The organism is Cnuibacter physcomitrellae (assembly GCF_014640535.1).
Taxonomy (GTDB): Bacteria; Actinomycetota; Actinomycetes; order Actinomycetales; family Microbacteriaceae; genus Cnuibacter; species Cnuibacter physcomitrellae.
Genome location: NZ_BMHD01000003.1, coordinates 55,124 through 111,469 on the forward strand (window position 1 = coordinate 55,124; position 56,346 = coordinate 111,469).

The following is a 56,346-nucleotide window of genomic DNA, read 5'->3' on the forward strand; positions in this document are numbered from 1 at the left end:
GTCCACCGTCGCACGGTGCGGCAGGCCTTGGCGTCGCCAATTCCGCCGCCGCGGAAGATACCGTCACGGATGTCTCCACGGCTGGGGCCGTACAAGGCGGTGATCGACGCGATGCTCACTCAGGATCTGGACGCGCCTCGTAAGCAGCGGCACACGGCGACAAGGGTTCTCGCGCGGCTGGTCGACGGCACGAAGCGGCGGGACTGTCGTACTCGACGGTCCGCGACTACGTGCGCGTACGTCGTGCCCAGATCGATGCCGCAGCCGGGCGCCGCGTCGAGGTGTTCGTCCCACAGGAACACGCACCTGGTGAGGAAGCCGAAGTCGATTTCGGCGAGGTCTGGGTGATCCTTGGCGGGGTGAAAACGAAGTGCCACATGTTCACGTTCCGGCTCTCGCACTCGGGGAAGGCGGTGCACCGGGTGTACTCGACGCAATCGCAGGAAGCGTTCCTGGAAGGACATATCGACGCGTTCGACGAGATAGGTGGGATCCCGACCCGGCACATCCGGTACGACAATCTCACTGCCGCGGTACAGACGGTGCTGTATGGGAAGGGCCGTAGCCGAGTAGAGAACGACCGATGGGTACTGTTCCGCTCGCACTACGGGTTCGACTCGTTCTATTGCCAGCCCGGAATCGACGGCGCCCACGAGAAGGGTGGCGTCGAAGGCGAAGTTGGTCGGTTTCGCCGCACCTGGCTGTCGCCGATGCCGGTCATCGACTCGCTCGCCGAGTTGAACGAGCAGATCCGCCGGTGGGACGCCCGCGACAACGAGCGACGCATCAACACCCGGATCCGCACTGTCGGGCAAGACTTCATCGACGAACAAGCCCGCCTTACGCCATTGCCAGGCGAGCGGTTCGATCCTGGCCTGGTGCTCTACCCGCGGGTAGACCGCTCGAGCCTGATCACCGTGCGGATGGCGAGGTACTCCGTGCCCGCCCGTCTGATCGGGCGGAAGGTGCGGGTCTCGTTGCGGGCGTCTGAACTCGTGGTGTTCGACGGCCACGCCGAGGTCGCTCGGCACGAGCGGGTCGTGGCCCGCGGCGGGGAGTCGATCAACCTTGACCACTACCTCGAGGTCCTCAGGCGCAAGCCCGGCGCGTTGCCCGGGTCCACCGCGCTGGCCCGTGCACGCGAAGCCGGCGTGTTCACGACAGCGCATGACGCGTTCTGGCAGCAAGCGCGGAAGGTCGATGGCGACAGCGCCGGCACAAGGGCTCTGATCGATGTGCTCCTGCTCCACAGGACCATGCGAACCGTCGACGTGATCGCGGGGATCCGTGCCGCCCTCACGGTCGGGGCGGTGTCCGCCGACGTCGTCGCGGTCGAAGCCCGACTGTACGCCGCCGGGCCCGAGTCAGACCGTCATCGCGTTGAACAACCACGACGTGACGTGCAGCGAGTTGTCAGCCTGACCCAGCGTCGCCTCATGGATCCGGCCGCGGTGATCGCCGGACTCCCAGCCGACCGGCGGCCACTGCCATCCGTCGCGCACTACGACGAACTCCTTAACCGACGTTCCGAACCAGAACCGCCGGTCACCGATGAGAGAGAAGGAATCGCCGGATCATGAGCAACCCCACGAATGTCACCACGACCCTGCGTCGGCAGCGCGGGCTGACCGAAGAAGCCGCCGCGGCCGCAGTTGACCAAGCCTGCCGCAGGCTCCGTTTACCCACCATGCGGGCGGTGATGCACGAAGCGATCACGGCCGCGGAACGTGAGCAGCTGACCTACCAAGGGTTCCTTGCCGAGCTCCTCCTCGCCGAGTGCGACGACCGGGACCGCCGGTCCGTTGTCCGCCGCGTGTCGGCAGCCGGGTTCCCGAGGAACAAGTGGCTCGGGGACTTCGATTTCGACGCGAATCCGAACGTCAACCCTGCAACGACCCATACGCTCGCGAACGGGGACTGGATCCGCCGCGGCGATCCGCTGTGTCTGATCGGGGACTCCGGCACCGGGAAGTCGCATCTCCTCATCGGCCTCGGCACCGCCGCTGCAGAGAAGGGCTTCCGCGTCCGGTACACCCTGGCGACGAAGCTCGTGAACGAGCTCGTTGAAGCCGCCGACGAGAAACAACTCACCCGCACCATCAACCGGTACGGACGCGTTGACCTGCTCCTGATCGACGAGCTCGGCTACATGGAACTCGACCGACGCGGCGCCGAACTCCTGTTCCAGGTCCTCACAGAGCGGGAAGAGAAGAACTCCGTCGCGATCGCATCCAACGAGTCGTTCAGCGGGTGGACGAAGACCTTCACTGACCCGCGCCTGTGTGCGGCAATCGTCGACCGGCTCACGTTCAACGGCACCATCATCGAAACCGGCACCACCTCGTACCGCCTCAACCACACCCGTCAGCGGCAGTAGCGATCCGAAAGTCATCAGAGGTAGCGGCAGATGGACTCCGGCGTGCAGGCTTCGGACGCCGTTGCCGTCGCGTGCGCCCGAAGCTCGACGATGCTCCCTCGTAGGGCGCGCAGCTGCTCGAGCTGCTCATCAATCTCCACGAGCCGGCGGTCAAGGAGATCCAGCACGTGAGCGCACGGCGAACCACCCGTGTCGCGAACATCGAGGATCTCCGCGGTCTGCGCAAGGGTGAGCCCCGCCGCGCGAGCCCGATCGATGAACTCGAGCCGCTGCACCGTCTCGTCACCATAGCTGCGGTACCCGGCCGGGGTGCGCTCCGGCGGTTGCAGCAGCCCGCGCTCCTCGTAGTACCGCAGCGTCGACGGTCTCGTCCTCGCCTTCTCCGCGAGTTCTCCGATCCGCATCGTGACACCTCCACCGTCAGTTTGACCTTCAAGCATGCTTGAAGGTCCATTCTGTCGCATAGGGCCGCACGTGCGGCCCGGTCCACCCGAGGAGGCATCATGACTCAGCACAACGAGTTCGATCTTGCGGTGGTCGGGACGGGCGGCGCGGCGATGTCCGCGGCGATCCACGCCCGACTCGAGGGGGCGAGCGTGGTCGCCATCGAATCGGGCACGCTCGGTGGCACCTGCGTGAACGTGGGTTGCGTGCCCTCCAAGACACTCCTCGCGGCCGCGCACACCCGCCACGCCGCGCTCACGAACCCGTTCCCCGGCGCCGCCACCTCCGCTGGGGCCGTCGACCTCGGCGCGCTCGTGCAGCAGAAGGATGAGCTGGTCGGCATGCTCCGCCAGACCAAGTACGCCGACATCGCCGCCGCCTACGGGTTCGACATCCTCCCCGGCACCGCAACATTCACCGATCCCTCAACACTGCTCGTCGATGGACGACCGGTTCGCGCCAAGTCGTATCTCATCGCCACCGGCGCCGAACCGACCATCCCAACGATCCCCGGCCTCGAGCAGATCGATTACCTCACGTCGACCACGGCGATGGAACTCACCGAGCTGCCCGCTTCGCTCGTGGTGATCGGCGGCGGATTCGTCGGCCTCGAACAGGCCCAGCTGTTCGCCCGGCTCGGGGTCGAGGTCACCATCATCGGCCGGCTCGCCCCGCACGCCGAACCAGAACTCTCCTCCGAGCTCCGCAAAGCCTTCCTGACCGACGGAATCACCGTCATAGGCGACCGCGCCGCAACGATCACCCCACACGACGACCTGGTCCGAGTCCTCACCCGCACCGGGAAAGTAGCTACCGGTGAACGCGTCCTCGTCGCCACCGGCCGCACCCCCCGCACCGACGGGCTCGGCCTCGCCACTGCGGGCATCGCGACCGACACCCGCGGCTTCATCATTGTCGACGAACAACAGCGGACCACGAACCCGGCGGTGTTCGCCGCCGGCGACGTCACCGACGTGCCCCAGTACGTGTACGTCGCCGCGAGGACCGGGAAGATCGCCGCACACAACGCCCTCGGTCACTCTGAGCAGGTCGACTACACCGGGTTGCCCTCCGTCCTGTTCACCTCACCCCAACTCGCCTCGGCCGGGATCACCGAAGCCGAAGCCATCGCCGCCGGATACAGATGCGCCTGCCGATACCTGCGACTGGCCGACGTGCCCAGAGCCATCGCCAACCACAACACCCGCGGCGGCATCAAGATCGTCGCCGACGCCGACACCGGCAAAGTCCTCGGAGTCCACGCCCTCGCCGACACCGCCGGCGAGATGATGCTCGCCGCGACCTACGCCATCAAAGCCGGATTCACCGTCACCCAACTCGCCGACACCTGGGCCCCGTACCTCACCATGGCCGAAGGCATCCGCCTCACTGCGAACCTCTTCCGCAACGAACTCCCCACTTCCTGCTGCGCCTGACAACAGACAGCCACCCACATCGACCCGCCGCCACGACGGGGCCACTTCAAACCGTCACCCCGGGGCCAAATCAGGTTGACAAAGTCAGACGACGTCGACGGCATTGCCAGGATCGCGGTCCCGCTCGCCGAGATCTACGCGCGGGGCCTGTTCATCGGCGAGGACACCGGCGCCGCGGCTCGCTCGGGGAGTGACGGTCGGGCGTGAGACTGCTGCTCGTCACCGCGGGAACCAGGGGCGACGTCGAGCCCTTCCTCGCACTGGCTCGCGCGGCCGCCGCCTCGGGTCTCGACGTCCGGGTAGCGGTCCCCGTGAACTCCGGTGCCTCGGTCGAGGGGCTCAACGTCGTGAGTCTCGCTGCCGACTTCTCCTCCATGGTGCGACAGCAGGGCGCATCGGTGCTCGCCGCGGCTCGCAGCTTTCGGGCGATCGTGAGACCGGCGATGCGCAACGTGATCGTCGGCGCCGCGAGGACGGCGCTCGCCTATCGACCTGATGTGATCGTCGCTCACCCCAAGGTCCTGTCCGCTCCCCTGATCGCCGCAGCCCTCGACATTCCGCATGTGCTCGTCGAGTTGGCCCCGACGGTCACCCCGACGCGCGCATTCCCCGCCGCAGGCACGGTGACAGCAGACCTGGGATCGCTGAATCGGTCGACCTATCGCGCCGCGTCCCTGGCGTCCGCGCTCTTCGTCGACGCCCTCGATGAGGCCGCCGGTCTGCTCGGAGTGACTCGCAGCGCCACACCATCGCCGACGTCGACGCTGATGCCCATCAGCCCCGCTCTGCTCCCAAGACCGGACGATTGGCCCTCCGAGGTGCACATGACAGGACCCTGGCTTCACGACGAAGCGGCCGCAGCCGTGGATCCGGATGTCGCCGCGTTCCTCGCAGGCGGCCCCTTCATATACGCCGGCTTCGGGTCCATGGCCTCGGGCGACCCTGCAGCTCGCGGCCGGAGCCTGGTCCTCGCCGCTCGCGACCGCGGGCTGCGGCTGCTCGTCGCGACCGGGCTCGGCGGCATCGAGGTACCGGCTCGTCTGCGGGGCGACGATGTCCTCACCGTCGGATCGGTTTCGCACGCACAGGTGCTCCCTCATGCGGTCAGCGCCGTTCATCATGGCGGCATCGGCACGATCCAGGCGGCCATGCGAGCGAGCACCCCCTCCGTTGTCGTCCCGTTCATGGCCGATCAGCCTTTCTGGGGTGCGCTGCTGCACCGGCAGGGCCTCGCACCCGCAGCCATCCGACCAGGCCAATTGACGAGCACGCGAGTCGGACGCGCACTTGACGCCGCGACCCTGCATCGCCCGGCGGTGGAGGGTCTCAGTCGACAACTCGGTGCCGAGGACGGCACCGCCGCCGCCCTAGCGACGATCATCAGCTACGGCTGAAGGATTCCCGGGAGCGAGGGAAGAGGTGGTTAGCGGGTGCGGATTGCAGAGACGATTTCGACGGTGACGGGGGCGTTTCCGGGTAGGGATGCGACGCCGTGGATGCAATGTCGGGCTGGTTGTCGGTGTCGAGGATGTGGCCGTGGTCGGTGAAGGTCGGTTCGACGGCGACGGTGCCGGTGATGGTGATGATCTGGTCGATGTCGTCGACGCTGCCAAGTGTGGCGGCGGTGTCGGCGATCGCGTTCGGGGTGGCGGAGAGCGCCAGATCGTTGGGCGGTGGCGATGTCCACGGGCTGGGGGCCCATGCTTCCTCGCTGAACGACGCGGCCGGTGGCCAGGAGTGCTCCGTTGCGGAGGGGTGCCACGGCGCAGGTGCGGGCACGTCCGTCGTGCAGTGCGACGGGTTGCCCTCGGGGTGGTGGGGAGTGTGAGGCCGAGGACGTCCAGTCGGGTAGAGGGGAGGATGCGGGTGTCGCTGGCAGTCATGAGGGTGGTCCGTTCTGTGGTGGCGGCGTACGCCACAGCGGCAACGATCGGCGGTTACCGACCGCGCGAGGTGTGGATCGCGCGGGGGTGCGCGGAGCCGCTCAGAAGAAGGGTGAGAGCGACTCCAAGCAGCACGCAGAGACCTCCCACGGGCAGCAGCGTCGAGAGGCTGTCCCCCGTGTCCGCCAGATGGGGAGTGTCGTAAGCGGGAGGATTACCCGCCGATGAAGCCGATGTCTGCACGGTGATGAGGACAGGCAGGGAGGGTTCTGAGATGACTTGGACGAAGCGGCCTGCCTGGTCCAGTTCTGCCACGCCGACCACGATCCGGTAGGACCCGGGGGTGAGCTGCACGTCGGATGTCCATCGGCCGGATCCATCGACAGTGACGGGGTCCTGGGGTCCCTGCGTGTCGTCGATGACGTCGGACGGGACCCGGGGGCTGGCGAAGACGACGACGACGGTGCCCGGCTGCCCGGTGCCCGTGATGGTGAACGTCTCCCCCGCGAGGGTGGCGCCGGTGGGCGGGGAGGTGATGACGGGTGCGGGCAGCAGCACGATGGGCAGCTGGAACGTCACGACCGCCTGGCTGTGTACTCCTTCGGCTGTGGCCTGGTCGACGGTGGCCGTCTGGGCACGGGCAGCATCCTCGGGATACGTGGCTATGACTGTCCACGTGCCGTCCGTGACCGTGGTCGGGTTGCTGCCGGGCACGGGTGCGCCGTCGGGGCCGAGAACGGTGATGGTCGATCCGGTCTCCCCCGTCCCGGAGAAGGTGACCGTGCGGGCCAGAAGCTCCTCCCCCGGCGACGGTGTCGCCACCGTGAGCTGCGCCGGGTCCGGGTCCGGGAGCATGAAGGAGACGGTCTCCTCACCGGCGCCGGATCCGCCGGTGACCTGCCTGACGGTGACGGTCTGCCGAGTCGCTGCCGCTGCGGGGAACGTCACGGTGATGGACCATCTGTCGTCGGCGACCACGACCGCGGTCGTTCCTTCCAGCCTCGTCCCGTCAGGGTCGAGCACGTTGACGACGGCCCCGTCGGTACCCGCGCCGGCGAAGGTCACGGTGCGCGAGGCCAGCACCTCACCTTCGGTGGGGCTGTCCACGGTGAGGGTGTCTTCGGCCGCTTCGGCAATGGATGAGGGTCCCGCCAGGAGAGCTGCTCCGACCAGAGCCGAGGCGGCGAGGATGAGCGGGCGAACCAGCGAGCGCATGAGGCACCTCCCACGGCCAGCCGCTCGTGACGGTCACCAACGGCCGCGAATCCATGTCCACACCAAACTAATGCTGTACAGCATGTTTTCGGGGGAATCCGCGACCCCGGGGCCGTCATTCGACGCGGTCGCGCTGCGGCGCCTACCCTATTGGTGTAGGACGGCAAGTATTGTGCGTGGGCACGGCTGCGGTGGTGCCGGGATGGAGACGGCGATGGTGGAGATGACTGAGGCAGCGGCACGAGCGGCCTCGAAAATGCTGCGGCATCACCCCGACGATTCGAGAGTGCGGATCACCCTGGATCCGGGAGACGAGTCGAAGGCGCTGGTGAAGATCGTTGACAGCGTCCGCCCCGGCGATGTCCCCGCCGCCCCGGAGGCGCAGAGCGAGGTCGTGCTCTCCCCCGCGGCCGCGGCTGCTCTGACCGACCTGACCCTGGACGTGAGGGATCACCGGTTCGTGCTCGAGCCAGCCGACGGCGACGCAGCGGCAGGCGGCGTCGAGCAGGCTGGAGGGTGAGGGATGTGCGCGGCTGAGGCTCCTGCGGAGGGGACGGAGAGCGTCATCGCGGGTTCTCGCGCCCTTCTGGGGGTGATCGCCCGGTCGCTTGCTCCGATCGTGGAGCAGGTGCCGTTGCCGGACTACCGGCTGCTGGTGCTGCTGTGCAGCCGTGGGCTGCTGTCCCGGGTGGAGATCGTGCCGCTTCTGGATGTGACGGGTCTGGGGTTGGATGAGATGCTTCGTCGGCTCGCCGCGGGTCATCTGATCGACTATCAGGATGGTGGTGTCGCCGCGACGTCCAAAGGGAGGGCGCTGGTGGATGAGGTCACGGAACGGCGCCGCGCGGAGGTGGCGCGGCTGCTGGGCGGGATGAGCATGGCGGAGCGGCGGACGGTCACGGAGGGGCTGGCGTTGATCGCGGCGGCGGCGGGTGAGCCGCGGCCCGAGGAGCTGCTCATCCTCGGTCTCTGATGCCCCCACCCCAGGACGCTTCGCGTAGCGGCCGACGACCGGGGTGGCCGTGGCAGCTGGGCGGGTCGGCGTGGCGTTATCTGTTGCGTCGGACCGGGCATGAGTTCCTGCGCTCGCGCGGCGTCGATCAGGCGGCAGCGTTGACGTTCTTCGCGGTGCTGTCCGTGTTCCCGGCGGCGTTGGCGGTGGTGTCGGTGATCGGTGTCGTCGGGGATGGACCGGCGACGGCGTCTCGGGTGCTGGACCTTGTGGAGCAGGTCGCGCCCGGGCAGGTCGCGGAGACGCTGCGTGGTCCGGTGACGCAGCTCGCGTCGACGCCGTCTGCGCCGGCGGCATTCATCGGCGGGGTGGTGGTGGCGTTGTGGTCGGCGTCGACGTACGTCAGCGCGTTCGGGCGGGCGATGAACGTCGTCTACCAGGTGGAGGAGGGGCGCCCGTTCTGGCGCCGGAAGCTCGCCCAGTTGGCGGTGACCGTGCTTCTGGTGCTGCTGGTGACCGTCGTGGCCGCGATCGTGGCCGTGTCCGGCCCGGTTCTTCGATGGGTCGGTGAGATCGCCGGTGTCGAGGAGGGAACGGTGCAGGTGTGGCAGGTGGTGCGCTGGCCCGTTCTGGCGGCAGCGGTCATCGGCATCGTCGCGGTCCTGTATGCCACGACGGGGAACGTGACGAAGCCGCGGGTGCGGTGGCTGGGTCTCGGGGCTGTGCTGGCGATCGCCGTGATCGGGGTGTCTTCGGCCGGGTTCGGGATCTACGTGTCTCTGTTCGCCGGTTACGACGACACGTTCGGGGCGCTGGCGGGGGTGATCGTGTTCATCATCTGGCTGTTCCTCATCGATCTCGCCCTGGTCCTGGGCGCGCATCTGAACGCCGAGATCGAGCGTGCCCGGGAACTGCTGTCCGGCGAGCACGCGGAACGCCGCCTGCAACTGCCCGTCCGGGACGACACCACCTCCGCCCGCACCGCCCGGACGGAGCGGCTTGACCATGAGCGCGGTGAGCTGCTGCGAGAAGGAGAACCTCTCCCTCCGCGGCCGGATACGCTGCCGCGACGCATCCGGCGTCGTGTCGAGACGGTATGGGGATGGCTGCGAGGACACAGGTCACCCCGGCCCCCTCCTACCTGACCCGTCGTGTCAGAGGTGGGTGTCGTGGGCGTGGTGAACAGCGGCGGCGTCCTCTGCGGTGAGGGCGGCGTCGACGCGGGTCAGGGCTCTCTCCGCGGCGGCGCGGAACAGGTGGGCCTGCCCGGGTGCGACCCGGGCGAGGGAGCCGAGGCACTTCTGCAGCCGGATCTGGACCTCGACCATCCCGGCGCCGTCGCGGGCGATGGGCCGGAACGCGTCGGTGATCAGGTCCTGGAGCGCGACCGGTTCGACCAGCACCCGCAGATACCGGACGTCGTCGTCCGGGGTGGTGGTGAGGGTGCGGACGAACACGCGCTGCAGCGACGCGATCACCTCGATCGCGGTGCCGGGATCGTTGGTCGACGGGGACAGGGCCCTGCTGGCGATCTCGGCCAGCGCGATCACACCCAGACGCGGGTCCTGGTCGTAGTCGCGATGCCGGGCGACGGTGAACGCCCGCCGGACCGCAGTCCGGGCGCCCTCGTCGAGGTGCCCGCGCGTGTGGACGAGGGGCGTGGTGGGGTCGACGACCGTTCCGGGCATGGTCAGGACGCGCAGGTCGGCGTCGGTGTCCTCCCCGATTCGGTTCAGCGCGGCGATGTCGATGTGGGTGACGTATCCCGTCTCCTCGCCTCGCACCCGCGCCCCGTGCGTGTCCGCGACCGCAGCTGAATGCCCGGCTAGGTCTTCGGCCCGGGCGCGTCGGGCGCCGAGGGTGGGTGAGGTGGCGTAGGCGTGGAGGGTGTCGCCGGCGGCGGTCTCGACGCGGTCGATGACGTCGGACATCCGGCCGAACGTGGTCAGGTGCCCGATCCAGCGCAGCAGCGTGACCACGATCACGGCGATCACGACGAGGGTGCCGAAGAACAGGATCGTGCGGCCCTGATCGCTGTAGTAGGCGGTGGAGAGGGCGATGATCCCGACCAGGGAGAAGGTGAACGCACCCACGAACGTCGACAGGGCGTTCTGCGAGGTGCGGTCCTGCACCAGCAGCTGCGTGGCTCGGGGTGTCGCCGTGGTGGTGGCCGAGGAGTAGGCGGTGACCATGGTGGTCAGCGAGAAGGTGGTGACGGCCAGCATGCTGCTGGCGATGATCTGCAGGATCGATCCGACCGAGTCCTGGCCGAGGTCGATGACGAGCCGGAACGGGATCACGGCTCCGATCACGCCCGCGGCGAGGGCGAACCCGACCGCGGATGAGCGTGAACAGTGCTGCGCGAGCCCACACCCGGCGCAGCAGATTCAGCAGGAACACCCCGGTCCGGCTTCGCATCACAGGTCCTCCTCGGGGATCGTCCGGCGTGCTGTCATCCCAGGATGGGCCGTTCTGTCGGATAGCTGTAGAGCAGGTTCCGGCGCCGGATCGCCAGCGCCGACGCCAGACCGATGGGGCCGATGCGGCCCATCAGCATCACGACGGCGAGGATGATCTTTCCCGCCGGAGGGAGCTGCTCGCTGAGGCCGATGCTGAGTCCGCAGGTCGCGAACGCGGAGATCACCTCGAACACGACGTCGTTCAGTGGAGCGTCGCTGACCAGCAGGAGGAGGATCGAGGCTGCCAGCACCAGCGTGGCGCCCAGGAAGGTGACGCTGATCGCGACACGGATCGCGCCGTCCGGGAGGGAGCGGCCGAAGATCAGGATCTTCTTGTCTCCGCGGGCCTCGGCCAGGATCGCGAGGAACATCACCGCGAGGGTGGTGACCTTGATGCCGCCCGCGGTGGAGGCCGATCCGCCGCCGACGAACATGAGCGCGTCGGTGATCAGTTGTGTCGCCGAGGTGGTGTCGGCCGTGTCGACCAGGCTGAAGCCACCCGACCGGGTCATGATCGACGCGAACGCCGAGTTCAGGATCCTCTCCCCCACCGGCATGTCACCGATGGTGGCGGTGTTACTCCATTCGAGGGCGCCCCACGCGACAGCGCCGGCGAGGAACAGGATGGTGGTGGTCAGCAGGGTGAGCTTGGTGTGCAGGTTCCAGTGCTTGGGGTGCCACTTCGCTACCAGGAGCACCGTGAACACGGGGAACCCGAAGCTGCCGACGAACACTCCCACCATGACCGGGAGGACGATGAACAGGTTCCCGTCGAACCCGGCCATCCCGTCCGCGTGGGTGGTGAACCCGGCATTGTTGAATGACGACACCGCGTAGAACACCCCATGCCAGATGCCGTCGGGGACCGAGCGTTCGGTGGCGATGAAGGCCGGGACCAGGATGACGGCCAGGGCGGCCTCCAGCAGCAGCGACGTCGAGACCACGACGGCGAGGAGCTTGCGGACGTCGCCGAGGTTGTCGGTTCCGACGCCGCCCTGTCTGGCGAACAGCTTGCCGCGCACCCCCAGGGAGCGGGTGACGGCGCGGGTGAGGAGGATCGCGATGGTGATGATGCCCAGTCCGCCGATCTGGATGGCGGCGAGGATGAACACCTGGCCCAGGAACGACCAGTGCTCCGCTGTGTTCACGCTCGCCAGGCCCGTCACCGTCAACGCCGACACGGCCGTGAACGCCGCATCCGACACGTGGGTGCTCACGCCAGTTCGCGCGGCCACCGGGAGCGAGAGCAGCCCGGTGAACAGGACCGCGACGGCGAGGAACACCAGGATCGACAGCTGTGCAGGATAGCTGCGCACAAGGACACCGACCACGGTCTCACCGGGGCGCAGACGGGCGCTCGTCCTCGGTCTCGTCGCGTACACCCCACAATTATTGCTGTCCTGCACACGAATCTGCGTAGGGTGGTGCACACCCGAACGACTGGACCCGCTGTGACCACCTCCACCACCCCGCACCCACGACGAGGAGCACGGGCGCGCCTGCTGGCTGCAGTCGTCGCAGCCGCCGTGGCTGGGGCGATGATGACGGGCTGCACCGCTGAGCAGTCCGCTGCCGCGCCGGGCCTGGTGGAGACCTCTGCCCCCGCCCAGATGACGACCGTCGTCGCGGCGGACACCGCCGCGACGCGGTCCATCCAGATGAGTCAGCAGTTGTTCGAGCACTCCGACGCCGTCGTCGTCGCCCCCAGCGAGAACGTCGCGGCCGTGCAGAAGGCGGCCCGGACCGCCATCCTCGCCGGTATCCCCCTGCTGCTCTCCGACCAGGCGTCGACCAGCGGTTCGCCCGCGCCGACATCGACCGCGGATCCGGCGATCGTATCGGAGCTGACCCGACTCGGCGCCAGCCAGGTCATCGCCGTCGGCCTGCCCGCCGCGGACGCTGGCGTGGCCACCTGGTACCGTGCCGACTCGGTCGAGGACATCGCCTCGCTCACCGGGATCCCGCAGGTCGCGCTGATCGGGGACGTGAGCATCTCCTCCCTGAACACGCTGACCCCCGTGACCGACATCGCCGCCGGCAGGGACGTGACCCTGCCGCATCCGGCCGTGGCACTGACCTCGGTGTCCGTCATCCTCGACAGCCCCGCCGCCGATCTCGCCGCGGCGGCCACCGCGCGAGCCGCCGGCGCCACCCTCACCCTCCAGCCCACGCCCGGTGACCTCCTCGCCTCGCCCGAGATGATCACGACACTGCAGGAGCAGCCCGACGCATCCGTGATCCTCCTCGGCAGCAGCTACGCCGACCAGCCCGACCCTGCCTGGTCGATCACGGCCGCGCGGACCGGCTATCAGCTCCCCGGCGGCGGTCAGCGGCTCCTCGGCGAGCACCGCTTCGTCGCGATCTACGGCGCCCCCGACACCCCCGTGCTCGGCATCCTCGGCGAGCAGGACGTCGCCGGCACCATCGCCCGCGCCTCCGACCTCGCCGCCCAATACGCGCCGCTTTCCGACCGGCCTGTCGTGCCGGTGCTGGAGATCATCACCACCGTCGCCGCCGGATCCGCGGGCGGCGACGGGAACTACTCCAACGAGCTCGACCCGGACACCATCGCCCCCTACATCGACGCCGCCGCGGCGGCGGGGATGATGGTGCTCCTGGACCTGCAGCCGGGCCGCAGCGACTTCCTCAGCCAAGCCACCGCGTACGCCGACCTGCTCTCCCGCCCCAACGTGGGGCTGGCTCTGGATCCCGAGTGGCGGCTCGGCCCGGACGAGATCCCCCTGGAGCAGATCGGCTCCGTGGACGCCGCCGAGGTCAACGCCGTCTCCGACTGGCTGGCCCGCCTCGTCCACGACCAGGGGCTGCCGCCGAAGATGCTGGTGCTGCACGAGTTCCGGATCTCCATGATCACCGACCGCGCCGCGATCGACACCAGCCATCCCGAGATCGAGACCGTCGTCCACGTCGACGGTCAGGGCAGCCAGCCCGACAAGATGGCCACCTGGGATGCGCTCCTCGCCGAACCACCCGCCGGTGTCGGCGTGGGGTGGAAGAACTTCATCGACGAGGACTCCCCCATGCTCACCCCCGAGCAGACCATGCAGGTCACCCCCACCCCCGACCTCATCAGCTACCAATAGCACCCAGCCAGGGACACGCCCTTGTATGCGATCGAGACCCACCACAGTGTCTGGGGCATCGTCTACGCCCGCCCCCGCGCACTCCTCGCCCTCCACGGCCGCCGCATCATCACCCTCTTCCCACCCGGCACCACACCCGCCGCCGCCCGGGTAGCGAGCCTGTACTACCTGTGGAGCTACGAACTAGGCCCCGCCCTGACCTTGCCCGCACTCCCCTTCGCCGCGATCCTCGTCTCCGAGCTCTCTCCCCTCGGCCCCGCGACCGGAACGTTCGCGGGACTGGCCGCAACCCTCGTCGCCTACCTCGTCATCCGGTGGGTGCTCGCCCTCCGCGCCGCCCGCATCCTCGCCGAATCCCGCAGCGCGATCATCACGATCAACGCCTACGACCCCGGCCTGTCCCGCGCCGGCGACCTCTCCCCCGTCGTCCACTCCGCCCTCGCCGCCGCCACACGAAAAGGATGCGCCGCGATCGAGGACGAACTGCTCTGGCAGGACGCCTGGAACGCCCTCCCCGAACCCGAACCCACCCCGCAGCCCTGACGGCGGGGTTCCGCTCCACCAGGATCTGTGATGTGCTAGCAGGCAAGAGTTGCAGTGCAGCACATTTCTGCGGCTTGTTCACGACGGATCGTCCGGCACGTACCTGCCGGTGAAGGAGCATCGATGTCCTCTGTGACCTATGACCACGCCTCCCGGACCTACCCGGGATCGACTCGCGCCTCGGTCGACAAGCTCGACCTGGAGATCGCCGACGGCGAGTTCCTCGTCCTCGTCGGCCCCTCGGGCTGCGGGAAGTCGACCTCGCTGCGCATGCTCGCCGGCCTCGAAGAGGTCAACGAGGGCCGCATCCTGATCGGCGACCGCGACGTCACCGACATCCCCCCGAAGGATCGCGACATCGCGATGGTCTTCCAGAACTACGCCCTGTACCCCCACATGACCGTGGCCGAGAACATGGGCTTCGCGCTCAAGATCGCCGGCGTCGGCAAGGACGAGCGAGCCACCCGCGTCCTCGAGGCGGCCAAGCTGCTCGACCTCGAGCCCTACCTCAGCCGCAAGCCGAAGGCGCTCTCCGGTGGTCAGCGTCAGCGCGTGGCCATGGGTCGCGCGATCGTGCGTCAGCCGCAGGTGTTCCTCATGGACGAGCCGCTGTCGAACCTCGACGCCAAGCTCCGTGTGCAGACCCGCACCCAGATCGCGTCGCTCCAGCGCCGCCTGGGCGTCACCACGGTCTACGTCACCCACGACCAGACCGAGGCGCTCACCATGGGCGACCGCATCGCCGTACTGAAGGACGGCCTGCTCCAGCAGGTCGGCACCCCGCGCGACCTGTACGAGAAGCCGAACAACGTCTTCGTCGCCGGCTTCATCGGCTCCCCCGCCATGAACCTGCTGCCCGCAATCCTCGCCGGCACCGGAGTGGAGTTCGGGACCGCGATCATCCCGGTATCGCGGGAGGCGTTTTCCACCTCGACCAGCAACGCGGTCACGGTCGGCATCCGGCCCGAGGATCTCGTCATCGGCGCCCCCGCCGGTGAGGGCATGCCGATCATCGTCGACCTGGTCGAGGAGCTCGGCGCAGACGGGTACCTGTACGGGCACAGCGACGCCAGCGGCAGCCGGGTCGACATCGTCGCCCGAGTGGACGGGCGAGATCACCCCGCCGCTGGCGACACCGTCACGGTGCGGCCCGACCCTGCGCACCTGCACCTGTTCGACACGACCGCCGGGAACCGGCTACCGTCCTGACGGCTGCTGCTCGCAGACGTTCTACCGCGACCACGACTCCGGCGATCAGCAGTGCCAGGCCCGCGGAGTAGGCGGCGATCGCGGCCGGGCCGCCCGCGGCTTCGGGACTGACGAAGAAGTAGGGGTACCAGTCCGTCGCGTTCCCTCGGATCAAAGTGACTACTTCCCAGCCGAGTGGGAACACCCAGGAGATCAGCGGGAGAGCGCGCGGCAGGCGAGTACTGGTCTCTGCGGTGAGCAGGTCCAGGAGCACGAATCCGGGCAGGATGAAGTGCAAGACCCGGGAAGACATCGGGACCAGGAACTCGGCGCCGGTGTAGCCGGCCGCGCTCATCAGCATCGCGAACACACCTCCCGACAGGATGACGTAGCTGCCAACGATCACTCGAGCACCCAGCAGCCACACCGGCTCCCTCGCACCCACCAGCACCCAGATCAACGATGCGGCGGTGACCAAGCAGAACAGGATGGCGCTGTCGATCGTGAAGTAGCCGAGCAGGTTCCTGATCGAGCAGGTCCCGTACACGAACGCGCAGTCCGCACGCGACACCAACGAGATCGCAGCCACAGTCACCGCCGTCGCGCGCAGAAGCACCAGCCAGACGACCTCACGACAGGGACGGCGGAAACTCGCGGCGCCGGTCACGACGTGAGCCTAGCGCCGACGGTCAACGACTGGGCGGGTCACCCGTCGCTGCTGGGGATGCTCGGGCTCGGGGTGAGGGTGAGGGCACTCCATGCTGTGTCCAGTCGCTGCTGCACGATCCCCCACGCCAACGACCCGAGCAGCACCGCGGCAACGGTCAGCACCGTCAGCACGGTGGCGGCCAGAACAGGCCGCCGGATCGGCCCCTTCCCGACGGCCTGCGGCGGAGGTACCGGACGCTCGTTGGCTGTCACATGCGCTCCTTGATGCCTGCCCGGATGAGCCACCAGTTGACCGGGTAGCTGGTCGCGAATCCCGCGAGCATCGCGATCTGCATGACGAACCAGAATTCCGGCGACAGCACCGCGGCGCGCGTGCCAAACAGGGCGGGCAGGATCGCGAGCTGCGCTAGCGCCATCACCCCATACATGCCCACCTGCCAGGCGGTGATCGAGAGGGCGTCCGCTTTCAACGCCTCCCACAAGCCCCGCCGGACGGGGAGATTCCGCATCGGAGCGATCGCGAAGTACTGGAACACGATTCCCAGACCGAACGCGAAGATGAAGTCGGCGATCCACGCCGCATACATCTCATCCTGGAACAACGTCCCCGCTCCGAACACGGCCGCAAGGCCCGGAACGAGAGCGAGGGAGAACTCCGCGATGACATCCCCGATCGCGCATCCCGCCCCGCAGTGACTCGCGCCCACGGCGACCGCTCCGGCCATACTGCCATCGCCGTCCGGTTGCGACGCGCCTGTGCGCGGGGTGCGGCCGCGGAGGAGGTACAGGCCCAGCCAGAGCAGTCCCCCGAACAGCATCGTCACAGGCCAGACGACGTTCATCACCGACATCCTCTGCGGCCGCAGCGTCACATCTACCGTCACGAACACGGCACACAGCGCGGCGACCGTCAACGACACGATCGCCGCGACTGTGAACCATGCCGGGAACACCGCCACGGCAGGTGGGGGTGTCATCAGACGAAGGCGGCTGCGTCGAACTCGGCCGGGACAACTCCTGGAGTGTCGGAGGTGAACTCGAACCACACCCCGTCGGCGAAAGGCCCGGGACGGGCGCTCCAGTCCACCGGCACCGAGGCGGCGGCCGCCTTGGCACGCAGCTCATGCAGCAGCACCGTCACTGCCGCGACTTGACGGGTCTTCGCGGTCGCTCGCGGGTTCGCTACCGGGAAGCTCAGCCAGCGGGCGATCGCGTCGCCACCACGGCCCGACCCCGCGCACGCGACGAACTCAGAGGTGAAGGCCGCCTCCGAGGCGTCACCGGTCACTGCGGTGACCGGGCCGAGCACCGCGATGTGCCGGGCCAGGGTGTATCCGAACAGGAACGCGTTACATCTCTCCCACGCTTCCTCAGAGGCGTAGACCAGCTCGGCTAATTCGTTCTCCCACCGCGCCTCGTCCGCTCGAGCGTCGATGTTCCCGGCCACCAGCGCCGTCATCGCCCGCTGCACCTCCAGCTGCGACTGCACCAGAATCTCCTCGACCATCCCCGCAACCACCTCTCCCAAACCTTGCCGTAAGACAAGTGTTGTGTGATCGCATCGATTCCGCCAGTCGACCCGGCCGAGAAGACGGCGGAACGGTTGCTGGTGTCAGCCGATGCCGAGGATGAGGAGGTCCTTGCTGTTGGGCTCGCCCGCCGCGGAGGCGAATATGTCGAAGGCGTCAGCGAGCTTGTCCTGCGCCTCCGGGGACAGTTCAGCCAGGATCTCCCGCAGCTGCGCCCGGCGCTGCTCGGAAACGTCATCGACCAGCTGGCGGCCTTTCGGGCTCAGCAGGATCAGCGTCTCCCGCCGGCTGTCCTCGTTGATGACGCGTTCGACCCAGCCGCCGTGCACGAGCCGGTCCACGGTGCGTGACAGCGTCGAGGGGTGAGTGCCCATCCGTTCCGCGATCGCGCCCATCCGCAGCGGGCCAGCAGAGGAGAGGATGACCAGGGCCCGGAACTGGGGAAGCGTGACTTCCTGCAGGGCGGAGACCATGCTGCGTGCCACGATCCCCAGCAGGGCCCGTGAAGCGATCAGCGTGGACTCGGTCGTGTGCTCGTTGACCTCATGACGTGCCATCGCGAACCTCCAACAACTTGCTGTCCGACAACAATTCGTAGAGTACATCGGACGGCTTCATCGTTCACGAGAACATTGACCATCACCCGAAGCTGGTCATGGTGGCGTCCCGTCCTTCTGGGCAACGTCGGGAGGCGGCTCGCCAGGCACCTCCTCCATTGACCGGCCGCTACTTTCGTGGCGTGCGAAGTAGGCGGCGATCGGGACGTCAGTGGAGGAGTGCGCGATGATCGACAGCGAGATCGCGACGACGATCAGATGGAACAGATGCTCGGCATCCGGATGTCCGCTGGCCAGGACCAGCAGCCCGTACAGCACCGACGCGAACCCCTTAGGCCCGAACCATGCCGCGGTAGCGCGTTCCTGCCAGCTCAACCCGCTCCCTATCAGCGCCGCCTCCACCGCGACAGGACGGGCCAGGACGAGCAGCAGGATCGCGAACACGTAGCCGAGGATCGGCACGTCGGTCAGCACGGAGGGTGAGATGAGGGCGCCGAACACGAAGATGGCCAGCAGCTTCACCAGCTCGGCGATGAACTCGCCGTACTCGGCGAACGCATCCCGGATCTCCGGAGCGACCGACGCGATCGTGATGCCCGCCGCGAACGCCGCCAGGAACAAGTTGGCGCCAGTCGCGTTGCACACGCCGTAGATGATCAGCGCAGCAGCCACGGGACTGAGCGAGGAATACAACGGGGTAGCCGACAGGAACCGCAGCCGCAGCAGCAGAGCGATGACCAGCGGCACCACGACCCCTATCGCCACTCCCCCGAGCAGCTCCAGCGCGAGGGTGCCGTACTCGATCTCCGGCCCCCCGATCGCAGCGACGAGGATCAAGACGATCGGGAGCGCGAGCCCGTCATTCAGACCCGACTCCACATTCAGCAGCCCCCGCACCCGATCGGGGATCTCCTTACGTCCCACGATCGCGGACGCGAACACCGGATCCGTCGGCGCCAGCACCGCGGCGACGAGGAACGCCTCCACCCACGGCAGCCCCAGGAGCAGCACCCCGAGGACGGCACTGATCAGGAACGTCAGCGGCATCCCGAGAAGAAGCGCCCGCCCGGGGAGCCGCCAGGCTCGCGCCAGGTCCCGGACACCGATGCGCTGCCCATCGGTGAACAGGACGACGAACAGCGCCACCTCGGCGATCGCACTCACCTGCTCGTCCCCCGCCTGGAGAGAGACGACTCCGAGCATCCCCTCCCCGAGAACGAACCCGGCGACCAGGAACAGGACAGCGGTGGACAGCACCGTCCGATGCGCGAAACCCGAGATCAAGATCGCCACCAGCAACACGACACCGAACGCGACCACCATCACTCCACCGAACACCACGCCCCCAGCCCTCGCCAGGCCGGAGACGCGACCAGACCCCCGAGGCTGTACGCGTTCGCTACAACGGCGTGACGCTACCCGCGGTGAGGGCGGAGGGGTCTACTGGGCAGATGGACTCGCTGCCGCTGTGGCTACTCGTGGTGATCTTCATCGCGGCCGCGGCGGTGGTGTGGGTCGCCGGGATCCAGCTGTCGAAGACCACGGATGTCCTCGATGACCGGTTCCATCTCGGCAGCGCGCTCGGTGGACTGATCGTCCTGGCCGTGGCGACCAACCTGCCGGAGATCGCGATCACCGTCAGCGCCGCGATCTCCGGCAACCTCGAGGTCGCGGTCGGCAACATCCTGGGCGGCATCGCCCTCCAGACGGTCGTCATCGTCATCCTCGACGCGTTCGGCAAGCGCGGCAAGGACGTCAGCCCGCTGACCTACCGAGCCGCATCCCTCGTGCTCGTCCTCGAAGCCCTCACCGTCGTCGCGGTACTCACCGTCGTCATAGCCGGCAGCCAACTCCCGAGCAGCCTGGTCTTCCTCCGCCTCACACCCGACGTAGTCCTCATCGCGGCTCTCTGGGTGATCGGGCTGATCCTGGTGCGCCGTGCCGGCAAGCACCTGCCCTGGAAGGATCAGGGCCACGCCCCCGACGCCTCCCCCCACGCATCCGGGCACCGATCACGTCGACCGCAATCGCCCCACAAGGAGCGCGCGACCTGGAAGGTGGTGCTCGTCTTCGCCATCTCGGCTGTCGCGACCCTCGGCGCGGGCGTCGTCCTTGAACGCGCCGGCGACGCCGCCGCGGGGCAGATCGGGCTGTCCGGGGTGCTGTTCGGAGCCACCGTGCTGGCGCTGGCGACATCCATCCCCGAGATCTCCACCGGCCTGCAGGCCATCCGACAGGGCGACGACAACCTCGCCATCAGCGACATCTTCGGCGGCAACGCCTTCCTACCCGTACTGTTCCTCATCGCCACCGTCATCTCCGGCCAAGCAGTCCTCCCCTCAGCCAACAGCGCCGACATCTACCTCACCGCCCTCGCCGCACTCCTCACCCTCATCTACGCGGTAGGCCTCATCTTCCGCTCCCGGCGACGCGTGGCCGGCATGGGCATCGACTCCCTCACCGTCGCCGCGGTGTACCTCATCGGCATCGCAGGACTCTTCGCCATCGCGTCATAGCGACGCCGGAATCCGATCCGGCGGCACGATCATCTGTCGCCACGGTCAGCCGCCGTGGGATCCACGGCTGGGGCGCCTGCAGCGAAGGTGAAGTGCTTTGCGGCGGAGTCGCCGGCGATGAAAAAGTGATCCTCCTCAGGGAACAGGCGCGGCTTCTCGATGTCGTAACCGGCCCACAGCTCCACGTCCGCGAGCGAGGCCCAGTACGAGAGGATCATCACCTGCGTGTAACCGGCATCCACATCGCGCAACATCACCCACACGCCAAAATTGCCCACCGCGGCCCGAGTCCGAGGAACCCGCACACTGTCCGCGCACTCCCGATACGCGGCCGCGTCCTCTGTAAGGATCTCCCCGAACCACACACGAGTGATCATCGCAACCCTCCCGCCGCGACCACATGCCGCGCCCCATCAGGAAGACGAACCTACGCCAGTTCCGCAGCTACAGATCCTCCCAGTCAACGAAAGCAACGTCGGGCTCACCCGGTGTCGGATACATCGCCGCCTGAGACGGGATATAGGCAAGTTCAACCCGCCGGGACGACGTAATCATCACATCAGCACTCCCCCGCGAATGGAGAACATGCACGAGGTCACCCCCCGCACGGACCGCAGCGACGAGCTCAGTCCGCAACCGATCAAGATCAACGTCTCCATCCACGAGATAACGTTCTCCATCCACCCGCAGTAACACCGGCATACATCTCCTCCAGACTTGCTCTCAACCAACGTGCGATCCCACCACCAACCAGGGCCAAGCCACACACACCAGCAGATTGACAAGACAGCAGCAGCGTGCAGGCAGCTGGGCATGGCGCGGGACACCCGACGAGAACGAGCCCGTCTGCTGCCCGGTGGCGTGGCCCCATAGATGTGGTCAGCTGGTGCGGGACGAATGAAGGAAACCATGCCGCCAGCCCTGTCCGCTCGCGCCAGCTTTATCAGCGGTCTCACCCTGACCGTTCTCGGGATCGTGGCCGCTTTCGTCGCCGCGCCGATCGCGTTCGCGATCACGTCAAACGACGGCAACAGCTACGCCACAGCAGCAACGATCGCCGGCCTCGTCTCGCAATTCACCCTGACCCTCGGTCTCATCTCATGCTCCTCGGGACATCGCCTCTCGCACGGATGATCGAGAACCCACCCAAGAAGCCAGACACGCACACCGTTCTGCTCCGGGGCACGCTCTCCCGCCGAGCACACCGGAGACGCTCAAATAGCTGTCGCCGAGATTAGTCTCATCGGGGCGCCTCGCTGACATGGGGATTGTGCGACATCGCCGGTAACCGCAATTATGTCAAGAGCGATCGCAGACGACCCCGCTTCAGCGGCACATTGGAACGCGGCAGATCCCATCGCCGCACTCTTCATCGTCGTGTTCGCCATCTGAGAAGGCATCGAAGCCTGAAAAGGTGACGCCTGCGCCACTTCAGTCGGCATGCTCCTTGACGACGGTCACGAAGACGACAGCCACGACCACCGCTGACAGGTTCTGGGTCACCATGCCATCGACGGCTCTCACAATCAGCTCCTAAACACAGGGAATTCGCCGGTCACGGATCCGCCGGGGCAACACATGGGAGCTACCCGTACGTTCACTCGGTGGAGAAGTTGCCCTCAAGGATGTCCCTCACGTGAGCCGTGAAGGTTGTGAGTGATGCTTCAGCGTTCAAGCACCACGGCCAGTCCCTGACCCACGCCGATGCAAATGGCGGCCACGCCGACGCCACCGCCGCGGCGCCTCAGCTCGTGCGCGACATGTCCGATGATGCGCCCGCCGGATGCGCCAAGGGGATGGCCGAGCGCGATGGCACCGCCGTGGACGTTCACGATCTCGGGGTCGAGCTCTGGCCAGAGCTTGAGGCAGGCGAGCGACTGCGAGGCGAAGGCCTCGTTCAGCTCCACGAAGTCCACGTCAGCCCACGTGCGTCCGGCCCTGGCGAGCGCCCGGTTAGCCGCCTCTACGGGACCTATGCCGAAGACGTCCGGGTCCACACCGGATGCGGCTCTTCCTGCGATTCGCGCCAATGGTTCCGTCTCTCCTAGCGCTCCCTCGGCCCCGACCAGGACCATCGACGAGCCGTCGGTGAGTGGTGACGCGTTCCCCGCCGTGACGGTTCCGTCGGGGCGGAACGCGGGTGCCAGGGTGGCGAGCGTCTCGAGCGAGGCGTCGGGCCGGATGCCCTCGTCTCTCGTGAGTCCGATGCCCGGCATCTGCGTGGTCTCCTCGTCGTAGATGCCCGCATCCCAGGCCGCGGCCGCCCGTCGGTGGCTGAGCACCGCGAAGGCGTCCTGCTGCTCCCGACTGATTTCGTAACGTTCAGCGAGGATCTCCGCCGACTCGCCGTTCGAGATCGTCCACTGTTTGGACATCCGGGGGTTCGTGAAGCGCCAGCCGAGCGTGGTCGACTGCATCGTGGTGTTCCCGGCAGGGAAGCCGCGATCCGGTTTGGCGACCACCCAAGGCGCCCGGGTCATCGACTCGACCCCGCCTGCGACGATGATCGAGGCGTCCTGCGTCTCGATCGCCCTGCTGGCCTGGATCACCGCTTCGACGCTCGAACCGCAAAGCCGGTTCACCGTCACGCCGGCGACCGAAGTCGGCAACCCCGCAAGTAGCGAGGCCATGCGAGCGACGTCCCGGTTGTCCTCGCCCGACTGGTTCGCGGCGCCGAGTATGACGTCGTCGACACGCTCCGGGTCGAGCTCGGGATTGTGTCGGAGGAGCTCTCCGATCGTGTGTGCGGCCAGGTCATCGGGCCTGGTGCCGGCATAGGCCTTGCCGAACCGACCGAACGGCGTGCGCACTGCGTCGTAGACGTAACTGGCGGTCATGTCATCTCTCCTGTGTACGGGTGTGGAACAGCTCAGTCGCCGGTGAACGTCGGCGAACGGCCATCCGCGAACGCGGCCATCCCCTCAGCGGCGTCCCGGGAAGCGAACACGTCGCGCGCGATTTGATCCGTGCGCCGCTTGACTTCCGAGTCGGTGATGTCTCCGCCCTCCCAAGCGAGGCGCTTCGAGGCGCGCACGGCCAGAGAAGCGTTCGCGGCGATCTCGGACGCGATGCCGACGGCCTCGGCGAGAACATCATCCCGAGGCGCGACCCGATTGACCAGACCGAGATGCATGGCCTCGGATGCTGGGATCAGCCTCCCGGTAAGCATCAGCTCCAGGGCCGTGCTGAGCGGAACCCGGCGCGCCAGCCGCTGCACTCCGCCACCGGCGGCGAAGACACCGTGGCGCACCTCGGGCAATCCGAGCAGGGCATCGTCTGCAGCGACGATCACATCGCAGCACAGGGCGATCTCCAGTCCGCCACCGATCGCCGCACCGTTCACAGCAGCGACGAGCGGCTTGTCCAGCCGACGTGTCGCCATGCCCGCAAAGCCCCATTCCGGATGCCTCAGCGCGTCGAAGGGCGAGCCACTTGCGACGGCCTTCATGTCGGCACCGACGCAGAACGCTCTTCCGGTCCCGGTCAGCACTCCGACCAGCAGATCGTCAGACCTCTCCAACAGGTCGATTGCGGCTCCGAGCTCATCCGTCATCCGGGAATCGACCGCGTTGAGCGCGGCGGGGCGGTCGAGAGAGATCACGAGGATCCTCTCCATCCTCTCGACGGAGACGCAGCTCATCCGACCTCCTCATGCGTTGCGGCCAGCCGCAGGAGACCCTCCTGCATGATCGAGGCGAGCAGGCGCCCGTCCCGGCTGTAGATCCGGCCGGAGACGAGTCCTCGTTCGCCGCCCGACCACGGACTCTCCTGCACGTAGAGCAACCAGTCGTCGAGGTCTCCCTCGGCGTGCCACCAGAGGGAGTGATCGAGGCTGGCGATCGACAGCCCGGGTGTGCGGAAGCTCAACCCATGCGACTTCAGCACGGTCTCCAGCACGGTGTAGTCGGTCGCCATCGCCATGGCGGCCCTGCCGACGGCCGCGCTGCGGTCCCCGCCGCGACGAGCCGCCCGCATCCAGACCGCCTGAGCGGTCGTCGAGGCCCCCGGATCGAGGGTTCTCGGTATGCGGCGGAGCTCCACGAAGCGACGGTGCTCGGGCCGCGTCCCGTCCGAAGCGAGCGCCTCGTCGACATCCTCGCCCGCGACCTCGTCGGGATCGGGGTAACCGACCGGATGCTCGGACTGGTGCTCGAGGCCCTCCCGCGGCCGCTGGAAGGAGAGCGCGGCACGCAGCAGCACCCGGTCACCCTGGCGGGCCGTGACCGACCGAACCGAGAAGAACCCGCCGTCGCGAACGCGTTCGACCTCGTACTCGACGGGTAGGTCGGATCGACCGGCCCGCGGGAAGTACGCATGCAGCGAATGCGCGACCCGATCATGGTTCACGGTCCCCGAAGCTGCCGAGGTGGCCTGTCCGATCAGCTGGCCCCCGAAGATGCGGCCGTACGGGCCGCCGACGGGCTGGCCGGAGAAGGTCTCGCTCTCCCTGGAGGTCTCACGGGTGACCGAGACCAGGTCGTAGAGGGCGACCGGCCCTGCACTCGTCGTCATCAGATGTTCCGCCCTCCGGCGATCTCGATGGTCACGCCGGTGAGATAGCTGGACATGTCGCTGGCGAGGAAGAGCGCGACCTGCGCCACCTCAGCGGGCTCGCCGAAGCGGCCCAGCGGAACGTCGGCGAGCCGGGAGGCGCGGACCTCCTCGCTGAGCTTCTGAGTCATCGCGGTTTCGATGATGCCGGGCTGCAGCGCGTTCACCCGGATTCCGGCGAAACCGACCTCCTTCGCCGCCGCCTTCGTCAGACCTACGATGCCGGCCTTGGCGGCGCTGTAGTTCGTTTGGCCAGGGTTACCGACCTTCCCCGAGATTGAGGACATGTTGATGATCGACCCCCCGGTCCCCTGCTCGCGCATCATCGATGCTGCAGCCCGCGTGCCCAGCCAGGTTCCGCGCAGATGGACGTCGATGACGAAGCCGAAGTCGTCGAGCGACATCTTCCGCATGGTCATGTCACGGGTCACACCCGCGTTGTTCACCATGACGTCGACCTGCCCGTAGGCGGAGCGGGCGGCGGCGAGCAGCCGATCGACGTCGTCCTCCACCGTCACGTCACAGGCGACCCCGCGCGCATGGTCGTCTTGGCCGAGCCGAGCTGCGGCCTCCTCGGCGCGGCCGCCGTCCAGGTCCCCGAGCACGACACGAGCACCGGCGTCGACGAACGCCTGCGCGATCGCGAACCCGAGTCCCTGAGCCGCCCCTGTGATCACTGCGACCCTGTCGTCGAGCAGTCCCATCCTCGTCACCGCTTCCCTGTCACGCCACCAGGAGCGTCACGGTGTCCGCGACGCATCCGGGTGTCTCGTTCGATCGGATCTCCACGGTCGTCCTGATGACGATCCGTGCCCCACGCGCGTTCGTCTCGAAGGAGGCGAGCGTCGCCCGTGCCCGCACGCTCGTCCCGACCCGCACGGGCGAGGGGAACCGCACCCGATCCAGTCCGTAGTTGACCTTCATCGCGAAGCCCTGGAGGTCGTATGCATCGGCGAGGAGCGCGGGGAGCAGAGAGAGCGTGTAGTAGCCATGGGCGATCGTGCCGCCGAACGGTCCGCCGGCCGCTCGGGCGATGTCGACGTGGATCCACTGATGATCTCCGGTCACCTCGGCGAACGCGTCCACGGCCTCCTGCTCGATCGTGTGCCAGGATCCGACACCGAGCTCACAGCCGACGGCTCGTTCCACCGCGTCGAGCCCGTTCAGGACCACCACTCAGGACACCACCCTCGACGCGAGCATCTCCTTGAGGTCGAGCTTCCGGATCTTCCCCGTGGGAGTCTTCGGCATGCTCTCCAGCACGTGCACCGCCACAGGCAGCTTGAACGCCGCGGCACGCGGACGCAGCCACTCGAGGAGCTCGCCGCCGTCCGTCGAGACCCCGTTGCGAAGCACGACGAAGGCGACGGGTACCTCGCCGAGATCACCGTCGGCGGCGCCGACGACGGCGGCCTCGAGCACCGCCTCGTGCGCGGAGATCAGCCGCTCGACCTCACCGGGGTAGATGTTCTGCCCGCCGCGGATGATGAGCTCGCGCTTGCGATCGACGATGCTCAGTCGATCTCCGGTGAACACGCCGACGTCGCCCGTATGCAACCAGCCGTCGACGACCGGGCGCGGCTCGTCCGTGCCTACGTAGGAGGAGAACACCGCCTCACCCGAGATGAGGATCTCACCCCTTCCGTCCGGCTCGTCGGATGGGGCGAGTGCGACCTTCACGCCCGGCACGACGCAGCCGGCCGAGGAGAAGTCTCCGTTGTTGGAGTCCTTCCATCCGACGCGGTTCTGCGAGGCGATGGCGGTGCCCTCGGTGAGTCCGTAGCCGAAGAACAGGAAGGCGTTCGGGAAGACGTTCCAGGCATCGCTGGCGATCTGCGCAGGGCTCGCGGCCGCGCCGATGCCGAGGGTGATCCGCTCGTCGTATCGCACGCCCTCCTTGTAGAGGCGGGTCAGCATGGTCGGGACGAGGGGCAGGAAGGTGGGCTTGGAGTCGTCGAGCGCCCGTCTGACGTTCTCCGGCGAGAAGCGGCGCAGCAGACGCATCGTCGCACCCGTCATCGCCATCATGTTGATGCCCTGGTTGAGGGCGTAGGTGTTGAAGATGGGCAGGGTGAGGAGGATGACGTCCTGTCGCCCGACGCCGATCCACCTGTAGGTCGCGTCGTAGTTGACCGCGAGGTTGCGCATGGAGAGCTGCACCCCCTTCGGCCGCCCGGTGGACCCGGAGGTCTGGAGGATGAGCGCGGGATCGTCGATGTCCAGGGAGGCCATCTCCGGCGCGGCCGTCGTCGAAGTCGCGACGGAGAACTCTCCACTGACGACGTACCCCGAAGCGGCCGATGAGCCCAGATCGAGAGGGGTGTCGCTGACGAGCACCCGGATGCCGAGGTAGTCGACGACATCGAGCACCTCGCTCTCGCGCATGGCGCGGTTCAGCGGCACCACGACCCCGCCGAGATAGAAGACGGCGTACTGATGGATCACGAAGTTGGGCGTGCTGTCGATGAACAGCCCCACCCGGGTGCCCACCGCCACGCGGTCGGCGAGGGCAGCGGCGGCCGCCACGATGGCGTCGCGCAGCTGCCCGAACGAGTAGGACCCGTCGTCGGTGACGATCGCCGGCTTGTCCGCCTGCGAGAAGGCCCAGTCGAAGAGCGGCAGCGCGCGGTTCACCTGCCTGCCCCCTCGTTGAACCAGGCGATGGCGCCCTTCAGCCCGAGCTGCTCCACCTTGTCCGTCATCGCATGGGTCGCCGGCGAGGTGTGCGCGATCGCATCCCACTCGGCGCCCATCAGCACCGACTCGCGGAAGCCCTGCTGGTCGAGGAACCGATTCAGCGCCAGCTTCTTGATCCGCAGGAGATCGAGCGGCATCCTGGCGATGCTCGCGGCGAGCTCGTCGGCCCTGGCGAGGACGGAGCCCGCGGGCACAGCGTGATTGGCCCACCCGAGCGCAGCGGCCTCGGCCCCACTGAGCCTGCTCCCGGCGATGAAGGAGAGCTCCTTGGCCTTCTTCGGACCGATCAGCCAGGCGGATGTCGGGCTGAGCAGTCCGCCACCGAGCGGGATGGCGGGCCATCCCAGGACAGCGGTCTCACTCACCACGGTGATGTCGGTGCAGACGGCGAGCATCGTGGCGCCGCCCATGCAGTAGCCCTCGACCGCGGTGATGACGGGCTTAGGGGTGTCCCAGACGGCGAGCCAGCGCTCGATGTTGCGCCGTAGCGAGGCCCAGTCGGCGTACGGACCGAGACCCGCGGCAGCGTCGGAGTACCCGTTGCCCGGGTCGACGTCGAAGCCTACACTGAAGTTCCCACCTTCTCCCGAGATGACGATCACCGACACCGAGTCGTCGGCGCCGAGCGCAGCGATAGCGGCGGAGAACTCGTCAAGCAGAGGGTTGTTCAGGGCGTTGAGCTTCTCAGGCCGGTTGAGCACCACATGGGCGATGCGGCCCTCGATGCTCGTGGTCACGAGATCGGTCACGTCATTCTCCTTTGAACTGCACGGCGTCGAGGTCGCCCTTGCTGAGGAACGTCTCGACGGCCGCCTTGTGATCAGCGGTGGCCGCGAGCACGCCCTGGGCGAGCGACTCGCGGTCGAGGGCATCGCTCAGCGAGCCCTCCACGGCACGATTGGCGAGCAGCTTCGTCAGCCCCAGCGCCAGAGGGGCCTTCCGTGCCAGGGCCTGGCAGTAACGGACCGCCTCGGCGTCGAAGTCACCCTGGAGGATCTCCGCCACGAATCCGAGGTCACGCCCCTCCTCGGCCGTGAACCGATGGCCGGTGAGCAGCGCCGCCTTCGCCCGGTGGAGTCCGATCGCACGCCCTAGCAGATAGGTGCCGCCCATGTCCGGCATGAGGCCCATCCTTACGAACGACTGCTGGAACCATGCGGAGGGAGCGGCGAGGACGATGTCGGAGGCGAGGGCGAGGTTGAAGCCCGCGCCCGAGGCGATGCCGTTCACGGCCGCCACGACAGGCTTCTGCAGCTCCGCGATGCCCTCCGTGATCTGGCGTCCGAACGTCAGGACGTCATTGGTCTCGGAGGGGGTCCTGGTCCCCATCCCCCGCACGTCGCCGCCGGCGCAGAACGAGCGGCCGGTGCCGGTGAGGAGGAGGACTCGGGCGTCTCTGTCGAGACTCGCCACTCGGAGCGCATCGACCAGTGCCGCCTTGACGGCGTCGTCGAGCGCATTCAGGGTGTCGATCCCGTCGAGCCTCAGACGGAGCACGCCCGCCGCGGGGCGGTCGACGATCAGCTCGGTCACCGGCGCTCACCCAGGATCGAGTCGAGCTGCACGACCTCGTCGAGGAAATGCTGCAGTCCGACCTCCCACGTGAATCCGACACCGCCGTGCACCTGGATGCCCAGCTCGATGGCCTCCCGCGCGAGCGAGAAGCCCTGACGGGCCCACCGTCCCGACCGCTCGGGATCGTGGGCGGCGGCGATCGCCGCGGTCCATGCCTGCTCACGCGCGATGTGCGCGTTCGCGAGGTGGTGCCGCACGGCTTGGAAGCCCTTGATGGTCTGACCGAACTGCTCCCTGGTCTGAGACCAGTCGATCGCCCGCGCGATGACGGCGTCGGCGCATCCGACGGCGACGGCGACGAACGCCGCTCTCGCCTCGGCCAGATGGTCTCCGCCGAGAGCGCTCGTCGAGGCGGGGAGGACCGCCACCGGGGCGACCAACGAGAAGCTCTCCATGGCGCTCGGCTCCACCGCCACGGGTGATCCGGAGCCGTCGAGAACGACGAGGCCCTCCGTCCAGAACGGTGCGACGACCTGGTCGCCTCGGGCGAACGCCACGGCGACCCCGTCCTCGAGGGTGTCATCGTCGACCTCGAACCAACGCCCGGCGAGCAGCGTCGTGATCAACGGAGTGGAGCAGGGATGGCGGCCGCTGATCCGGGCGACCTCGAGCACGTCGCGCAGCTCCATGCCGTTCTCGGGATCGGCTGAGATGGTTCCCCAGCCTCCCTCTGCGAGGATCTGCCAGGTGGACCGGTCGACTCCTGGCTCGGACCCGGCCGTGCTCTCGAGCACCTCGCTCACGTTCTCCGCGACGAGCGCGCCGACCTCTCCGACGAGTGTGGACATGTTCTACCTCGCTACCCTCAGCACCCGGTCGGTGATGATGTTCCGTTGGATCTCGTTCGTACCGGAGTAGATGGACATGGCCTTCGAAGCCAGATAGTGGTGGCGCCAATAGCCGCGATGCTCGGCGCACCCGCTGTCCAGACCCAGGCGTGTGGCGTCCTGGATGAGCTCGCTCCACTGCACCTTGAGGATCGAGCCGGCCACGAACCAGTCGAGCTCCGCTGCCTTCTCCTCCGTCGAGCGCAGGATGTGCCACCGCAGCAGCTCGCGCCTGTCGTCGAGCCGCGCCGCATCGTCCGACCCGGCAGCACAGCAGCGGCCGAGGAGGTCGATCTGCGCGGTCGCCTCGACGAGGCGGGTCGCCGCCTCGGTCGTGCCGCGCTCGTTGCTGAGGACCGTCATGGCGACCCGCCAGCCCTCGTGCTCCTCGCCGACCAGATCGTCGTCGGCGACGAACACGTCGGTGAAGAAGACCTCGCTGAACTCCTCCTCGCCGTTGATCTGGCGGATGGGCCGGACGTCCACCCCGTCCTGCTCCATGTCGAGCAGCAGGAAGCTGAGGTTGTGGTGCCGAGGCAGCTCCGATGAGCTCTTCACGAGCATGAGACAGCGCTTCGAGTACTGGGCGAAGCTCGTCCAGATCTTCTGGCCGTTCACGAGGTACCCGCCGTCGACCTTCTTCGCGGTCGTGCTCACCGATGCCAGGTCCGACCCAGCTCCCGGCTCCGAGAAGCCCTGGCACCAGATCTCGCTGCCGTCCAGGATCCGGGGAAGGTACTTCGCCTTCTGCGCGTCGGTGCCGGCGGCGATGATGGTCGGCCCGGCGAGTACCCGGCCGATCCGGCCGAAGCCGTCGGGTGCGTTGGCCCGCGACGACTCCTCGTAGTAGATGAGCTCCTCGATCGGGCCGAAGCCCCGGCCTCCGTACTCCGCCGGCCATGCGAGACCGGCGTAGCCGCCCTCGTACAGCGCTGTGTCCCACTCCCGCTGTGCGCTCTGCACCTCCTCCGGGGTCATGACGGCACGTGAGGTGCGCCACATGTCGGGAAGCGCGTCGCGCACCCAGGCGCTGACGTCCTCCCTGAACTCGGCCGCCGCCGGCTCGTCGAATCGGGTGATGCTCATACGGGATCAGTGCTCCTTCAGCTCTGCGTCGAGGGGGGTTGCGTTGGCTGTGCGTCGGCGTGGACCCGGGCGACCATCTGAACGGCCAGGCCTGCGAACAGATCGCCTACCTCCGCCGCGTCGAGCCGCCCGGCGGGGCGCCACCAGTTGACGACCGAGTCGCCCATCCCGAGGATCGCGTAGGTCGTGGGAGTGACGTCGACCTCCCGGAACACGCCGGTTTCGATGCCCGAACGGATGATGTCCTTGTAGACCTGCTCGTAGCCCTTGAGCATGACGAGCAGTGATGAGCGGGTGCCCTCGTCGAAGTGCACGAGGCTGTCGCGGAAGAACACGACGACGTTGGCCGAGCTCAGGAAGTGGATGACATGGGCCTTGACGGCGGCCGCCAGTCGATCGCTCGGGTCGGGGCCGGCTGCGTCGAGCGCCGCGAGCACCGAGGCGTGGAGCTCCCCTGTGCCCGCGCGCACGAGCCTCTCGACGAGCGCCTGCTTCGAAGAGGTGTAGTTGTAGATGCTCTGCGCCTCGATGCCGACGTCCTTGGCGATCTGACGCAGGGTCATCCCGGTGTAACCCCACCTGTTGAACAGTTGGCGCGCCGACTCGAGGATGCGGCCTTCGGTGTCGTTCTTCTCGATGAGCATCTACTTCTCCCCTACTGACAGGTGTCTGTTGATCAGGTCGGGGCGGGCGACGAGCTCGTCGGGGGTTCCGGTCCAGACCGCCGAACCAGTCTCCAAGATGTGGACACGGTCGGCGAGGGCGGTGACGAAGCGGAAGTTCTGCTCCGTGACGAGGATTCCGAGATCGAAGAGGGCGGGGAGGCGGGCGATCGACTCCTGGAGCTGCTCCACGATGAGAGGAGACAGGCCTTCTGTAGGCTCGTCCAGCAGCAGGAAGTCCGGCGCGCTCATCAGAGCGCGGGCGATGGTGACCGCCTGCTGTTCGCCGCCGCTGAGCTCGAATCCACGGCGCTTGAGCAGCTTCTCCACCAGGGGAACGCTTGCGAGCACTCGCTCGAGCTGGTCGGGTGCCGCTCTCCTCGAGCGGGCGATGTGGAGGTTCTCCTCCACGCTCAAGGCTGTGAAGATGCGCCTGTTGTCGGGCACCCAGGCGACACCACGGCGAGCCACGCGATAGGTGGGCACCTTGCGCAGGGAGGTGCCGTCGACCGTCACCTCGCCGGACGCACTCAGCTCCGGATTATTGATGATCGACTTCAGCAGCGTGGTCTTGCCTGCTCCGTTGCGGCCGAGCAGACCTACCGTCTCCCCCGTGCGCACAGCCAGGGAGACGTCGGTGAGCGCGACCGCGAGGCCGTACTTGGCGGACAGGCCCGTGACGATGAGCTCTCTCATGACGCATCCGCCTCGAACGAGTTGCCAAGATAGATCTCGCGGGTCATCGGGTCGTCGCGCACGGCAGCGGGCTCGCCCTGGAGGGCGATGCGACCGTTCGCCATCAGCACGACACGATCGGCGAGGGCGAACACGACCTCCATGTCGTGCGCGGTGATCACGATGGTCAGGTCCCCCCTCGACTCCTTGAGCCCCTGCAGCAGTCGGATCGTGCGCGGGATGTCCTCCGCACCCATGCCTGCCGTCGGCTCGTCGAGGAGCAGCACAGCCGGCTCCTGCGTGAGCGCCATAGCGATCTCGAGGCTCTTACGGTCTCCGTGCGACAGAGTGCTCGACGATTGGTGGCGCCGCTCCTCGAGTCCCACTGCCTCGAGCGCGTCGGTGATGCTCTGCTCGGGACGCGGGGTGGGCGACACGGGGTTCCGGTAGCGCGATCGATGGGCGTCGCGCGCGATCACGAGGTTCTGCTCGACGGTCTTCTCGAGGAAGTAGCGTGCGACCTGGAAGGTCCGCGCCACTCCCCTGTGGGCCAGCCGCTTCGCGCCGGCTCTGGTCGCGTCCCTCCCGAAGAAGGAGAGCGTGCCCTTGGTGGCGCGGTGCTCACCGGCCATCACGCCGAACAGCGTGGTCTTGCCCGCACCGTTGGGCCCGATGATGGCGACGGTCTCGCCCTCCTCGATGCTGAGGCTGACGTCCTGCACCACGGGTGGTCCGCCGTAGTTCTTGTAGACGTTGACGAGCTCGAGCGCGGTCATCGTGCCCTCCTCGCTCGGGAGATCAGGCCCGCGAGCCGTGACAGGACGCCGAGCACGCCACTGGGGAAGATGAGAACCACGGCGAGGAGGATCACGCCGAGGACGAGGGTCGCGTTCGAGGAGCTGCCGAAGACCAGTGCGTTGATGAACTGGAACAGGATCGCTCCGACCGCGGGACCCCAGAACCGCATCATCCCTCCGAGCAGAGCCATGATGATGATCTGGCCGCTGAACGTGAAGGCGAGGGTGCTGGGTGTGACGATCGAGCCCTGCTGGGCGAACAAGCCGCCCGCGAGCCCGGCGACGGCTCCCGCGAGCGTGAAGGCTGCGAGGCGCATCGACCGGACCGGGATGCCGATGGCGGCTGCCTTCACCGGGTCGTCCCTGATCGCGTTCAGGCTCTCCCCGAACGACGACAGGTTGATCCGCCTGAGGACGCCCATGACCACCGCGATCACGACGATCGAGTACCACCAGAACGAGGTCGGCGGGGTGATCGAAATGCCGAAGACCTCCCCGCGCGGAATGCCGTAGATGCCGTTGTCGCCCTCGAGCGCCGGGACGCGGAAGGTGAGCAGATAGGCGATCTGGCCCACGATCATCGTGAGCATGGCGAACTCGACCTTGGCGAGCCTCTGGCCGATCAATGCGATGACGACCGCCCCGAGAGCGGCGACCACCGCCGAGACGCCCAGGAACGCCAGCGCCCCCCACTCCTGGTCCTTCAGCAGGGCCGTGGTGTACGCGCCCAGTCCGAAGAACGCGGCGTGCCCGAAGGAGTAGATGCCCGTCCAGCCGAAGAGGACGCCGAGGCTGGTGGCCAAGAGGGCGTAGATGACCGCGATGCTCAGGATGTACTGCATGTTCGCGGGCATCACGAAGTACGCGATCGAGGTGAGCGCGAGGAAGATCAGGGGCTCGTAGACCGGCCTGAGATCGAATCGAGCACTCGCGATCCCCGGCAGGATGGAGGGGCCGGGTGATACGCGCGGAGGCGCCGTCCGGATCGGAGCGCTCATCATGCCCTCCCCAGCTTCGCGCTGCCCAGGAGCCCACGGGGTCTGATCAGCAGCACGACGGCCACCAGGATGTAGAACGTGAAGCCGGTCAGGTAGGGGGCGTAGGCCACGGCGAACGCCTCGGCCACACCGACCACCAGCGCGGCGACGAGCGATCCCGTCACCGATCCGAGACCACCGATGATGACGATCGCGAAGCTCTGCAGGATGAAGGAGTGGCCCAGACTGGGCGACACCGACACGTTCGGGGCGATCAGCGCGCCGGCCAGGCCGGCCAGGGCGGAGCCGAGGCCGAACACCAGCAGCATGACCCGCTTGGTATTCAGGCCCACGGCCTCGCCCATGACGGCGTCCTGAGCGACCGCTCGCACGGAGCGGCCGAAGCGGCTCCGGTTGATGAGCAGGTACAGGCCCGCGGCGACGAGTGCACCCACGACCACGAGCATGAGGTCGTAGACCGGGATCGTGGCACCGAGGATGGGGACACTGCCCGAGAGTACCTCCGGCTTGCTGACCGAGCGGGGGGAGTTGCCCCAGATCGCCTCCGCGGCACCCTCGACGATCAGGAGGATCGCGAAGGTCGCCAGGAGCATCGTGATGTGATCTCGACGATAGAGCCTGCGGACCACTGTGCTCTCCGTCACGAGTCCGAGGAGGGCCACCGCGGCGGCTCCCGCGAGGACCGCGACGATGAACGTCGGGATCGTCGGCAACGTCGTACCGAGAATCGAGGTGGCCAGCAGCGCACCGACGACGAAGAACGAGCCGTGCGCGAAGTTGAGCACGCCGATCACGCCGTAGATGAGCGTCAGTCCGCTCGCGACCAGGAAGAGCGGCACGCCGTACGCCACTCCGCTGATCAGCGTCGAGATCACAGTCACGAGTCAGTCCTCGTCTCGCTGCACCACGACGGTCTCGAGCACCTTGACGCTCTCCTCGGCCGAGGCGTCGCCCACGGTGTTCGTAATGACCACCGGCGGGTTCCCCTGATGCGTCGTCGCGTCGATCGTGATCTCACCACCGGGTGTGTCGAACGAGAGACCCTTCAGCGCCTCAACGACGGCGGCGGTGTCGGTCGAGTTCGCCTTCTCGATCGCCGCCTTCATCGCGAGCACGCCGACATAAGCGTCGTAACTCCAGTCGACCGGCAGCTTGCCCGTCTTGGCCCTGAAGTCCTCGACGAACCGGGCGTTCTCATCGTTGTCGAAGGCCGCGTAGTTGTAGTCGTAGGAGTTCCACACGTTGGGTGCGAGCCCATTCAGGGAGCGCGCGATCGGGTAGTACCCACCCGGGTTGACGATCACAGCGAACTTCGACGAGAGGTCGTAGGACGCGGCCTGCTGCAGGAAGGAGCCGGTACCGGAGCTGAACGTACCGAGGTACAGTGCACTCTTGGACGGGTCGCTGACGCCGTTGACAAGTTGCTGGGCCTGCAGCCCGAAGTTCTGCTCGCCGATCGGCACGAACGTCTCGCTCGTGACCTTCAGGTCGACGCCGTCCTCCTTGATGTCGTCCTGGTACAGGCCCCACTGCGTGTTGCCTGTCACGTAGTCGTACCCGAACGCGGAGTAGTCCGTCGCCTCCGGGAACTTCTCCGCGATCGTCTGAGCCAGCGGACCAATGAGAGCCGAGTCGTTGTTCGAGGTGCGGAAGAAGTTCTCGAACGGAGCGGCCTCGCCGTTCTGTCCGGTGAGTCCGTCGTTGGTGCATCCGGTGTCGACGAGAGCGACGTTCATACTCGCCAACTGAGGCGCGAGAGCGAGACAGCCTGCGCTCGACAGCATGCCGACGACGAGGTTGACGCCCGAGTTGGCCATGTTGCGTACAGCGGCGGTGGACGTCTCGGGGGTGGTCTGCTCGTCGCCGTTGGAGAGCTCCACCTGCCGGCCGAGGATGCCGCCGGCGGCGTTGATCTGCTCGACGGCGACCTCGGCGCCGGCGACCTGGTTCTCCCCGATCTCCGCGAGAGGACCGGTCTGCGGACCGACGACGCCGATCTTGATGGGGTCGTCACTGCCGCCGCCGGAACTGCCGGAGCATGCGGACAGGGCTCCGACCGTGGCGAGGACGGCCGCGACCGCGACCGCCTGTCGTGCGAAATTCCTCATTGAATTTTCCTTCGCTTGGTGTGGGTGGTGTTGCTGGTCAGAGGATCGCCAGAGCGTTCCCCGGGGAACCGGCAGCCCCCTGCAGGGGGAGCGGGGCGGCCGTGAAGAGGAAGTCGAATCGCCCCGCGCGAGCGCAGGCCGCGGACAGTGCCTCCAGGTCGAACAGCTCTGCGAGCGGGATCCCCAGCATCGGCAGGAGCCGCCGGTGGAGGGACCCGATCGCCGGGTCGCCGGGGACGGGTTCGACCGCGGGGAGGTCGGTGACGACCGCCGCGACGTGCCAGTCCCACAGCAGTCGTGCTGTGTCCTCGCCGGCGTGCAGGCCTGGGATCGCGGTCACTGAGTCGGCGTCGTGTGGGCGGTCCGCGTAGGCTGCCGGCCACCCGGTCCGGATGATCAGGATGTCGCCCTGCTCGACCCGGAGATCCTGAGATTCGGCCACCTCGCGGAGCAGGTCGGCCGAGATGGTGAACTCCTCGTCGCAGGGGATGCCTGGATGACCGTTGGCCACCAGGTATGCCTGCACGTCCAGCAGCACGCCGCGACCGACGATGCCGCGACGAGCCCAGGTCTGGATGCCGAGGTCGGCGTCCGTCGGATCGACGGCGGCCTCCACGCCTCCGAAGAACCCGAACTCGCGGGCCCGCACGTGGTAGAAGCCGTCCCACTGGCTCGACCCCTGCGGGAAGTAGTTGTCGAGCCTGTCGTCCTTGGTGTTGCGGTCGACGTCGAACTGCACGTGACGCACGGGCTCACGCCCGAACAGCGGCGGGTCGGGCTGGTTCACAGCGAGGCTCAGCGCGATGACCTCACCCGTCGTCACGGCGTGTGCCGCAGCCGCCACCTTCTCCGTGGTCAGAAGGTTGAGGGTGCCCAGGGTGTCACCTCGGCCGAAGTGGTCCCAGGAGTGCGGAAGTCCCAGCTTCTCGATGCGGGGCAAAGCCTCATAGGACGGAACGTCGTCGTTCATGTTCACGGGGTCAGTATTGACTTACGAACGCTCGTCAGTCAATACTTTCGGAAGAAATCCTCGCAAGGACCCGATCTCCTCCCCTCTGGTCCTCCGCCCTGGTCGAAGGAGCCCACGGTCGTGATCAAGACGCGTTTCACCTCTCTGTTCGGCGTCGCCGCGCCCGTCATGCAGGGCGGCATGCAGTGGATCGGCGACGCCGGGCTGGCGGCCGCCGTGTCCAATGCCGGCGGCCTCGGCACGATCACGGCGCTGACCTTTCCCACTCCCGAGGCGCTCGCCGAACAGGTCGCGCGATGCCGTGAGCTCACCGACCGGCCCTTCGCCGTCAACCTGACGACACTGCCGTCGATCGACCCGCCGCCCTACGGGGACTATCAAGACGTGATCATCGACATGGGCGTTCCCGTCGTGGAGACCTCGGGCTCGAATCCCGCGACGTTCGTGGAGACGTACCACCGAGCGGGGATCAAGGTGGTGCACAAGGCGACGAGCGTGAAGCACGCGCTGAAGGCCGAACAGGCCGGCGCGGATGCCGTGGCGGTGATCGGGTTCGAGGCCGCGGGCCACCCTGGGGAGCTGGACGTCCCGCTCTTCGTCCTGCTCGCCGCAGCTGCGCAGAAGCTGACCATCCCGGTGCTCGCCGCCGGAGGCATCGCCGACGGCCGTGGTCTGACCGCCGCCCTGGCACTCGGGGCGGAGGGCGTTCTGATGGCGACACGGTTCATGGCGACCACCGAGGCCTCGATCCACGACCGGGTCAAGCAGGAGCTGGTCGCCCGCGACGAGCTGCAGACCAATCTGATCTTCCGGCAGTTGCGCAACACGGCTCGGGTGTCCAAGAACTCGGTGTCCGACGAGGTCGTCTCGATCCTGGCCGCTGGCGGAGAGTTCGGCGACGTGCGCGCGTTGGTCGCCGGTCGTCGGGGACGAACGGTCTACGAGACCGGCGACCTCGAAGCGGGCATCTGGTGGGCAGGGCTCTCGCAGGCCCTCATCCACGACGTGCCGACCTGTGCCGACCTGATCTCGCGGATGGTCGACGAGGCCGAGGACACGATCGCACACACACTCGCCGCGGACATCGCCTGAGGGCCGCGGCGTCCAGCGACAGGAGGAGAACATGAAGATCGTCGTCTTGATCAAGCAGGTGCCGGACACCTACGGCGAGCGTCGGCTGGACACGACCAGCGGGCGGATCGACCGCAGCATCGATCCCGTGATCGACGAGATCACGGAGCGCGCCATCGAGGTGGCGCTCACGGAGAAGGACAGGAGCGACGCTGAGGTCGTGCTGCTCACGATGGGTCCAGCGTCGGCGGTCGAAATGCTCCGCAGGGGACTCGCGATCGGAGCGGATCGAGCGGTTCACGTGCTCGACGATGCGCTAGCCGGATCGGACATGCTGCGCACCTCCGCCGTGCTCGCGGCCGCTCTGCGCAGGGAGGGATTCGACCTGGTCATCACGGGCAACGAGTCGACCGACGGGCGCGGAGGGTCGATGGCGGCCATGCTCTCCGAGCAGCTGAGCGTGCCTCATGCCACCTACCTCAACGCCGTGGAGATCACGCCGCAGTCCGTCGGCGGCGAGCGAGCAGGAGAGCGCGGAACCCGCGTGATCCGGGCGACGCTTCCCGCGGTGATCTCGATCACTGAACGAAACCCCGAGGCCCGGTTCCCCTCATTCAAGGGATCGATGCGCGCCAAGAAGAAGCCCCTCGAGACGCTGTCGGCATCCGACCTCGCCTCAGGTCTGCCCGCTTCCCGTTCACGGATCCTGACCGCGACCGCCCGCCCCGCCCGCACCGCTGGGCGCAAGGTGATCGACGACGGCTCAGCTGCCGGCGAGCTCGTCGACTACCTGACGTCCTCCCACCTGATCTGACCTTCCTGAGATAGGAGCCTCGCCATGACGAACGCCCTCGCCCTCATCGGCCTCACCCCCGACGGCACCGTCCCCCCGGCCGCAGCAGCCCTCCTCGCGGGAGCAGCCCGACTCGGCACTCCCGTAGCCGTCGTCGTGACTGGCGGCGCGCTCGACGAGCCGACCATATCCGCGCTGGGCGCCTCCGGTGCACGACAGGTGCTGCACTACACGGCCGATGACCTCGCCGAGTCGCTGCTGACACCCGTCGTGGATGCGCTGGCCGCTGCCGTCGAGTCCGCCCAACCCTCGGCGGTGCTGCTCGAGAACGTGATCGACGGCCGGGAGGTCGCCGGTCGTCTGGCCGTCCGGCTCGGCAGCGGGATGGTCGTCGACATCGTCGACATCCGCGACCAGGACGGCCTCCCCGTCGCCACCACGTCCGTGCTCGGCGGGGCCTACACCGTCGAGTCTGTGACGGACGGCGGTCCGCTCATCGCGACCGTGCGGCAGGGTGCGATCGAGGGAACGGCAGCCGCCGTGACCGCCGAGGTGATCAGTGCAGCGCTTCCGCCCTCGGCGATGCCCTCGGCCGTCGTCGAGTCGTCGAACGACGCGCAGGTGACATCGGGCCGACCCGAGCTGCGCGCAGCGACGCGAGTGGTCTCCGGCGGACGCGGACTGCAGTCCAAGGAGAACTTCGTCCTCGTCGAGCAGCTCGCCGATGCCCTGGGGGCAGCGGTCGGCGCTTCGCGAGCGGCCGTGGACGCGGGGTACGTCCCGCAGTCCGCGCAGGTCGGACAGACCGGGGTGACCGTGTCGCCACAGCTCTACGTCGCACTGGGGATCTCTGGCGCCATCCAGCATCGCGCCGGCATGCAGACCGCGAAGACGATAGTCGCCATCAACAGGGATCCGGATGCACCCATCTTCGACATCGCCGACTTCGGCATCGTCGGCGATGTGTTCACCGTCGTGCCGCAGATCATCGAGAAGATCGGCACGGCGGCCCGATGAGTCGGATCGCGGAGCGACTTCCGGCCATGCGGTCGAGTCGGTGGTTCCGACTCGTCTGGATCGCACCCCTCGCGATCGTGTTGATGCTGGGGATCGTGCTCGGTGCGCAGGCGTTCCGCGGCAGTGAGGCGGGTGAGCAGTTCCTTGCCACCTACCCGGGCGAGTCCCATCTGCCTGAATGGGCGCCGGTCGGCTTCCCCGCCTGGCTCGCCTGGCAGCACGGCATCAACGCGTTCCTGATGGTCTTCATCATCAAGTCCGGATGGCTCGTGCGAACCACCACGCGACCGTCGATGTACTGGACACGCGTCAACGGCCGGCCCATCCGCACCAAGAACGCGCCGAAGAAGATCAGCATCGACCTCTGGCTCCACATCGTCACCGACACCCTGTGGCTCGTGAACGGCGTGGTCTTCTTCGTGCTACTGTTCGCCACGGGTCAGTGGACGCGAATCGTCCCGACCTCGTGGGACGTCTTCCCGAATGCGATATCGGCCGCGATCCAATACGCATCGCTCACCTGGCCTACGGAGGACGGCTGGGTCAACTACAACGCGCTCCAACTCTTGAGCTACTTCGCCGTCGTCTTCGTCGTGGCCCCGCTCTCCATCCTCACGGGCCTTCGCATGTCGCCGTCCTGGCCCCGTGACGCTCAGCGCCTGAACCGGGTGTTCCCGATCGAGGCGGCGCGCGCGATGCACTTCCCCCTCATGATCGTCTTCGTCGCCTTCATCGTGGTGCACGTCACGCTCGTGCTCTCGACAGGGGCCCTGCGGAACCTCAACCACATGTACGCGGTGTCCGACGAGACCAACTGGGTCGGCTTCTGGGTGTTCGTCGGATCCATCGTCCTCATCGCCGCGGCGTGGATCGCGCTTCGACCGATGACTCTGCGCGTCATCGCCTCCACGACGGGTACGATCACGCGCAACTGACGGTCACCGGCCCGTCAGCGGAGCGAGTCGCGGCGAGGAGCCCATCGACGTGACCTTCTCCCCCGTGACCTATCGTTCGAGGACGAGTGCGAGGCCCTGGCCCACGCCGATGCAGATGGCCACGACCGCTACTCCCGATCCTCGTCGGGCGAGCTCGTGGGCGGCATGACCGATGATGCGACCCCCCGAAGCTCCCAGGGGATGTCCGATCGCGAGCGCCCCGCCGTGGATGTTGAGTCGTTCGGGATCCAGTTCCGGCCAGCCCTTGAGGCAGGCGAGCGACTGGGAGGCGAAGGCTTCGTTCAGCTCCACGAGGTCTACGTCCGCCCAGGTGCGCCCCGCTCGAGCGAGAGCCTTGTTGGCCGCCTCGATCGGGGCGATGGGGAAGTCCTGAGGGTCGACACCGTGGGCGGCCCGGCCGGCGATCCGAGCGAGTGGATCACCGGGCAGCGCTCCCTCCGCTGCGACGAGCACCGCGGACGCCCCATCGTTGATCGACGACGAGTTCCCGGCGGTCACGGTTCCGTCCTTGGCGAACAGGGCCTTCAACGAGGCGAGCTTCTCGACCGTCGAGTCTGACCGGATGCCCTCGTCGCGTTGCATCTCCACGCCGGGCACCTGGACGATCTCCGGATCGTAGAGTCCCGCGGCCCAGGCGTCCGCCGCGAGACGGTGTGAACGCACGGAGAACTCGTCCTGCGCTTCGCGGCTGACACCCCATTCCTGTGCGATGTGCTCGGCTGCCTCTCCGTTGCTGATCGTCCATTCGGGCGGGAGGGCCTTGTTCACCATCCGCCAGCCGATGGAGGTGTTCCAGAGAGTCTGGTTGCCGACGGAGGGCCAGGCCTTGGGCGACTTCTCGACGACGAACGGCGCCCGACTCATCGATTCGACACCACCGGCCAGGATCAGGTCGGCATCTCCCGCCTCGATCGCCCTGGAGGCTTGGATGACCGCCTCGACAGACGACGCGCAGAGGCGGTTGACGGTCGTTCCGGTGACGGTGGTGGGGAATCCCGCGAGCAGCGCTCCGAAGCGAGCGACGTTGCGGTTGTCCTCCCCCGCCTGGTTCGCGTCGCCGAAGATCACATCGTCGACCCGCGCGGGATCGACGTCGGCGCGATCGACGATGGTCCGCATCACCGCGGCGGCGAGGTCATCGGGGCGCACTCCCGACAGCGCACCACCCGCCCTGCCGAAGGGAGTGCGCACGGCGTCGTACACGAAGCTGGCGGACATGTCAGGCCTTCTCTCCCAGGTCGAGACCGGTCAGGTGTTCGAGCTCCTCATGGGTGGTGTCGTCGAACAGCTCGCGCACCCGGAACCCCTCCGGGGTGACGTTGAAGACAGCGCGTTCCGTGTAGACGCGAGACACGCAGCCGACGCCGGTCAGCGGATAGCTGCATCGCTCGACGAGCTTGGACTCGCCGGACTTGGTGAGCAGGTCCGTCATGACGAACACCTGCTTCGCACCGATCGCGAGATCCATCGCGCCACCGACGGCGGGGATCGCGCCCGGGGCCCCGGTCGACCAGTTCGCGAGGTCGCCCGTGCTGCTCACCTGGAACGCCCCGAGCACGCAGACGTCGAGGTGCCCGCCTCGCATCATGGCGAAGGAGTCGGCATGGTGGAAGAAGGCCGCTCCGGGCAAGGCCGTCACAGCCTGCTTGCCGGCATTGATGAGGTCGGGATCGACGAGGTCGGGTGCGGGCGCCTTCCCCATGCCGAGGAGTCCGTTCTCCGTGTGGAGGATGATCTCGATGTCACGGGGCAGGTAGTTGGCCACCATCGTCGGCGCGCCGATCCCGAGGTTGACGTAGGCCCCGTCCGGGATGTCGGAAGCGATGCGCTGCGCGAGCTCGTCCCTGCTCAGCCCGGTCATGATGCCTCCTGTGTTGGGAGCGGCGTGCCCTCGAGGTCGACGCCGCCGACGAAGCGGCCGTCTTCCAGCCAGGGCCGTGAACCGACCGCCACGACGCGATCGACGAAGATCCCCGGTGTGACGACCGCCTCGGGGTCGAGCTGTCCCAGGTCGACGATCTCGTCGACCTGCACGATGGTGGTCGTCGCTGCGGTGGCCATGATGGGTCCGAAGTTTCGAGCGGTCTCCCGGTAGACGAGATTGCCCCATCGGTCTGCTCTCAGCGCGGAGATGAGTCCATAATCGGCCTTGATCGGGTGCTCGAGGACATATCGCCGACCGTCTATGACGCGTTCCTCCTTGCCCGCAGTGAGGTCGGTCCCCACGCCGGTGGGTGTGAAGAAGCCGCCGATGCCGGCACCGGCGGCGCGGATGCGCTCTGCGAGGTTCCCCTGAGGGACGAGCTCCAATTCGATCTCTCCCGCACGGTAGAGCTCGTCGAACACCCACGAGTCCACCTGACGGGGGAAGGAGCAGATCACGCGGCGCACGCGCCTGAGGGCCAGGAGGGCGGCCAGCCCGACGTCACCGTTGCCTGCGTTGTTGCTCACGATCGTCAGATCTCGAGCACCCTGGGCGATCAGGGCATCGATCAGCTCGACGGGCTGCCCGGCTCGGCCGAAGCCGCCGACGAGCACCGTCGATCCATCCTCTATCCCGGCCACCGCCTCCGTGACGTCGGCCACCGTCCTGTCGATCATGCGCACTCCTTCTCCTCGACGCTCGCACCCCGCGCTGTCAGCGCTTCGCGGATCGGTCGATGGAGCGGACCAGCAGCCACGCCCCAGGAACGAGGAGCGCCGCAGCGACCGCCTTGATCGCGCCGGGCACGATGAAGGGCCACACGCCCGATTGGAGGACGGACGCGAGGGTGATCTGCTCGCCCAGCACCGTCGCGAGCATCAGCGCCATGTAGGGCACGCCGATCATGAAGGGGATGATCGAGGCGACCACGAACCCGATGAACGCGAGCCACGGCGTGCGATCCCACGCACGCTGAGCGAACCAGCCCGCGACGAAGGCCGCCGGGATGAATCCGAGGACGAACCCGAAGGACGGGGAGAGCACGTAGGCGGGTCCCGCTGTCACCCCGGCGAAGACGGGCAGCCCGGCCAACCCGGCCAGCATGTAGGTGGTCAGCGCTGCCGCGCCGCGACGTGCGCCGAGCGCCGCCCCGACGACGATCACTCCGAGGGTCTGACCGGTGATGGGGACCGGTCCGATGAAGAACGAGACCTTGGCCAGGAGCGAGACCACGACGACACCGGCGACGACGAGGCCGGCGTTGACCGCTAGGGCGCGGGAACGGCTGACGGGGCGGGCGATCAGGTCCGCGAGCACGGGGCGACGGACCGGGACGGTGAGGGACATCAGATCTCCTTATGGATCGAGGTTTCAGGGTGGGGATTGGTGCTCAGGAGTGGCGGTTCGCCATCAGCTGGCCGACGTAGGCCGTGTTGAAGTCGCCACTGCGGAACCTCTCGCTGTCGAGGATCTCCTTCTGGAAGGCCGCGGTCGTCACGATCCCCTCGACCTCCAGCTCGTCCAGGGCGCGAAGCGCACGAGCCACCGCCTCCTCGCGGTCCCTCCCCCAGCAGATCAGCTTGCCGATCATCGAGTCGTAGTACGGCGGGATCACGTATCCGGATTCGATATGGGTGTCCATCCGCACTCCGAAGCCCCCCGGGGCGCGGAAGCTCACGATACGGCCGGGATCGGGCGCGAAGTCGTTCTCCGGGTCCTCGGCATTGATCCTGCATTCGATGGCGTGACCGCGGATGACGACGTCCTCCTGAGTCATGCCGATCGGCGTACCGCCCGCGATCTGGAGCTGCAGCTTGATCAGGTCGATCCCCGAGATCATCTCGGACACGGGATGTTCGACCTGGATGCGGGTGTTCATCTCGATGAAGTAGTACTTCCGGTCGACGTTGTCGAACACGAACTCGACGGTCCCGGCGTTGGTGTAGCCGACCTCCTTGCACAGGGCGACGGCGGCCGCTGCGAGGCCGTCGCGGAGCTCCGCATCCAAGACAGGCGAAGGCGCCTCCTCCACGAGCTTCTGATTGCGTCGCTGGGCGGTGCAGTCGCGTTCGCCGACGTGCAGGACGGTCTCGCCGTCGGAGATCACCTGGATCTCGATGTGTCGGATGTCGGTGAGATAGCGCTCGATGTACACCGAGGGATCACCGAAGGCGACCTCCGCCTCCGACATGATCTCGCGGAGGTCCTTCTCGAGGGTGTCGGCGGTCTGCACGACGCGCATGCCACGGCCTCCGCCTCCCGCTGCCGCCTTGATGAGCATGGGGAACCCGACCTCGTCGGCGACGGTGCGAGCCTCCTCGTACTCGGAGATGGCGCCGAGAGACCCCGGCACGGTGGGCACCCCGGCTCGACGAGCGATGATCTTCGCCTCGATCTTGTCGCCCATGCTCTTGATGATGTGCGAGGCGGGTCCGACGAAGCCGACGCCCTCCTCCTCGCACATCCGGACGAAGTCGGGGTTCTCGGAGAGGAACCCGTATCCGGGGTGGATCGCGTCGACCTTGTAGGCCAACGCCGCGCTGATCACGGCCTGTGCGTTCCGGTAGCTGGCGTTGACCGACCCGGGCCCGATGCAGACGGCCTGATCGGCCTCCTTCACGGGCAGCGAGTCGGCATCCGCCTCGGAGTAGACCAGGACGCTGCGGATGCCCATCTCCTTGCAGGCGCGGATGACGCGCAGCGCGATCTCACCGCGGTTGGCGATGAGGACGCTCTTCAGCGGTTCAGGCACGCTTGATCACCATCAGCGGCTGGCCGTACTCGACGGCCTGCTCGTTCTTCACCAGGATGCGCACGACGGTGCCCTCGGTCTTGGCCTCGAGGTTGTTCATGAGCTTCATGACCTCGACGATGCCCACCACCGTCGCGGAGGTGACGGCGTCGCCGACGGACACGAAGGGCGGGTCGCCCGGCTTCGGCGAGGCATAGAACACGCCGACCATCGGCGCCTTGACGAGCACCTCGTCGGCGGCCACATCACCGGCGCCTCCGGTCGGCGCAGCGGGAGCCTGCGTTGCAGGAGCTGGGGCTGCGGGAGCCGCCGAGACGGGAGCCGCCGGGACGGGAGTCTGCTCCGCGGCCGGAGCAGGAGCGGCGAGGGCCGGAGCGGTCGTCCGCTGCGACCCGCTCTGCCGGTCCCGCGAGATGAAGAGCTCGACGTCGCCGAACTTGATCGACAGCTCACGGACGTCCTCGGTCAGATTGACCCAATCGACGATGGCCTTGAGCTCCTTGATGTCGGGCGGGTTAAGCGGCATTGTCGTCTACTCCTTTGGTGAGGCTGATGGTGAGGTCTCCTGCGCTCAGGCTGTGCAAGCCGGTCGCGCTCATCGCGTGCAGTGCCTTGACGAGGCCGAGCACGGGCCGCGGGATCTCGTCGGGGTTGCCGCCCGAGGCCACGGTCCGCTTCATCTCGTCGACCTGGGTGCCTGCGAACATGGCGCGCAGCAGCAGGTCGTCGATGCTCTCGGTCGGATGGCGGCGTCGAAGGTCGGGCAGCATCGGCGGGATGTCCGGGATGTCGGCCGAGATGTCGGAGGCGCCGTTCGCGATGATCTTCTCCAGCACGTCCGGGTCTATCGGGGCGAGCAGCTTGCCGTAGTACCCGAGGGCGTACTTCTTGATCTCGTTCGGCACGACCGCATAGCGCTCATCGGCCATCACGTTCATCACCGCCTGCGTGCCGACGAACTGCGCGAACGGCGTGATCATGATCGGGTAGGCGAGCTCGGACCGGACCCGCGCCACCTCGAGGAGGAGCTCGTCGTACCTGTCCCCGAGGCCTGCCGTGGCCAGCTGCGAACGGAAGTTCGAGAGCATGCCGCCCGGGGTCTGGTGCATGAAGTGGAGCCCGTTGAACTCGATGGGCACCCCGCGGGGCTTGTCCTCGGTCTCGGCGATCTCCTCGATCCGGTCGCTGATCGCGTCGATCCTGGCGTCGTCGACGTTCACGACGTAGCCGAGGGTGCGCAGATCCCTCACCACCGTCTGCACAGAGGGCTGGCCGTTCGCGGCCGACAAGGGGGCCACCGAGAGGTGCAGCGCGTCGGCGCCGAGCTCCACGGCCTCGAGGCAGACCAGCGGCGCGAGTCCGGTCAACGAATGGGTGTGGATCTCGAGCGGCCGATCGCCGATGACCTCCTTGAGCGCAGGCACGAGGGTGCGGATGCGGTCCGGCGTGAGCAGACCCCCGGCGTCCTTCAACATGATCGCGTCCACGTCGGCCTGCTCGATCAGGTCGACCGCCGTCCGCACGAACAGCTCATCCGTGTGCACCGGACTCAGCGAGTAAGAGACGGCACCGAAGGTCGACGCCCCGATCTCCTTGGCGTGGCGAAGCCCGGGGGCGATGTTGCCGATGTCGTTCAAGCCATCGAAGGAACCGATGACGCTGAAGCCGTTCGCGAAGAGTCGGTCGACCCAGGCCATGATGACGTCATCGGGGAGGAAGTCGAAGGCGGCGATGTTCCGTGAGCGGATCAGGGCTCGCAGTCTCGTGTTCGGCGCCGCAGCGTGGGTCGCTCGGACGCGCTCCCACGGATCCTCCTTGAGGTACCTCACCGCGACGTCGAACTGGATCGGCGCGGCGAGATCGACCTGGTCGAAGCCCGCCCGGTCGAAGTCGTCGATCATCGACAGGATGTGGTCGGTGCGCATCCGGGTGGCCCAGAGGCTCTGGTGGCCGTCTCGGAGCGTCGTGTCGATGATCTTGATCTCGCGACGGCTGCCCGCCGGGCGCCCGCCGTCGCTCATGATCGCCGGAATGGACTCGGAATCGTTCCTCGACATGCTGCAGCACCTTTGCTCTCGTCCAACTTCAATATGATTGAAGCAACTTCTGTCATCTGCGGAGAGTATGTGAAGGGTGCCGCGCCCTGTCAAGAAGGTCTTCCATGGTCACGATGATCCAGTCGGTGCAGCGGGCGGCGCAGATCCTCCGCCACGTCGCGGACCACCCGCGTATCCAGGCGACCGAGATCGCCCAGCACGTCGGGCTGTCCGGGCCCACTGCCCACCATCTGCTGAGCACCCTCGTGCAGGAGGGCCTGCTGCGCAAGGACTCGAGACGCTCGTACGAGTTGGGACCCGCTGCCGAGCACATCGCGGACAGCACGTTGCGACAGATGCGACCGTCGGCCGAGTTGCGAGAGGCCTTGAACGAGCTCGCCGCCGAGACCGGCGAGTCCTGCTACCTCACGCAGTGGCGGGGAGACCAGATCCGCGTGGTCGCGGTGGTCGAGGGAGCCCACGCCGTGCGCGTCTCCGGACTCGTGGTCGGGTACGCCGCGAACATCCACGCACGGGTCGGCGCCCGGGTCATGCTCGCCTTCGCCGATGCGGAGCTGCGCGAATGGGCGCTGGCAGGGTACGACTACGTCGCCGTCACCCCGCACACCCTGCGGTCCCGACGGGAACTCGACGACGAGCTCGAACGGATCCGCGCGACCTCCATCGCACTCGATCGCGAGCAGCTGCAGATCGGCGTCTACTCGGCGAGCGCGCCGGTCCGCACGGAAGCCGGGGTCGTCGCGGCGCTCTCTCTCACCGCTCCGGTCGAGCGCTTCGCCGCTCACGAGGACCAGTACCTCGCCATGCTCAGACGATGTGCTGAGCTGCCGATCCGCTCGACCGGAGCCCCTGGCGTCCCGGAATAGGACACAACGCAGGTTCAACGCCCGCGTCGGACGTATCGTCGCGATGCGGGCATTGCAGACCGCGCCAGTGCGAGGAGGCATACGTGCGAGTCGGAGTCTACGTCTTCGCCACCGACCTGGATCTCGATCCCGGTCCCTTGGCATTCGAGATCGAGGCACGTGGCTTCGACAGCCTGTTCTTCCCCGAGCACTCCCACATCCCCGTGGCGCGGGCGACCGCCTATCCGAAGCAGTACGGCGGAGGCGAGCTCCCCGACTTCTACAAGCGCACCTACGACCCGTTCATCTCGTGCTCGTTCGCGGCAGCCGCGACCACGACCCTCGAGGTGGGCACCGGAGTCACGCTCCTCGCCCTGCGGGATACGATGCACACCGCCAAGATGGCGGCCTCCATCGACCGTCTGAGCGGCGGACGGTTCGCGTTCGGGGTGGGCTTCGGGTGGAACGAGGACGAGTTCGCCACGCACTCGGCCGACTTCACGCGACGCCATCGGAAGGTGCGCGAACAGGTCGCTGCGATCCGGACGATCTGGACCGACGACGTCGTCGAGTTCCACGGGGACTTCGTGGACATCGCGCCCAGCTGGTGCTGGCCCAAGCCGGCGCAGTCGGCGCCGAAGGTGTACCTGGGCGGGAGTGGTCCGCTCACGATGAAGCACGCTGCCGAGTGGGCCGACGTCTGGTATCCCACACCGCCGATGACAGATCCCTACCTCGACGAGGCGGCCCCCGCGTTCCGAGCGCTCGTGGAGTCGAACGGGCGTGACCCGTCGACGGTCGGGATCGGGATAGCACCGGCCGCATGCGATGCTCACGGGCTCGAGCGGTACGCCGAGAACGGTGTCGACCTCGTCAACATCGCTCTCGTGGCCGACTCCCCCGCGGCGATGCTGTCGCAGCTCGACGATCTGCACAGCATGCGCGTATCGGTCCTGGGCCGATGACCGACCACATCGAGTGAGGAGACCACGTGAGCAACCCTGCAGAGGCCACGCCTGATGAGGCCGCCATCCCCTACCGTGGCGAACAACCGTTCGGCATGGTCGACGATCTCGTCGTCGCCGGGGCCCTCGACCTCGACGACGACGAGCGCCTCTGGGTTCCGCAATCGAAGGACGTCTCGTTCAAGCCGCTGGTCCTGTCCGTCAGCCAGGGCTACTTCGTGAACGTGCTCCGTGTGCGCAAGAACGGCATCCTCTCACGGCACCGCCACGCCGGCCCCGTCCACGCCACGGTCCTGCGGGGCCGGTGGCACTACCTCGAGCACGACTGGTGGGCCGAGGAGGGGTCGTACGCGTTCGAGCCGCCCGGCGACATCCACACGCTGGAGATCCCGGGTGACGTCGAGGAGATGGCGACGTTGTTCCACGTGACCGGTGCGTACATCTATGTCGACCCTGATGGGAACCCGACCGGGGTGGAGGATGTCTTCACGAAGCTGGAGAACGCCAGAGCCCACTACGAGAGGGTGGGACTCGGAGCCGACTTCGCTGACCGGTTCATCCGCTGAGAGAGACGGGGTGGCGGTCGGCGAGCCGCCCGCCACCCCGGTCGGTCACGCGAACGGGTCGGGAGCGCCTGCGGTCTCGCCGCCGTCCGCCACGAACTCCGCTCCCGTCGAGAAGGAGCTCTCCTCGCAGGCCAAGAAGACGACGAGCCGGGAGATCTCCTCGACGTCGCCCGCCCGTCGCATGGGCACGTGCGGGTAGCCGTCGTACAGGCCCTCGATCATCCTGGTGTTGATGTTGCCCGGGTGGATCGAGTTGACCCTGATGCCGCGTTCGGCGAGCTCGATGGCCGTGCTCTTGGTCAGGCCCCGCACTCCGAACTTGGTGGAGTTGTAGGCGGCGATGCCGGGGAAGCCCTTGAGCCCCGCCGTGGACGAGATGTTGATGATCGAGCTCGGAGCGCTGCGGGCGAGCTCGGGGACCGCCGCACGGATGCCCTTGAAGGCTCCGGTGAGGTTGACCGCCAAGGTCCTCTCCCAGTCGTCGTCGCTGAAGTCCTCGATCGGACTCGCCACGAGGATCCCGGCGTTGTTGACGAGGACGTCCAACTTGCCGAAGCGCTCGACGGCGGTCCGCACCGCTGCGTCCCACTCGTCCGTGCTCGACACGTCGAGCCGGACGAAGGCGATGTCATCCCCGAGCTCGGCGAGCACGGCCGCCGCCGCGCTCTCATCGATGTCCCCGATGACCACGCGTCCGCCCTCGGACACGATGGCCCTCGCGTGGGACGCGCCCATGCCCTGAGCGCCGCCACTGATCAGGGCGACCTTTCCTTCCAGCCTCTTCGTCATGCCTGTCGATTCGCCTTCCTGTGGTTGCGGGCTCGGGTGAACGGGATCACGTACGTCAGCATGGCGACGAGGGTCACCGCGCCGATCAGGATGAGGTTCGTCCCCTGGGAGATCCGCAGCACCGTGGCCAGGGTCATCAGCAGGGCCAGGAGGATGGCGCCGAGCAGAGCACCCACCAGAGTGCCCCGGCCCCCGAGCAGGCTCGCGCCGCCGATCACAGGGGCGGCGATCGCCAGCAGGGTGTAGATCTCCCCCACGGAGGGGTCGCCGATGCCCACCTGAGCGGCGAGCAGGACGCCGGCGATGGCGGCCAGCACAGCACAGAGGACGTAGGCGAAGCTCCTGATCACGGTGGCTCGGATCCCGAGCCGGTGAGCGAAGGCGCCATTGATCCCTACTGCCCGAACTCGGAGGCCGACGCCGGTGCGACGGAGCACGAAGTCGCCCGCGATGATCAGGACGGCCAGCACGAGGAGGGCGATCGGCACGATCCCGACGGTCTTGGTGATCGCCGCGATGAGCGTGTAGTCGATGTTCCCGCCAGGAGTGGGTCTGAGCGTCAGGGCCACTCCGCTGACGATCCCGAGGGTCGCGATGGTCGCGATGACGGCAGACAGCCGCATGCGTTCGACCAGCCATGCATTGATGCCGCCGACCACGACTCCGAGCACGATGGCGGCGAGTATGGCGACGAGGATGTTCGGGAAGACCCCGCCTGTCTGGACGAGGTAGGACATGACGACGACGCTCAGGCTCATGGTCGCTCCGACCGAGACGTCGATGCCCCCGACGAGCAGCACGCAGTACTGGGCAGCCGCCACCGCGGCAAGGGGCGTCGCGATGAGCAGCACGTTCTTGAGACTCAACTCACTCAGGAACGTGGGGTTCTGAGCAGCCGTCAGGCCCCCGATCGCGAGGATGAGGAGCGTGAGGACGACGAGCCGGATCGTCTCCTCGTCGCGGATCCATCCCACGAACGAACGTCGAGTGCGCTCGTTCCTCTCTCTCGGGTCGGGTGAGGTCGCCGCGTCGTCCGCCAGGGGACGTTCTGCTGTCAGGACGTCGCCCGGGTCTTGACCGTCGCCGTCGACCACACGGGACTCCACGGCGAACGCTCCGACGATGGACTCCTCATCGGAGCCCAGGCCCGGCATCTCCTCGATGACACGACCGCGGGACATGACGAGGATGCGATCGCTGATGCCCGCGAGCTCGGAGGCATCCGAGGACACCAGGACGACGGTGTTGCCCGCGTCGGCGCAGGCGCGGAGGAAGCGGTAGATGTCCATGCGTGACCGCACGTCGACGCCCTGAGTCGGCTCGTCGATGAGGAAGACCTTCGGATCTGTGGCCAACGCCTTGCTGATCGCGATCTTCTGTTGATTCCCGCCCGACAATGAAGAAGGAGGGGACGACGGGGTCCCCAATCGAACCCCGAAGTCCGTGATCTGTCGGTCCACGAACCGGTTCTCGCGGCCGAACCCGAGGACGCCGGCGGTCGACAGGCGTCGCAGGACGCCCGCAGTCATGTTCTCCCTGATCGAGAGGGCCTGGAACAGCGACTCGTCCTTCCGGTCACCGCTGAGGAACACGACTCCGCTCTGGGTGGCCTGTCGATAGTTGCGGAGCTGGTTCCCGGACACCGTCACCGTGCCACCCGATACGGCGAGCGCGGCGAGCCCGCGGAGCAGCTGCGCCTGCCCGTTTCCGTCTGCGCCGGCCAGACCGACGATCTCCCCCGCTCTCAGGGTCAGATCGATCGGCCCGAACCGGTCGCCCTGGAGGTCGCGCGCCTCGAGCACGGTGGCCGCATCCGGGTCCGGATCATGGCGGGGTGGGAACTCCATGTCGACGCGTGTCCCGGCCATGAGCTCCACGATCTGCTTGGGAGACACGTCGGCGGCGAGGTGCGTGCCGACGTATCGCCCATCCCGCAAGATCGACACCGTGTCTGCCACCCTGAAGACCTCCGACAGCCGGTGGGTGACGAACAGCACCGCAGAGCCCCGCGCTGCGGCCACCCTCATGAGCTCGAGCACCCGGTCCACGCCGCTGGCGTCCAGCGCCGACGTCGACTCGTCGAGGAGGAGCAAGCGCGGCTTGGCCATGACTGCGCGGACGATCTCGAGGATCTGACGGTCTCCGGGCGCGAGAGCGGACACCCGCAGCATCGGATCCAGGTCGAGGTCGTACTCCTCGAGCTTGGATGCCGCCCATCGAGCGATGTCGCCGAACCTGGGCCGCTGTGCTGCCGGGGTACCTATATAGAGGTTCTGTGCGACGGTGAGCGTCGCCAGGAGCGATCCGTCCTGGAAGACCGTGAGGACTCCTGCGGTCTGCGACTCGACAGGAAGATGCTTCGTCAGCGACCTGCCTCCGATGGACACCGACCCGGAGTTGGGGACGACCGTACCGCTGATGATCCCCACGAACGTGGACTTGCCCGAGCCGTTCTCGCCGACGAGCGCCCTCACCTCGCCGGCGCGGACGATCAGCGACGTCTCGCTCAAGGCCGTGACCGGCCCGTATTGCTTACCGACCCCGTCCGCGCGGAGGACGGTCTCGGAGGTCTCGATGCTCGAGGAGAGGGTCTCTTCGATCGAATTGGTCATGGCGGGCCTTCTCCGTCAGAGGCGTGGGTGTGGAAGGGAGGTGCGGGGCGCCGATCGACGGCGCCCCGCACAGAGGGACGTGAGCTACTGGAGCATCCCGTTCATGACGTCCTCGGGGATGAGCGAGCTCCACCCGGGGAAGTCACCCGGGAGGTCGGCCTGGTAGACCCCCGGCTCGGCCTTGAGGATGGGGAGGGGCAGCGCCGTCCGTGCGGGGATGTCCTCACCGGCCAGGATGCTCATCGCATTCGTGGTGGCCAGGCGAGCCTGGTTCACGAGGGCGTTGGTGTAGTAGAGAGGGAACTCCTTGTCCGTTCCCACACGCTCCTCCCAGAGGCCGAAGAGCTCGTTCATCTCCGTCCACGTGAGGACGGCCGGCACCGGCACGCCGGCCTGGTCGTAGGCGTTGATCAGCTGCGGGATGGGGTCGGCGTACGTGTTCAGGACGGCCTTGGCGGGCACCCCGGAGGAGATCAGCGCGGACGCGGCCGCGGCGACGCCCGGGCGCGACCAATCGGTGTCCTGCTGGAATCCGATCTTCGGCCCGTTCTCCTTGGTGAGCTCGTCGTTCAGACATCCCGTCACGATGGTGTCCTGGGGGTTGCCGGGTGTGCCGAAGAGGAAGGCGATCTGGTCCGAGCTGGACAGTCCGAGGTCCTTCGTGGTGACGTCCGCCATCCCCGTTCCCGCGTCGCACGCCTCAGCGTAGACCTGGTTGTTGATGACGTCCGCTCCGACGTCCGGGGTCTCCCCCGTGTAAGTGGCGACCACTGCTCCTGCGGCCTGGGCCTCCTGGAAGACCGGGGCCATCGCCGCTCCGAAGGCGTTGTAGCCGATGATGATGTTCGCGCCGCCCGCTACCAGGCTGCGTACGGCCGCCTGAGCCGACGGCAGGTCCGAGACGAACGAGTAGGAGATCTTGCCGACCTCGGGGTAGGTCATCGCCTGCAGGATGATGTCCATCACCGCCGTGGTCTGCCACAGGTTGTCGACCGCATTGAAGATGCCGATCTGGACCGGACCGTCCCCGATGGTGCACTCCGGCTGCTTCCAGCAGGAGAGCGCCGTCTTGATCTGCTCGTCGGTGAGCTGGGCGGTCGCCCGCTCGAACCCGGACACGGCTTCCGCGGGGAGACTGTCGATCGACGTCGACGTACCGAAGGCGAGGTCGACGATGTCCTGCGTCGCCTGGGGGTCCGCGTCGAACGAGGTGTCGATGCTGATGCTGGATGACGTGTTGCCGGCGTCACCTGAGCTGCAGCCCGCGATGAGGACTGCGGCGGTGACGGCTGCCGCGCCGAGCGCCAATGCTCGGCGCGCTCTACCGATGTGAGCCATGTCGATCTTCCTTCTCTTGGTGGGTATGCCCGGATCGGGCGAACGGATCACGAGTGCTGAAGCTCGAGTTCCGGAGTCGTAGGAGGAGTACCTGGGGTCTCGATGCGCCGCGACGTGGAGCGACGAGGCTTCAGAAGGAGTCCGACGCCCGCGAGGCCCAGCGCGAGGACGAGGCCCTGGACGAGCGTCCGCGCCCCGGTCGAGACACCTTGGACGGCGAGGCCGTGGTCGAGCAGGATGATGAAGACCGCACCGAAGAGGGTCGCGAACGGACCGACGCGACCACCGGTGAGGACTGCGCCGCCGAGCACGACGACCACGATGCTGAGCAGCAGATACGGCGTGCCCGAGGACATGTCCGGCGACGAGAGCTGCCCGGCGAGGAGCACTCCACCGATCCCGGCGATGAGGGCCCCGGCGACCCACGCGAGGACCCGGAGCGCCAGGTTGCGTTGACCCGTGAGTCGACTGGCGCGCGAGGATGCGCTGGCGAGCACGAGCCGACGACCGGTGACGGTCCGCCGCACGAAGAAGAGGATCAGCACCGCGAGGACGACCGCGACGATGAAGATGAGGCTGACGCCTGCGACGTTCGCCTGGGCCCAGCTCGACAGCGTCTCCGGGACCCGTGTGATCGACAGCGCTCCCTCGCGGTAGATGACCGTGGCGCCGAGGATCACCTGGCCGGTGGCCAGCGTCGTGACCAGGGCGTTGAGCCCGATCACCTCGACCAGGACCCCGTTGAGCAACCCGATCACGATGCACACGACAGCTGCGACGAGGAGGGCTTTGGGTAGCAGGTCGTCACGGCCCTGTGACTCGCGCAGCATCATGATCCCCATCAGC

The 56,346-nt window shown here is 67.6% G+C and carries 58 protein-coding genes and 1 pseudogene (2 of these 59 only partly in view); 19 read left to right on the forward strand and 40 right to left on the reverse strand.

Translation table 11 applies throughout. The features are described 5' to 3' along the window. Positions 1 to 1,580 (forward strand): annotated as a pseudogene (gene istA, locus IEX69_RS19455) (IS21 family transposase) (it extends 87 nt beyond the left edge of the window). After that, a complete protein-coding gene (gene istB / locus IEX69_RS19460) occupies positions 1,577 to 2,377 on the forward strand; it encodes an IS21-like element helper ATPase IstB (RefSeq protein ID WP_085021676.1) in 801 nt (266 codons plus the stop codon). Before istA ends, istB begins: the two are co-directional and overlap by 4 nt. Before the next feature lie 14 nt (positions 2,378 to 2,391). On the opposite strand, the gene IEX69_RS19465 is transcribed toward istB, so the two are convergent. Continuing rightward, positions 2,392 to 2,781, reverse strand: a complete 390-nt coding sequence (locus IEX69_RS19465) for a heavy metal-responsive transcriptional regulator (protein ID WP_054682943.1) — start codon at positions 2,779 to 2,781, stop codon at positions 2,392 to 2,394. Between the two features lie 99 nt (positions 2,782 to 2,880). Between IEX69_RS19465 and merA the strand changes: the two genes are divergently transcribed. Together merA and IEX69_RS19475 are read left to right on the forward strand one after the other, a co-directional pair. After that, complete coding sequence (gene merA / locus IEX69_RS19470; protein ID WP_071044826.1) at positions 2,881 to 4,257, forward strand: mercury(II) reductase; 1,377 nt, start codon at positions 2,881 to 2,883, stop codon at positions 4,255 to 4,257. Between the two features lie 203 nt (positions 4,258 to 4,460). Then, the gene (locus IEX69_RS19475; protein WP_229756482.1) at positions 4,461 to 5,651 is read left to right on the forward strand and encodes a glycosyltransferase; all 1,191 of its coding nucleotides are present in this window, start codon (positions 4,461 to 4,463) and stop codon (positions 5,649 to 5,651) included. Here the strand turns inward: IEX69_RS19475 and IEX69_RS19480 are convergent. Both IEX69_RS19480 and IEX69_RS19485 read right to left on the reverse strand, forming a co-directional pair. Next, the gene (locus tag IEX69_RS19480) at positions 5,638 to 6,036 is read right to left on the reverse strand and encodes a hypothetical protein (RefSeq protein ID WP_157127495.1); all 399 of its coding nucleotides are present in this window, start codon (positions 6,034 to 6,036) and stop codon (positions 5,638 to 5,640) included. The genes IEX69_RS19475 and IEX69_RS19480 overlap by 14 nt on opposite strands. 158 nt (positions 6,037 to 6,194) lie before the next feature. Then, complete coding sequence (locus IEX69_RS19485) at positions 6,195 to 7,247, reverse strand: hypothetical protein (RefSeq protein ID WP_157127494.1); 1,053 nt, start codon at positions 7,245 to 7,247, stop codon at positions 6,195 to 6,197. Positions 7,248 to 7,557: 310 nt separating this feature from the next. On the opposite strand from IEX69_RS19485, the gene IEX69_RS19490 reads away from it, so the two are divergent. From IEX69_RS19490 to IEX69_RS19500, 3 genes are read left to right on the forward strand one after another with little or no spacing between them, the layout of a single operon-like run. Then, positions 7,558 to 7,875 (forward strand): hypothetical protein, encoded by a 318-nt coding sequence (locus tag IEX69_RS19490; RefSeq protein ID WP_157127493.1) that lies wholly within the window; start codon positions 7,558 to 7,560, stop codon positions 7,873 to 7,875. A gap of 3 nt (positions 7,876 to 7,878) precedes the next feature. After that, complete coding sequence (locus tag IEX69_RS19495) at positions 7,879 to 8,328, forward strand: winged helix DNA-binding protein (RefSeq protein ID WP_085021672.1); 450 nt, start codon at positions 7,879 to 7,881, stop codon at positions 8,326 to 8,328. Beyond that, a complete protein-coding gene (locus IEX69_RS19500) occupies positions 8,328 to 9,452 on the forward strand; it encodes a YihY/virulence factor BrkB family protein (RefSeq protein ID WP_085021671.1) in 1,125 nt (374 codons plus the stop codon). The genes IEX69_RS19495 and IEX69_RS19500 overlap by 1 nt, the downstream gene beginning before the upstream one ends. Positions 9,453 to 9,461: 9 nt before the next feature. Here the strand turns inward: IEX69_RS19500 and IEX69_RS19505 are convergent, their stop codons facing one another. Further along, a complete protein-coding gene (locus IEX69_RS19505) occupies positions 9,462 to 10,619 on the reverse strand; it encodes a DUF2254 domain-containing protein (protein ID WP_174604609.1) in 1,158 nt (385 codons plus the stop codon). 140 nt (positions 10,620 to 10,759) lie between these two features. Next, the gene (locus IEX69_RS19510) at positions 10,760 to 12,148 is read right to left on the reverse strand and encodes a TrkH family potassium uptake protein (protein WP_085021669.1); all 1,389 of its coding nucleotides are present in this window, start codon (positions 12,146 to 12,148) and stop codon (positions 10,760 to 10,762) included. Positions 12,149 to 12,217: 69 nt separating this feature from the next. On the opposite strand from IEX69_RS19510, the gene IEX69_RS19515 reads away from it, so the two are divergent. From IEX69_RS19515 to IEX69_RS19525, 3 genes are all read left to right on the forward strand, one after another. Then, a complete protein-coding gene (locus tag IEX69_RS19515; protein ID WP_085021668.1) occupies positions 12,218 to 13,867 on the forward strand; it encodes a hypothetical protein in 1,650 nt (549 codons plus the stop codon). A 21-nt stretch (positions 13,868 to 13,888) separates the two neighbouring features. Then, positions 13,889 to 14,410, forward strand: a complete 522-nt coding sequence (locus IEX69_RS19520) for a DUF6611 family protein (protein WP_085021667.1) — start codon at positions 13,889 to 13,891, stop codon at positions 14,408 to 14,410. Positions 14,411 to 14,533: 123 nt separating this feature from the next. Next, positions 14,534 to 15,619: an ABC transporter ATP-binding protein gene (locus IEX69_RS19525; protein WP_085021666.1), complete on the forward strand. Its 1,086-nt coding sequence runs from the start codon at positions 14,534 to 14,536 to the stop codon at positions 15,617 to 15,619. Here IEX69_RS19525 and IEX69_RS19530 read toward each other — a convergent pair. The 6 genes from IEX69_RS19530 to IEX69_RS19555 all read right to left on the reverse strand — a co-directional run bounded on the left by IEX69_RS19530 (position 15,549) and on the right by IEX69_RS19555 (position 19,694). Continuing rightward, positions 15,549 to 16,265 carry a Pr6Pr family membrane protein gene (locus IEX69_RS19530; RefSeq protein ID WP_157127492.1) on the reverse strand — a complete coding sequence of 239 codons (717 nt, stop codon included), beginning with the start codon at positions 16,263 to 16,265 and terminating at the stop codon, positions 15,549 to 15,551. The genes IEX69_RS19525 and IEX69_RS19530 overlap by 71 nt on opposite strands. Before the next feature lie 38 nt (positions 16,266 to 16,303). Next, positions 16,304 to 16,519, reverse strand: coding sequence for a hypothetical protein (locus IEX69_RS19535; RefSeq protein ID WP_085021664.1), 216 nt, complete (start codon positions 16,517 to 16,519; stop codon positions 16,304 to 16,306). Beyond that, a complete protein-coding gene (locus IEX69_RS19540; protein ID WP_229756483.1) occupies positions 16,516 to 17,226 on the reverse strand; it encodes a DUF4396 domain-containing protein in 711 nt (236 codons plus the stop codon). Before IEX69_RS19540 ends, IEX69_RS19535 begins: the two co-directional genes overlap by 4 nt. Before the next feature lie 17 nt (positions 17,227 to 17,243). Beyond that, entirely contained in the window at positions 17,244 to 17,756 is a 513-nt protein-coding gene (locus IEX69_RS19545) for a hypothetical protein (protein ID WP_157127491.1), read from the reverse strand. Positions 17,757 to 17,879: 123 nt separating this feature from the next. Then, a complete protein-coding gene (locus IEX69_RS19550; RefSeq protein ID WP_174604605.1) occupies positions 17,880 to 18,353 on the reverse strand; it encodes a MarR family winged helix-turn-helix transcriptional regulator in 474 nt (157 codons plus the stop codon). A 96-nt stretch (positions 18,354 to 18,449) separates the two neighbouring features. Continuing rightward, entirely contained in the window at positions 18,450 to 19,694 is a 1,245-nt protein-coding gene (locus IEX69_RS19555; RefSeq protein WP_229756484.1) for a cation:proton antiporter, read from the reverse strand. A 110-nt stretch (positions 19,695 to 19,804) separates the two neighbouring features. On the opposite strand from IEX69_RS19555, the gene IEX69_RS19560 reads away from it, so the two are divergent. Further along, positions 19,805 to 20,869, forward strand: a complete 1,065-nt coding sequence (locus IEX69_RS19560; RefSeq protein ID WP_085021660.1) for a sodium:calcium antiporter — start codon at positions 19,805 to 19,807, stop codon at positions 20,867 to 20,869. A gap of 29 nt (positions 20,870 to 20,898) precedes the next feature. Here IEX69_RS19560 and IEX69_RS19565 read toward each other — a convergent pair whose 3' ends face one another. After that, a complete protein-coding gene (locus IEX69_RS19565) occupies positions 20,899 to 21,246 on the reverse strand; it encodes a hypothetical protein (protein ID WP_085021659.1) in 348 nt (115 codons plus the stop codon). 520 nt (positions 21,247 to 21,766) lie between these two features. On the opposite strand from IEX69_RS19565, the gene IEX69_RS19570 reads away from it, so the two are divergent. Continuing rightward, on the forward strand, positions 21,767 to 22,003 hold the full coding sequence (locus IEX69_RS19570; protein WP_157127490.1) for a hypothetical protein: 237 nt from the start codon (positions 21,767 to 21,769) through the stop codon (positions 22,001 to 22,003). Between the two features lie 530 nt (positions 22,004 to 22,533). On the opposite strand, the gene IEX69_RS19575 is transcribed toward IEX69_RS19570, so the two are convergent. From IEX69_RS19575 to IEX69_RS19655, 17 genes are read right to left on the reverse strand one after another with little or no spacing between them, the layout of a single operon-like run. Beyond that, complete coding sequence (locus tag IEX69_RS19575; RefSeq protein WP_085021657.1) at positions 22,534 to 23,706, reverse strand: thiolase family protein; 1,173 nt, start codon at positions 23,704 to 23,706, stop codon at positions 22,534 to 22,536. Between the two features lie 32 nt (positions 23,707 to 23,738). After that, positions 23,739 to 24,509 (reverse strand): enoyl-CoA hydratase-related protein, encoded by a 771-nt coding sequence (locus tag IEX69_RS19580; RefSeq protein ID WP_085021656.1) that lies wholly within the window; start codon positions 24,507 to 24,509, stop codon positions 23,739 to 23,741. Further along, entirely contained in the window at positions 24,506 to 25,381 is an 876-nt protein-coding gene (locus IEX69_RS19585) for an acyl-CoA thioesterase (protein WP_085021655.1), read from the reverse strand. The genes IEX69_RS19580 and IEX69_RS19585 overlap by 4 nt, the downstream gene beginning before the upstream one ends. Next, entirely contained in the window at positions 25,381 to 26,124 is a 744-nt protein-coding gene (gene fabG / locus IEX69_RS19590; protein ID WP_085021654.1) for a 3-oxoacyl-ACP reductase FabG, read from the reverse strand. Before fabG ends, IEX69_RS19585 begins: the two co-directional genes overlap by 1 nt. Positions 26,125 to 26,143: 19 nt before the next feature. After that, entirely contained in the window at positions 26,144 to 26,596 is a 453-nt protein-coding gene (locus IEX69_RS19595) for a MaoC family dehydratase (protein WP_085021653.1), read from the reverse strand. Then, a complete protein-coding gene (locus tag IEX69_RS19600; protein WP_174604603.1) occupies positions 26,597 to 28,054 on the reverse strand; it encodes a class I adenylate-forming enzyme family protein in 1,458 nt (485 codons plus the stop codon). Next, a complete protein-coding gene (locus IEX69_RS19605; protein WP_174604601.1) occupies positions 28,051 to 28,866 on the reverse strand; it encodes an enoyl-CoA hydratase-related protein in 816 nt (271 codons plus the stop codon). The genes IEX69_RS19600 and IEX69_RS19605 overlap by 4 nt, the downstream gene beginning before the upstream one ends. A gap of 1 nt (position 28,867) precedes the next feature. Further along, positions 28,868 to 29,650 (reverse strand): enoyl-CoA hydratase/isomerase family protein, encoded by a 783-nt coding sequence (locus tag IEX69_RS19610; protein WP_085021650.1) that lies wholly within the window; start codon positions 29,648 to 29,650, stop codon positions 28,868 to 28,870. Then, the gene (locus IEX69_RS19615; protein ID WP_085021649.1) at positions 29,647 to 30,480 is read right to left on the reverse strand and encodes an acyl-CoA dehydrogenase family protein; all 834 of its coding nucleotides are present in this window, start codon (positions 30,478 to 30,480) and stop codon (positions 29,647 to 29,649) included. Before IEX69_RS19615 ends, IEX69_RS19610 begins: the two co-directional genes overlap by 4 nt. A 3-nt stretch (positions 30,481 to 30,483) precedes the next feature. Next, the gene (locus IEX69_RS19620) at positions 30,484 to 31,605 is read right to left on the reverse strand and encodes an acyl-CoA dehydrogenase family protein (RefSeq protein ID WP_085021648.1); all 1,122 of its coding nucleotides are present in this window, start codon (positions 31,603 to 31,605) and stop codon (positions 30,484 to 30,486) included. A gap of 17 nt (positions 31,606 to 31,622) precedes the next feature. After that, on the reverse strand, positions 31,623 to 32,249 hold the full coding sequence (locus tag IEX69_RS19625) for a TetR/AcrR family transcriptional regulator (RefSeq protein ID WP_085021647.1): 627 nt from the start codon (positions 32,247 to 32,249) through the stop codon (positions 31,623 to 31,625). After that, complete coding sequence (locus IEX69_RS19630; RefSeq protein WP_085021646.1) at positions 32,250 to 32,963, reverse strand: ABC transporter ATP-binding protein; 714 nt, start codon at positions 32,961 to 32,963, stop codon at positions 32,250 to 32,252. Further along, complete coding sequence (locus IEX69_RS19635; RefSeq protein ID WP_085021645.1) at positions 32,960 to 33,718, reverse strand: ABC transporter ATP-binding protein; 759 nt, start codon at positions 33,716 to 33,718, stop codon at positions 32,960 to 32,962. The genes IEX69_RS19630 and IEX69_RS19635 overlap by 4 nt, the downstream gene beginning before the upstream one ends. Next, the gene (locus IEX69_RS19640; protein ID WP_174604600.1) at positions 33,715 to 34,737 is read right to left on the reverse strand and encodes a branched-chain amino acid ABC transporter permease; all 1,023 of its coding nucleotides are present in this window, start codon (positions 34,735 to 34,737) and stop codon (positions 33,715 to 33,717) included. The genes IEX69_RS19635 and IEX69_RS19640 overlap by 4 nt, the downstream gene beginning before the upstream one ends. Then, positions 34,737 to 35,618 (reverse strand): branched-chain amino acid ABC transporter permease, encoded by an 882-nt coding sequence (locus IEX69_RS19645; RefSeq protein ID WP_188760981.1) that lies wholly within the window; start codon positions 35,616 to 35,618, stop codon positions 34,737 to 34,739. Before IEX69_RS19645 ends, IEX69_RS19640 begins: the two co-directional genes overlap by 1 nt. Before the next feature lie 3 nt (positions 35,619 to 35,621). Further along, positions 35,622 to 36,845: an ABC transporter substrate-binding protein gene (locus IEX69_RS19650; RefSeq protein WP_085021641.1), complete on the reverse strand. Its 1,224-nt coding sequence runs from the start codon at positions 36,843 to 36,845 to the stop codon at positions 35,622 to 35,624. 37 nt (positions 36,846 to 36,882) lie between these two features. After that, entirely contained in the window at positions 36,883 to 37,785 is a 903-nt protein-coding gene (locus IEX69_RS19655) for a cyclase family protein (protein WP_229756486.1), read from the reverse strand. Between IEX69_RS19655 and IEX69_RS19660 the strand changes: the two genes are divergently transcribed. The 4 genes from IEX69_RS19660 to IEX69_RS19675 are packed head-to-tail and all read left to right on the forward strand — an operon-like array spanning position 37,753 to position 41,631. Next, the gene (locus tag IEX69_RS19660) at positions 37,753 to 38,907 is read left to right on the forward strand and encodes an NAD(P)H-dependent flavin oxidoreductase (protein ID WP_276529921.1); all 1,155 of its coding nucleotides are present in this window, start codon (positions 37,753 to 37,755) and stop codon (positions 38,905 to 38,907) included. The genes IEX69_RS19655 and IEX69_RS19660 overlap by 33 nt on opposite strands. Positions 38,908 to 38,938: 31 nt before the next feature. Continuing rightward, the gene (locus IEX69_RS19665; protein ID WP_188760982.1) at positions 38,939 to 39,700 is read left to right on the forward strand and encodes an electron transfer flavoprotein subunit beta/FixA family protein; all 762 of its coding nucleotides are present in this window, start codon (positions 38,939 to 38,941) and stop codon (positions 39,698 to 39,700) included. A gap of 24 nt (positions 39,701 to 39,724) precedes the next feature. Next, positions 39,725 to 40,696 (forward strand): electron transfer flavoprotein subunit alpha/FixB family protein, encoded by a 972-nt coding sequence (locus tag IEX69_RS19670; RefSeq protein WP_085021836.1) that lies wholly within the window; start codon positions 39,725 to 39,727, stop codon positions 40,694 to 40,696. A 26-nt stretch (positions 40,697 to 40,722) separates the two neighbouring features. Then, positions 40,723 to 41,631: a cytochrome b/b6 domain-containing protein gene (locus IEX69_RS19675; RefSeq protein ID WP_229756487.1), complete on the forward strand. Its 909-nt coding sequence runs from the start codon at positions 40,723 to 40,725 to the stop codon at positions 41,629 to 41,631. Positions 41,632 to 41,700: 69 nt separating this feature from the next. On the opposite strand, the gene IEX69_RS19680 is transcribed toward IEX69_RS19675, so the two are convergent. The 7 genes from IEX69_RS19680 to IEX69_RS19710 are packed head-to-tail and all read right to left on the reverse strand — an operon-like array spanning position 41,701 to position 48,385. Beyond that, positions 41,701 to 42,870 (reverse strand): thiolase family protein, encoded by a 1,170-nt coding sequence (locus IEX69_RS19680; protein WP_085021834.1) that lies wholly within the window; start codon positions 42,868 to 42,870, stop codon positions 41,701 to 41,703. Between the two features lies 1 nt (position 42,871). Continuing rightward, complete coding sequence (locus tag IEX69_RS19685) at positions 42,872 to 43,513, reverse strand: 3-oxoacid CoA-transferase subunit B (protein WP_085021833.1); 642 nt, start codon at positions 43,511 to 43,513, stop codon at positions 42,872 to 42,874. Then, a complete protein-coding gene (locus IEX69_RS19690) occupies positions 43,510 to 44,253 on the reverse strand; it encodes a 3-oxoacid CoA-transferase subunit A (RefSeq protein WP_085021832.1) in 744 nt (247 codons plus the stop codon). The genes IEX69_RS19685 and IEX69_RS19690 overlap by 4 nt, the downstream gene beginning before the upstream one ends. Positions 44,254 to 44,290: 37 nt before the next feature. Beyond that, positions 44,291 to 44,923, reverse strand: coding sequence for a biotin transporter BioY (locus tag IEX69_RS19695; RefSeq protein WP_085021831.1), 633 nt, complete (start codon positions 44,921 to 44,923; stop codon positions 44,291 to 44,293). 43 nt (positions 44,924 to 44,966) lie between these two features. Then, the gene (accC, locus tag IEX69_RS19700; RefSeq protein WP_085021830.1) at positions 44,967 to 46,328 is read right to left on the reverse strand and encodes an acetyl-CoA carboxylase biotin carboxylase subunit; all 1,362 of its coding nucleotides are present in this window, start codon (positions 46,326 to 46,328) and stop codon (positions 44,967 to 44,969) included. Further along, positions 46,321 to 46,854, reverse strand: coding sequence for an acetyl-CoA carboxylase biotin carboxyl carrier protein (gene accB / locus IEX69_RS19705; protein WP_085021829.1), 534 nt, complete (start codon positions 46,852 to 46,854; stop codon positions 46,321 to 46,323). Before accB ends, accC begins: the two co-directional genes overlap by 8 nt. Beyond that, on the reverse strand, positions 46,844 to 48,385 hold the full coding sequence (locus tag IEX69_RS19710) for a pyruvate carboxylase subunit B (RefSeq protein WP_085021828.1): 1,542 nt from the start codon (positions 48,383 to 48,385) through the stop codon (positions 46,844 to 46,846). Before IEX69_RS19710 ends, accB begins: the two co-directional genes overlap by 11 nt. A 104-nt stretch (positions 48,386 to 48,489) precedes the next feature. Here IEX69_RS19710 and IEX69_RS19715 point away from each other — a divergent pair, with 104 nt between their 5' ends. The 3 genes from IEX69_RS19715 to IEX69_RS19725 all read left to right on the forward strand — a co-directional run bounded on the left by IEX69_RS19715 (position 48,490) and on the right by IEX69_RS19725 (position 50,761). Further along, positions 48,490 to 49,251, forward strand: a complete 762-nt coding sequence (locus tag IEX69_RS19715; RefSeq protein ID WP_085021827.1) for an IclR family transcriptional regulator — start codon at positions 48,490 to 48,492, stop codon at positions 49,249 to 49,251. Between the two features lie 83 nt (positions 49,252 to 49,334). Next, positions 49,335 to 50,195 (forward strand): LLM class F420-dependent oxidoreductase, encoded by an 861-nt coding sequence (locus tag IEX69_RS19720; protein WP_174604641.1) that lies wholly within the window; start codon positions 49,335 to 49,337, stop codon positions 50,193 to 50,195. 26 nt (positions 50,196 to 50,221) lie between these two features. Then, positions 50,222 to 50,761: a 2,4'-dihydroxyacetophenone dioxygenase family protein gene (locus IEX69_RS19725; protein ID WP_229756488.1), complete on the forward strand. Its 540-nt coding sequence runs from the start codon at positions 50,222 to 50,224 to the stop codon at positions 50,759 to 50,761. A gap of 45 nt (positions 50,762 to 50,806) precedes the next feature. On the opposite strand, the gene IEX69_RS19730 is transcribed toward IEX69_RS19725, so the two are convergent. The 4 genes from IEX69_RS19730 to IEX69_RS19745 all read right to left on the reverse strand — a co-directional run. Then, on the reverse strand, positions 50,807 to 51,550 hold the full coding sequence (locus IEX69_RS19730) for a glucose 1-dehydrogenase (protein ID WP_085021824.1): 744 nt from the start codon (positions 51,548 to 51,550) through the stop codon (positions 50,807 to 50,809). Then, complete coding sequence (locus tag IEX69_RS19735; protein ID WP_085021823.1) at positions 51,547 to 54,162, reverse strand: ATP-binding cassette domain-containing protein; 2,616 nt, start codon at positions 54,160 to 54,162, stop codon at positions 51,547 to 51,549. Before IEX69_RS19735 ends, IEX69_RS19730 begins: the two co-directional genes overlap by 4 nt. A gap of 84 nt (positions 54,163 to 54,246) precedes the next feature. Then, positions 54,247 to 55,500 (reverse strand): substrate-binding domain-containing protein, encoded by a 1,254-nt coding sequence (locus IEX69_RS19740; RefSeq protein WP_085021822.1) that lies wholly within the window; start codon positions 55,498 to 55,500, stop codon positions 54,247 to 54,249. Between the two features lie 47 nt (positions 55,501 to 55,547). Then, on the reverse strand, positions 55,548 to 56,346 hold the 3' portion of the coding sequence (locus IEX69_RS19745; protein ID WP_085021821.1) for an ABC transporter permease. The gene runs 254 nt beyond the window's last position; 799 of the gene's 1,053 nt are visible here — the last part of the coding sequence; its start codon lies off the right edge, out of view; its stop codon occupies positions 55,548 to 55,550.

Bases quoted from the DNA above. Each gene is read 5' to 3' on its own strand.
- IEX69_RS19580 (WP_085021656.1), bottom strand. From the start codon at position 24,509: ATGAGCTGCGTCTCCGTCGAGAGGATGGAGAGGATCCTCGTGATCTCT.
- IEX69_RS19715 (WP_085021827.1), top strand. From the start codon at position 48,490: ATGGTCACGATGATCCAGTCGGTGCAGCGGGCGGCGCAGATCCTCCGC.
- IEX69_RS19675 (WP_229756487.1), top strand. From the start codon at position 40,723: ATGCGGTCGAGTCGGTGGTTCCGACTCGTCTGGATCGCACCCCTCGCG.
- IEX69_RS19620 (WP_085021648.1), bottom strand. From the start codon at position 31,605: ATGAGCATCACCCGATTCGACGAGCCGGCGGCGGCCGAGTTCAGGGAG.
- IEX69_RS19665 (WP_188760982.1), top strand. From the start codon at position 38,939: ATGAAGATCGTCGTCTTGATCAAGCAGGTGCCGGACACCTACGGCGAG.
- IEX69_RS19495 (WP_085021672.1), top strand. From the start codon at position 7,879: ATGTGCGCGGCTGAGGCTCCTGCGGAGGGGACGGAGAGCGTCATCGCG.
- IEX69_RS19735 (WP_085021823.1), bottom strand. From the start codon at position 54,162: ATGACCAATTCGATCGAAGAGACCCTCTCCTCGAGCATCGAGACCTCC.
- IEX69_RS19500 (WP_085021671.1), top strand. From the start codon at position 8,328: ATGCCCCCACCCCAGGACGCTTCGCGTAGCGGCCGACGACCGGGGTGG.
- IEX69_RS19650 (WP_085021641.1), bottom strand. From the start codon at position 36,845: ATGAGGAATTTCGCACGACAGGCGGTCGCGGTCGCGGCCGTCCTCGCC.
- IEX69_RS19550 (WP_174604605.1), bottom strand. From the start codon at position 18,353: ATGGCACGTCATGAGGTCAACGAGCACACGACCGAGTCCACGCTGATC.
- accB (WP_085021829.1), bottom strand. From the start codon at position 46,854: ATGCCGCTTAACCCGCCCGACATCAAGGAGCTCAAGGCCATCGTCGAT.
- fabG (WP_085021654.1), bottom strand. From the start codon at position 26,124: ATGGGACTGCTCGACGACAGGGTCGCAGTGATCACAGGGGCGGCTCAG.
- IEX69_RS19525 (WP_085021666.1), top strand. From the start codon at position 14,534: ATGTCCTCTGTGACCTATGACCACGCCTCCCGGACCTACCCGGGATCG.
- IEX69_RS19465 (WP_054682943.1), bottom strand. From the start codon at position 2,781: ATGCGGATCGGAGAACTCGCGGAGAAGGCGAGGACGAGACCGTCGACG.
- IEX69_RS19690 (WP_085021832.1), bottom strand. From the start codon at position 44,253: ATGATCGACAGGACGGTGGCCGACGTCACGGAGGCGGTGGCCGGGATA.
- IEX69_RS19615 (WP_085021649.1), bottom strand. From the start codon at position 30,480: ATGTCCACACTCGTCGGAGAGGTCGGCGCGCTCGTCGCGGAGAACGTG.
- IEX69_RS19490 (WP_157127493.1), top strand. From the start codon at position 7,558: ATGGAGACGGCGATGGTGGAGATGACTGAGGCAGCGGCACGAGCGGCC.
- IEX69_RS19730 (WP_085021824.1), bottom strand. From the start codon at position 51,550: ATGACGAAGAGGCTGGAAGGAAAGGTCGCCCTGATCAGTGGCGGCGCT.
- merA (WP_071044826.1), top strand. From the start codon at position 2,881: ATGACTCAGCACAACGAGTTCGATCTTGCGGTGGTCGGGACGGGCGGC.
- IEX69_RS19570 (WP_157127490.1), top strand. From the start codon at position 21,767: ATGAAGGAAACCATGCCGCCAGCCCTGTCCGCTCGCGCCAGCTTTATC.
- IEX69_RS19640 (WP_174604600.1), bottom strand. From the start codon at position 34,737: ATGAGCGCTCCGATCCGGACGGCGCCTCCGCGCGTATCACCCGGCCCC.
- IEX69_RS19575 (WP_085021657.1), bottom strand. From the start codon at position 23,706: ATGACCGCCAGTTACGTCTACGACGCAGTGCGCACGCCGTTCGGTCGG.
- IEX69_RS19695 (WP_085021831.1), bottom strand. From the start codon at position 44,923: ATGTCCCTCACCGTCCCGGTCCGTCGCCCCGTGCTCGCGGACCTGATC.
- IEX69_RS19635 (WP_085021645.1), bottom strand. From the start codon at position 33,718: ATGACCGCGCTCGAGCTCGTCAACGTCTACAAGAACTACGGCGGACCA.
- IEX69_RS19625 (WP_085021647.1), bottom strand. From the start codon at position 32,249: ATGCTCATCGAGAAGAACGACACCGAAGGCCGCATCCTCGAGTCGGCG.
- IEX69_RS19560 (WP_085021660.1), top strand. From the start codon at position 19,805: ATGGACTCGCTGCCGCTGTGGCTACTCGTGGTGATCTTCATCGCGGCC.
- istB (WP_085021676.1), top strand. From the start codon at position 1,577: ATGAGCAACCCCACGAATGTCACCACGACCCTGCGTCGGCAGCGCGGG.
- IEX69_RS19585 (WP_085021655.1), bottom strand. From the start codon at position 25,381: ATGACGACGAGTGCAGGGCCGGTCGCCCTCTACGACCTGGTCTCGGTC.
- IEX69_RS19685 (WP_085021833.1), bottom strand. From the start codon at position 43,513: ATGACCGGGCTGAGCAGGGACGAGCTCGCGCAGCGCATCGCTTCCGAC.
- IEX69_RS19565 (WP_085021659.1), bottom strand. From the start codon at position 21,246: ATGATCACTCGTGTGTGGTTCGGGGAGATCCTTACAGAGGACGCGGCC.
- IEX69_RS19630 (WP_085021646.1), bottom strand. From the start codon at position 32,963: ATGAGAGAGCTCATCGTCACGGGCCTGTCCGCCAAGTACGGCCTCGCG.
- IEX69_RS19670 (WP_085021836.1), top strand. From the start codon at position 39,725: ATGACGAACGCCCTCGCCCTCATCGGCCTCACCCCCGACGGCACCGTC.
- IEX69_RS19740 (WP_085021822.1), bottom strand. From the start codon at position 55,500: ATGGCTCACATCGGTAGAGCGCGCCGAGCATTGGCGCTCGGCGCGGCA.
- IEX69_RS19710 (WP_085021828.1), bottom strand. From the start codon at position 48,385: ATGTCGAGGAACGATTCCGAGTCCATTCCGGCGATCATGAGCGACGGC.
- IEX69_RS19680 (WP_085021834.1), bottom strand. From the start codon at position 42,870: ATGTCCGCCAGCTTCGTGTACGACGCCGTGCGCACTCCCTTCGGCAGG.